Origin of the sequence: Vibrio sp. Isolate22 (genome assembly GCF_022398115.1) — a bacterium.
GTDB lineage: Bacteria > Pseudomonadota > Gammaproteobacteria > Enterobacterales > Vibrionaceae > Vibrio.
This window is the reverse complement of the sequence record NZ_JAKEUW010000044.1, coordinates 1-43,023: the sequence shown is the minus strand read 5'-3', so window position 1 is coordinate 43,023 and position 43,023 is coordinate 1. Positions and strand designations below refer to the sequence as shown.

The window sequence follows — 43,023 nt, the reverse complement described above, 5'->3', positions numbered from 1 at the left end:
CATTGAGTTAGCGAATCGTTTTTAAGTGCATCGACCACTTCATTTCGAGGGTGTCCCTCTTCCCAATAACCAGCATTTATTCTGGGAGGTATGAGAGGTTTGCAACCCTTGTTTTGCAATACTTCATGGCACTTTTTTGTGTCGTAAGCACCATCTGCTGATACGGAATGAACTTTCCTACGCAGCGGATTCAATAATGTTGGGAGAGCTTCGCTATCACCAACATTGACGAGGCTGACTTCTGCACTAMTCACATCATGGGTATCGACATCAACGGCCAGGTGCAGTTTACGCCAAGTTCTACGCTTCTCGGCTCCATGCTTCTTAACTTTCCATTCGCCTTCACCGAAGACTTTCAGACCTGTTGAATCAATGGCGATATGGCGAACTGAGCCTTTAGATTTGTTCTTGTATTTTACCTGAACAGTCTTTGAACGCTTGCTAATACTGGTGTAGTTAGGAGAGCGCAAAGGGACGTTCATCAAAGCAAATATAGAATCGATAAAGCCTTGAAGCGCACGTAACGGGAGAGAGAATATCCCTTTAACCATCAANCAATAGCAGTATCAGAAAATTGAAAGCCTCTACCTCGTTTACCATGGTGACTTTTACATTGCCATGCTTCAACGGCTGAGTCGTCAATCCAAAACGTTACTGAGCCTCGCTTGCACAAGGCTTCATTATACTCACTCCAGTTCGCTATCTTCTTCTTCGACTTACCCATAACAACACCATGCTTCTACTACATGGGATCAGATCGCAGGACTGAGAAAAGGTTCCAACTGATTTAGTCAACAACGCCCTCTAGTGCTATAAACCCTCGTTGCCTCTAAATCTAGCAGACTAAAGAAAAAGGCCACCTTGTTGCTGCTAAGTGTTAATACAGTAATTGGTTACGCCTTTGTCCAAGTTGGACTTGGACTAAGACGCTTTGTCAATTTATGGCTTTGGGAACGTTTCTACTTCTTCCTCGCTTGTTTCTGAGAAGATGTCGGCAACAGCGCTTCTCTCTAGTTCACCTTTGAGGTTACCATCTTCGTCCACGACCGGAAGAGAGTAGTCGCAAGACATGGTGTCTGGTAGCACCTCTTCAATAACCGCATCAGGTAACACTGCTGGCACTTCTTCGTATATTTCATCACTGAAATCATGAACAGAGGAGTCTTTAACGGCGTCTTGTAAGCTCTCTTTTGTGACCAAACCTTGATAGCCATCGTCAGTAACGTGATAAGCGTAATCGTGCTTGAGCATCTTCATTTGAGCCAATGCACCTTCGATAGTTTCTGAGGTGATTCGATACAAAGGAGGCTGCATAACTGTTTCTACAGTCAAAGCACGAGCGCGATTTACGTCTTTAACGAACGCCTCAACGTAATCATCGGCAGGGTTAAGTAGGATTTCATGAGGCGTGCCTTGCTGTACTAACTCGCCATCTTTAAGGATAGCGATGCGGTCACCTAGGCGGAGGGCTTCGTCTAGATCATGGGTGATGAAGACAATGGTTTTATGGAGTTTCTCTTGAAGTTCAATTAACTGATCTTGCATTTCGCTTCGAATGAGAGGGTCGAGTGCAGAAAAGGCTTCATCCATTAACAAAATTTCAGCGTTAGTACACAGAGCGCGTGATAAGCCGACCCGTTGTTGTTGACCACCAGAAAGTTGGGCAGGGTACTGATTGCCATACCCTTTCAAACCTACGGTTTCCAACCACTCATTTGCTTTTGATAGGCGCTCATCTTTCTTGATACCTTGAACTTCCAAGCCATAGGCGACGTTCTCAACCACAGTTCGGTGTGGCATCAACCCAAAGCGTTGAAATACCATCGACATTTTGTGACGGCGAAACTCTTCTAGCTCTTTAGTATTCAAGCTCATTACGTCGATGCCTTCTACCGTGATTTTACCTTGAGTCGGGTCAATTAAGCGGTTGAAGTGACGGATGAGTGTTGATTTACCTGAGCCTGAAAGCCCCATAATCACAAAGATCTCACCGCGATTGATCTGAAGGCTAATTTCTTTAAGGCCAACGGTATGACCGGTATCGGCGAGAATCGCATCTTTATGCTCGCCATTCTTAACGCGGTCCATTACAGACAGAGGTTTAGGCCCAAACACTTTGAACAGGCCACTAATTTCGATTAATGGTTTAGTCATGCTTGAACCCTCCTAGGTGGGCATTGGTTCTACGCGCATAAGTCTGTGACGCTCGGTCAAACAGAATCGCGAGTGCAACAATGGCAAAGCCGTTCATCAAGCCTAGAGTGAAATATTGGTTGGTAATCGATTTAAGAACCGGTTGTCCTAAGCCCTTAACACCAATCATAGACGCAATAACCACCATTGATAGAGCCATCATGATGGTTTGGTTTATACCTGCCATGATGGTTGGCATTGCCAATGGTAATTGAACGCCCCATAAACGCTGTTTCTTGCTCGCACCAAAAGCAGTCGCAGCTTCTAACACTTCTTTATCGACTAAACGAATACCTAAGTTAGTTAAACGAATCACAGGGGGGATTGCGTAAATAACCACGGCGATAAGACCTGGAATTTTACCAATACCAAGCAGCATAACGACTGGGATTAAGTAAACAAACGCAGGCATTGTCTGCATAATATCCAGAAGTGGTGTAACGATCGATTGTGCGCGATTAGAACGCGCCATGGCGATACCAATAGGAATACCTAGGAAGATAGAAACTAAGGTACACACAGTGATGATGCTGAGTGTCCGCATTGTATCTTCCCACATACCAAAGTAGCCAATGAGAAGTAGAGAAGCGACACAGCCTAACGCCAGTTTCCAAGAGCGACTCGCCGCATAAACTAAACCAGTGCAAACACCGAGAACGATGAACCAAGGGGTAGAGATGAGAAGTTTTTCAAACCACACTAGGAAGGAAAGAAGAGGGTCAAATAATGATTCGATCATTTCTCCATATTCACGGGAAAACTCACGATATGCGCCGTCTAGCGTCTTTTTAATTGCTCGCAAATCAGAGCGTTCCATTTCAGGGAAGCTCGATAACCAATTGCTGTCAGCCATTTTATATCCTTATAGTTCGGAGCGACTTGCTCAACACAGTGAAATGTCATGTGAACAAGGCTCCGAATCACGAATAACATCAAGTATAGCGACGTTATCTCCATTGAATTGAAGCGTAGCCATAGAGGAATATAACTACTCTCTAAGTCTTGCTATTAAAGCTCAGCTTCAACTTTCTTCGCGACTTCTTCAGAAACCCATGGGTGCCATACTTCTGGGAACTCACTCAAGAAATGTATGCTTGCTTCTTCACCATCGGCTTGGTTGTCTTCCATCCAAGCGAGTAAGGCATTCATTTTTTCATTAGTGAAACCACGCTTAGTAAAGTAGTCGTACGCTTCCGGTGCGCGCGATGCAAAACTTTCAGTGGTAATTGTATGGACAGGAGAAGGTGGGTACATAGTTGCTTTCGGTGATTCACAGCCTTCTTGGGTCGTACAGCTGATAAACTCTTCTTTATCAACGCCACGGCCAAAGTCGACTTTAACCATGTCGTATTTACCAAGAACTGCGGTTGGTGCCCAGTAGTAACCGAACCATGCTTCTTCACGCTCGTAAGCTTTCGCGATAGAGCCAGATAAACCAGCACTTGAGCCAGGGTCAACGATAGTAAAACCACTGTCTTCTAAGTTGAGTGCTTCAAACAGGTTTGCAGCACTGATTTGACAGTTCCAACCTGCAGGACAGCTATAAAATGCGGATGTATCTGGGTCTTCAGGGTGTTTGAATAACGCAGCGTTCTTACGTACACCTTCGATTGTCGCCATTTCTGGGTTTTGTTTAACTAGGTAAGACGGAACCCAAAAACCTTCTTCACCACCATTTACAAGTGCTTTACCTGCATAGCGAAGTCGTTTCTCTTCAACACCTTTATCAAGCGCGTCTTTGAGGCTGTTACTCCATAATTCTGGTGCAACGTCGGGCTGGCCTTTTTCTATCATGGATGTGCCAGTTGGCATGGTATCACCAGGGATGAGCTCGGCATCACACCCGTAACCGTGTTCAAGGATGAATTGGTCGATGTTGGCGATGAGGGTTGCAGAGTTCCAGTTCATATCTGCGATTGTTACGCTGCCACATTCTCCAGCGTTAGCATGACCACTGGCTGCTGCAACTAACAAAAATACGGAGCTTAACTTGTATTTCATATTGAGTTTCCTTTCTCTTTAATAATACAACCAAGCTAATCAAGGTCGATTGACTAACTAAATTGCTCGATGGTGATCCTTTCCGTGTTTGAACCATTTGAGCAGAAGGAGGGATGGGGGAAGTGCTTATAGAAAAATCAATAAACCGATAAGGTCGCAAAGCATAAAGTGTGTTTGCTTGATTTATCCACGGTGTTTCACCGCCATCGGATAACTTTGTCAAACTATTACAAATTCGTCAAAAACCACCTCTATTTATAATCTTAGGGAATATTCCTACGAATTCCATCTTTGACGCGATTTACATGGCACTTTAATAGACTGTGTCACATTAACGCCTAAGTTAAGTGATGGGTGGTGTTTTTAAGGGAGCAAGACCACTCAATTTGTGTATGAAATGCATTGAATGAACGTAAACATCGTATTTTCTACATTAATTTCGGTTAAAACAGAAAATACGATGAAAGTGTTGGGAGATATGTTCAGTGATTCATTAGCTAACGATAATGGCGACACTACATCGGTAGGTTGAGAAATTCGTTTTGATACAACTTGTTTGCAAAGCGTTCGCGGAGCTTTGCTGGAATAAACTTCATTCGGTTTAGTTGTCTAACCAATTCTTGTGCGAAGCTCGGCGTGTGCTTCATGTTCATGATGCAACCCATTAAAGAGATACTGTTCGCATCGAGAAGTTTCTTGGCTTGCTCAAGGTGGTGAGTCGACGTTTCGCCAAAAACCACAACCAGAAGTGCACAATCGCAGGCACTCGCAACTGACTGAGCAGGAATGTTGCCTTTGTTTACGTTAAGCAATGGAGAAGTGTCGATAATTACACGGTCATACTTCTCAAGCCACTTAGACACCGCTTTTTGTAGAGTTGCTGGATCTTTATAGGCAAGTTGTGTCGATGAAATGGTAGGGGCAGGTACACCAATAAACATTCGTTGTGATTCGATATGTTCAATCAGTTGTCCCGGCTGCTCATTATCAAGCAGGTGTAAATCTTTGAAACCAGGGTTGAATAGATTCAAATCTACATAAAGTGTTGAATGACCGGCCAATAGAAATCGCTCCGCAAGAGCTGTTGCTACTGATGTTACACCGTCACCAGAGTGACAGGCAGTGACACAGATAGAGCGTTGTCCGTTTAATTCAGACGCCAAATAGATTTGCTCAACTTCGGCATGCGTTGCTGAAATAGTCATTATAACGCTCCTATCAGTACAATCGTGGTCGTGATTCTTAGGATATCTTCCAGGCCTACACGTGCTTTTTCCATAAAGCTATCGCGACGGTCTGGAATGTAAATGGTGTCACCAGCGCGTAAAACTGGAAGATTGTAAATGTTCGCTGTTTTACTGAATTCGACTAGGTCGAACGTACGCGCTTGTCCTTGGCAACAAGACATATTAACAATGGTAATCTTTTCGACGTATGCGTTATCAGTAGGTCCGGCAGCTTCCGCTAGGATGTCTAAAATGGTCATGTTGTCGTTGAACACATATCGGCCTGGGTTATTGATTGCGCCAAGCACACGTACAGTTTCTTCTTTTGGTTTGTCTAGCCAGTTTTTATTCTTCTCGGGGATATAAATGGTATCGCCAGTGGTGACATTCGGTAGTAACGATTCATCGCCTGTTTCAAAATACAAAGACAGATTCAGTTTGCTGACTTTAGCGTATGATTTGTCGCGGTGTGTTACGCGAATATTGTGGATGTCTGCATCACCAGTAGGGCCGTCGGCTGCAGACAAAATATCTAGGAAGTGCATGTCTTTGGTGAAGCGGTAACGACCAGGAGCATTCACTTGACCGAAGATGTAGATAGAAGCGTACGAACTTTGGCGAACCCACTGTGATTTATTATCAGAAGGGTCTTGTGGTAAGTCGTGTACACGAACAATTGAACCTGCAGCGATGTAGGGCATTTGGTCACGAGGTGCGCCATTTTTGATAAACTCGTCTAAATCAAACACGACCAGTTTTCGTCCAGTTACGATTTCAATCTTTGTCGTGTCGGCACGAAGAGTTGGGCCACCTACATGAGCGAGTAAGCCCATGAAGTTCATTTCGTCTGACCATTCAATGCGACCCGGGCGATTCACTTCTCCGATTACATTTACTGCTCGGTCTGGCGCGATCTTCGACCATGATTTCTCATTCATATCTGTTTTCTCAGGAACGAAAATCGCATCACCGGCTTTAATCGCAGGTGGGTTGGAGTTAGGTAAGCCTTCTGTGTACGCCGCTAAGTCGAATCTCAGAACTCGACCGTCCGCTTTAATAACGCGAATTTGGCGCGATTCAGCAAAACGAGTAGGGCCGCCGGCATTCGCTAGAATGTCCATGAAGGTTGCACCTTTTTTACCTTCAAATGCACCTGGTGCCGCAACTTCGCCCATGACGTAAACCATATTGGCGCCAGACTTAATCTCTTCTTCTTGTTTAGGTACAAAAATAGTCGAACCTGGGCGTAACACTGGCAGTAGACTTTCATCGCCTGAATCTAAGTAACGCTTTAGGTTAAACAGTGTAGGAGTGTTGTTTGAAATTACGCGGATTTGCTCAACACTTGCGTAGCGAGTTACACCGCCAGAGCGCATCAACACATCAACAAGATCGGTATTTTCTTTATAAGTGAATGAACCAGGTGCGTTCACCTCACCAAACACTTTGATAGAGCTGCGAGAATCCGCACTATCACCAGAGTTTGCTAATTTTGCTGGGTCAAATTCTTGTTCAATATTACCAACTAGCGGTGATGCTGGTACAAATAGGGAGTCAAGGGATTGAAGTTTTGGTAGGTTAGCTTCATCATCAGAGTCTAAAAAGCGTTTGTAGTTGAACTCTTTACGTTCTGCGCCACGCTTTAAGATTAACTTGTCCAATTGAGCACCAGCACGCAGTCCGCCCGCCGCATAAAGCGCCATTTGAACACTAGAACCCAAAGCTAGTGTGTATTCGCCCGGTTGTTGAACATAACCTTGAACGTAGATGATGATTTGTTGCTCTTTCACATACACAGAAGCGTTGGATAGGTCTTTATAAGCGGTTGCCAACGCCTCTAAAACCACTTTATTTAGCTGCTGTTTGTCGTAACCTGCAACAAATACTGCGCCAACCTCAGGTAGAGTAATTCGACCACGCTTATCAACTTGGAAACCTTTATTTAATGTGGTTTCACCAGGAATATTAACTTGGATAAGATCACCCACTTGAACGGCATCAGACAACTCGTCGTTCGCTTGCAAGAATGCTGAAAAGCTTAGCGCGAATATCATGAATAAGGTGATTAATGATTTCATAGTGCACCTCCCATCTTCGCCGCATTTTCTGGTGAGATAACTTCGATACTTACTCGGCGATTGGTTAAGCGTATACCTTCAGATTCGCCTTCAAACAGCGGTACGGTTTCACCAACCGAAACGGCTTTGATACGGCTAGGGCTCAAACCAAATATAGTGAGGTAGCGCTCAACTTGTTTCGCTCGGCCTAAGGCTAGTTTGTCGTTGTACTCTTCTGAGCCTGTTGCATCTGCATGGCCCGTCACTATTAGCTCTAGAGACTTGTTGTCTTTTAAGATGTAAGACGCCTCGGTAAGCTTACCCATGTATTTAGGATTCACTTCGATAGAGTTGTGTGCGAATTGATTGTCGACATTAAGTAGATCGTACAGTTATTGGATTATCGACAACTGCATACGGAATTGGTTTTCGTTCTTAGGTGGTTCGCAACGTGCTTGCGACGTTACGTAGTCGAGTTGAAGTTCAAGCTCGTTTAAGCGTTTTCTTTGGATAACCAAATCGTTCGCTGCATCAAGCAGTAAGCCACCTTGAAGTTCTCTAGCGATTCGATTTTGCTTCTCTATTGCTTGAACAACCGCAGCAGGAAAACACCAACGTGCGCCTTCTTGGATTAAAGCGTCTAGATGAAGTTTTGCGAGTTGCCAATCAAAACGTAAGCCGTGTTCTGGACCTAGAGGCTCATCAGGCATAACCGGTGAAAAATCAGCATTCTGATAATTCATCGAATCATAACTCTCTGCCAGCCCGCCAGTGCCGTGTTCTGGGTAACTTGTGCAACCCAGAACTAACACAGACAGAGATAGGGCTATGTAGTTTTTGATTGTATTCATGCCAACGTCCTTTGTTTTTTAACTTTTTATTATTATTTTTTGTTACTTCTAGCTTAGTGGATCTTCATGAATTTGTAGGATTTTTTGAGTTAACAGGGATAGCGTGTCCAATTCGCAGTAGATTCATAATTTCTAGCGGTTGACCTGATACGTTTTCTAATCGCATGTTACGTTCACGTTCAGTTAGGCGTTTGAACATGTAAACAATCGCGCCCACACCTGACGAATCCAAAAACTCTACCTGGCTGAAATCAACTTCGATCTCAGGATGACCATCGTTTGAAATCACATCATCGATGTCCGTTTGTGCATCGCGGCTACCGGCGGCATCTAGATCACCGTAAATAGAAAGAGTTAGTGTTGTTGTGTTTAAGTCAATCTTACGTAGTTCCATAGTCTTATCTCCTTGTTTGCTTGTGTTTACCAAAGCACTGAATGTGCCAACTTTTATATCTTTATTTTTCAAATGGTTATAGGTGTGTGCTTTGTGTGTTTCATATTGAGAAAAGCCGTTTCTCAATATGAGAACTAAAAACGGTTGGATTTTTGGGAGCTGTAACGAATTGATTTTGCGAATGAAACACAATGCTAGATAAGGTTGATGTATCGATCGCATCTTAACCGAAAGTTTGAATGATGAATGGCCAGAACACCTAGGATAGGCAATGGAGCTGACCAAAACGCCAATACTGATAACTGACGATGACACAAAAGGAATTTTGAAATGAGGCTAACCAGATTGGCAATAGCAACACTGTGTGCATGTTCTGCGTTACCTTCTCATGCTTCTTATCTGCCTCCAGAACAATTGGTGTTAGCTAATACCTATAAGCAAGACATCGATGTGTCAGAGTATTGGACGAGTGAAAAACTGGACGGCATTAGGGCTCTGTGGGATGGCCAACATCTTTATACCCGAAATGGCAATCGAATTTATGCACCGAAGTGGTTTGTTAAAGAGTTACCGGATGTTCACTTAGAAGGGGAACTGTGGGCGGGAAGAAGCAATTTTCACTTAGTCCAAACAACGGTCTTAGACCACACGCCAAGTGATACTGCGTGGCAGGAAATCGAATTCATGCTGTTCGATATGCCAGGCGCAGCGGGCGACTATCAGAAACGTTACTACAACATCTTGCATTGGGTAAGAGTGATAGACGAGCCGCATATTGGGTATGTGGAGCACACACCAATTCCAAGTGAAGAGGCATTGTTTCACCAACTCGATAATGTCGATGAGAGTAAAGGCGAAGGATTGATGCTTCGTAAGATTACCAGCCGCTATCAAGCGGGTAGAAGTAATGACTTATTAAAACTCAAACGTCACCACGATGCAGAAGCGACCGTTATTGGCTACAAGACAGGAACAGGCAAGTATAAGGGGATGATGGGCTCAATTTTGGTACACACAGAAGATGGTGTGGAGTTCTACATTGGAAGTGGCTTCACCGATAAGATGCGATTATCTCCTCCTGAAATTGGTAGTCGAATTACCTTTCGTTATAATGGCTTCACTCAAAATGGTAAGCCCAAATTTGCAAGGTTCGTTAGAGAGAAAAGTGACTATTAGACACTTGTGAATAAGCATCGCGAACAAGCCTTGCTGATAACTATTTGGGATACAGAGTAAGGTGATACGGCATAAACGCAGACAGAATAAAAAAGAGCTCTGATAATCAGAGCTCTTTTGTTTAATAAACTTGTTTAGAAGAAGTGCTTAGCGAGAGCCAAACTCCAACTGTACTTCATCACTTTGTTTGTGCATCCAGTGCAAACGCATGCCCAGCATAATCGCTGCTGAAGACAAACCGACGATGAAGCCAATCCAGAAGCCGTGTGCGCCCATTGGTTCAACAACCCAATCCGTCATTCCTAAGATGTAGCCAATCGGTAGACCAAGCAGCCAGTAAGCGATAAAAGTACGATTGAAGATTGAACGCATATCTTTATAGCCACGAAGTGCACCCGCAGCGATGACTTGAATTGCATCAGTACATTGGTATACCGCGGCAAAAATCAGGAGCTGCATTGCGATGGTAATTACTGCTGTATTTTCTGTGTAAAGAAGTGACACTTGCTCTCTAAACAACACGGTTAGTGCCGCTGTGATAAACGCTGTTACCAATCCAACAATGATACCGACGTGAGTCGCGATTTTTGCGCCTTCAGTGTTGTTTTCACCAAGCTTGTGACCAACACGGATACTAACCGCAGCACCAATACTCATTGGGATCATAAATACCAATGAAGAGAAGTTAATCGCAACTTGGTGCGCCGCTACTATCAATGAGCCGAGTGGGGCGACTAACAGCGCAACTACCGCAAACAGTGTCACTTCGAAGAAAAGTGCTGCGGCGACAGGAAACCCAAGTTTAAATAAACGAACTTGAGCTTTTAACTGAGGTTTATGGAATTGACCGAAAATGTTGATTTTAGCTAAGCGCTTAGAAGTCAGCACATAGGTAAACAGTAAGCCAAACATGATCCAATAAACGATAGCTGTTGCTACGCCACAACCCACACCGCCAAGCGCTGGTGCACCAAGCTTACCGTAAACAAACATCCAGTTAAGCGGGATGTTCAGTAACAGGCCAATAAAACCAATGACCATTGCAGGCTTAGTCAAAGACATACCATCGGTAAAGCTTCTTAAGGTTTGGAACAACAAGAAGGCTGGCACTGCAAACATCACAGCATTCATATAGCCGATAGTCTTTTCTGCCATTAAGGTTTCAATATCCATCAATTGCAAAATGGCTTGAGTTTGGAAAAGAACGCCAATAATTGGAATCGAAAGGACAAGTGCTAGGAATGCTCCTTGCTGAATCTCAAAAGGAATCTTAATTTGACGACCAGAGCCATTCAGTTGTGCGACCACAGGCACCAACGCCATAAGTAATCCGACACCAAACAAAATTGAAGGAAGCCAGATACTTGCCGCGATTGATACCGCAGCCATATCGATAGCACTAACGCCACCGGCCATAACGGTATCAACGAAACTCATGCCGGTTTGCGCGATAGATGCGATCAATACTGGCGTCGCAAGTTTGATTAGATTTGAGGCTTCTTCTTTGTAACGATGCACAAATAACTCCAGATGAGACAGAAATAAGAGACGGAATGAATATTCAGAAGGAATCAGAGACACTGATCGTTAAGCTTCCATTGGACGAATCATAAAGAAATGTCACAATAACTGCTATGAAAACTTGTTATTAGGGCGTGTTGATCTTTCGAGCTGATTTTTGCAGCGAGTTGCTGGGTATTTATACAAGGCAGAGGCGTCGATGTGTAGCTAGCCTACATGAGAAGCCGATAACGTAGTAAAAATGACCAGCAAACGCTGCCCGAAGGGTTCGGCTAAAAGCGTTTTACTCTTTGTTGAGGGAGATTTACTTAGAATGACTAGGCTACTTCCCCCTCGCCGCGATTAAAACGCTTTTATCTCGAACAAAATTTAACCACGAACGGTCAGCACGCCCTAGAATGCTAAATAGGAAACTTATGTTTACAGGTATCGTTCAAGGCATGGCAACACTGGTTGCTATCAATAAAAAAGATATGTTTCAGACTCATACCATTGAGTTGGCTGATGAAATGGTAGAGGGATTAGCGATTGGCGCTTCTGTTGCTCACAACGGTTGTTGCCTAACTGTGACAGAAATTTCAGGCAACCAAATCTCTTTCGACTTGATGCAAGCGACACTACGTTTAACGAATTTAGGTGCTCTAAATGTTGGCGATAAAGTGAACGTCGAGCGTGCTGCGAAATTTGGAGACGAAATTGGCGGACACAGTATGTCTGGTCACATTTCGTTAATGGCTAAGTTAGTAGAAGTCATCAAAACCGAAAACAACCGTACACTTTGGTTTGAACTACCAGAAACATCAATGAAGTATGTTCTGAGTAAAGGGTACATTGGTGTTGATGGTTGCTCACTAACGATTGGTGAAGTGGAAGATAACCGTTTCTCTGTACATTTAATCCCAGAAACCCTGAATCGCACTCTATTTGGTGGCCGCGAAGTGGGTGACGAAGTAAACATCGAATTTGACCCTCAAACTCAAGCAATTGTTGATACTGTGGAACGTGTACTAGCAAATCAGAAGTAATTAACTGACGCATTTAATTTGCGTTGTTCGATTTACGCAGATCGCTAAATTAAAAAGAGCACCTTATGTGCTCTTTTTTGATTTTGTTGCTAGTCAGAAGCCTTGATTAAAACACTTGCTCATCGTCGGCATCGATCGACAGATTGATTCTGTCTCGCACTTCATCGACTTGCATGTCTAGATGAATGGCATTGCAACACGCAGGGCAGTCGTCGTAAAAATCTTGGCTGCCGTTGGAGGCATCGAGCGTTATATTAATACCGTGCCCGCAATGAGGGCAGGAGACATGTTTCTCTGTGTATTTCTGCATGACAAATTCTCCTCAAGCTAACTCATACCATCTGACTGCTTGTCTATTGTGACAAGTATTACACAGCCTGAATCTTCTTAATGCACGCTTCTGTTTGCGCCAGATATTCACCGCCAAATTGATTACAGTGATTAAGAAGGTGGTACAAGTTGTAAATGTCTTTTCGATCAGTATAGCCAACGTCAAGCGGCATGACGCTTTGGTATCCTTCATAAAATTCAGGCGGGAAGCCTTGAAACAATTCAGTGAGCGCTAAATCACACTCGTGGTCACCCCAATAACAAGCTGGGTCGTAGCAAATAGGACCAAATGCCGAATTAGCTACATTGCCGTTCCAAAGATCACCATGAAGTAATGAAGGGCGAGGGTTGTGGCCAGCAAGTCTCATATTCACCATATCAACGATGTCGTCAATATCCCCAAACTCGATACCTTTCTCCTTTAGCAGCTGGAGTTGGAAACCGATGCGTTGTTCTGAAAAGAAACGCCCCCATTTTTTATGCCAGGGATTTGGTTGAAGTGTGCTGCCGATGTAATTGTCTTGGTCGCAACCAAACTCTTTTTGCTCACCCCATTGATGAAGTTTGGCAAGCTGGACACCAAAGTCGTAACTGTTGTTGCCTGTCTCAAGTGGTTTAGTAGGCAGATAGTTAAGAATGATAAATGAACACTCTTTAGTTTTACCAATCAGCACCAGCTCAGGCACGTAGACTGTAGAAGTATCTCTTAATAAACGAAGGTTCTCAGCTTCAATCTCAAACTTAGGTAGGAACTCTCGCTGATTCACCTTAACGAAGTAACGTTCATTACCGTCGCTGATCATATAGCAATCGTTAATGTCACCACCAGGCACTTTAACGCGCTCGGTAATCTGGAAATTGAATAGAAGTGTGTCTGAAAGCTGTTGAGAAATGGCCTGCCACATAGGAAATCCTCAATGAACTGTTGGAGTGAAATACTATCGTTTGATAGCAATAGTTTAGGACAAATCTGCGTGATTTATAGACGTTCTGGTCAATGTTCTCAGCACTAGTACAAGAGAGTACCGATCAATTAACGGTTTTGTGAACTCAGACTGTGCGAATACCTTTGATAAATCAGTAAAAAGTGAGTTACCAACCGCGAAATAGTTGGAACAAACATCACGTGCGACACTAAATAACGTTACTTCCACTAGAAAATCATCGATAGCTTGTTAAGGTCTATGCGCTAATGCTAGAGAGAGTTGTTGATAGGTTGTGGTTTGAATAGAGCGGGGACTTGTTATCGAGTGAGCTGCATTGTGTTTATTGATTCAATTTTGCACTTAAATACTAACAAAGATCATTTTAATACTCGTTATAGCAATAAAATGATGACAAATGACTTCATATACATAGTATTAGCCTTATACATATTAATCTGCCTTAGAGCTTAAAACGGAGATTTATTGTGGTTGTAGAAACCGATGGCTACCTAGCTTTGATCGAGCACTTATCATTCAACCTAGATGTATTTACTAATGGTAACGGTGATACTGGAAACGAAAGTGTTGAAGACATTGTGACTGACATGATTTCAAGCAACATTATGGCGATCTTCGAGCAAAACCCTGAGCTGCATTCAAGTGTACGTTTTCAGTTGCTTAAAGAAGCAGATGCCGTGGTTGCTGATTTAGGGGAAGTGCTTGCAGGCGTGTGGGCTAAGAAAGCGACGAACGAACAGATAGTATTTCTAGACGAGTACATCGCATTAGTGAAGAATCTGTTTGATACTGCAGTAGCAAAATACGATTAACCTCTATTTGTCATTATTGACGGGACTGAAAGCGTAGCACTTCTATGAGGTTGCCCTTAATTCGATTGGTGGCCTCGCAAATACACTATATACGCCTAAAGTGCCAAAATTTAGAAGCCCAATATGGGTTATCTAGCCTAGATATGATCACCCCTTTCGACGTAGACGCATGTAGGAACTGGTTATTTCCCAAATACACACCTACATGCCTAACGGTGAAAGACGTCTTGAAAAATACCAAATCTCCACTCTTTGCTTGCTCATAAGCGATTTCAACGCCTTGTTTGCTCTGATCTTTTGTCGTTCTTGGTAATGCTTGCTGCGTCGCATTTTGCACAGCAATTTGGACAAACGCTGAACAATCCACGCCTCTGAATGAAGTTCCACCGAAATGATACGGTACGCCTTTCCACTGCTTATAGACACTCATATAAGCATTAGTAGTCAATTGTTCTGACTTTGATAGAGGTTTATTTGCAATCTGGCTATTTTTAGAAGGAGATGGTGCTGAGCTACAAGCGGTTAATGTTGCGAAAGTTATTGTAACTGCAAGCATTTTTCTGAATTTCATATGTAACTCTTCTGAAAGAAAATTGAAATAAAAGCGTAATCAAGGGCTTCTAGTATACCGACTAACTTAAGGATATCTCTTTTTGTAGTCAAACTGGATTTCGCATGACTGACACCAACTTATCAATAAAACCCTCACGATATACATTCTCGCTCATTCAAACGGTTAGTGCCGTATTTATTTCGATTCTTCTACTTGTTAGCTTTTTATCTATGGTCAGTATTCGTGGCGTAGATAGAGTAGGTGGATACTTTGATACTCTGTCTGAACAAGCTCTACCACTCGCTCTGCATAACGCAGAATTAACCCAAAGCGTACTAGAACAAGTCAAACTTCTTACCTACAGCACTCAATCGACGGACTTAGACACATTAAACGAAACCCGTTATTTGATCGATGAACTCGCTGCGGAGAGTAACAATACGCTTAAGGAACTCCTTTTTATCTCCCAATCTTTTCCTGATGCGATCTCTCTTGAACAAAAGCAAAGCCTTATCGACGATATGGCACAGCTACAACAAATGACCAACACGGTTCTCTCTGCACAAATTGAAATACAAAGTAAGCAAAATCTGATCGACAGTAAAATTGGTGAGTTTCGTTACGGCGTTGGATCTATCGGTCCTGAAATGAATCGTATTAGCTCATTCTTAGTTGAAGATAATCCAGAAGCGAGCGATGCGGCGAACCGTTTTACGTCGAGTGCATCTGCGATGGCCAATACTTTCTTAATGCTAATGATGCAAAACGACCTTGAGAAAGCAGAAGATGAATATCGTCAATTGAGGAACCGAATCGCAGGTCTCAATTTGGCCTACAGTGATTTCTCAGATTGGCAGCCGGACATTGTCGAATTCGCGAGCCTAATCGCCCCTTATCAAATGGTAAAAGAGGGCTTTACAGAAGAGGGCGTAATCAAACAAATATTGCTGAAGCTAGAGCTAGTTAAACAGCAAGAGCAAAACTTAGCGCAAGTGATTGGACTTGCGAATACGGTGATTAATACGCTCAATCAACTATCGTCGACAGCGTCTCAATTAATCGATGAAAGTGAGCTGGTCGTAAATCAAACCATTACTAACATTGACCGCGTGTTATTCATTAGTGGCTTAGTGATCGCCATGATCATTATTACGTCATGGCTAGTGCTGCGTCGTTGGATGAACAAAGGCTTAAAAAACATTACACGTCAGTTAACGTCACTTGCAGAACATGACTTCTCGAAGCAGAGTGCGTTGCTTGGCCCACTCGAGCTACAAGTCATCACCTCTAAACTTAATACGGTTGTCGATTCAACGGCCGATTCTATACGTTTAGTTACTCGAAACTGCGAAACGCTTTATCAGACCGCAGAAGTGAGTCACGACGCTGCAGAGCAAACCAACTTAAGTTTGCATGAGCAGAATGAATCTCTACAGAATATGATCACCACAATCACACAACTTGAAGCGTCTATTGGTGAAATCGCACGTATTTCAAACGCATCGAATGATGACGCTCAAGTCGCAGAAGATGAATCAGTGAGTGGTAGCCAGGTTATTGGCTTAAACCAAGAGCGCTTACAAGCTTTAGAGCATTCTTTGAACATGAACGAACAGTCAATGGCTGATCTTGATGGACGAGTGAAGCAAATTCGTGAAATGGTCGACATGATCAGTGGTATTGCAGAAAACACCAATCTGTTGGCATTGAATGCAGCGATAGAAGCAGCGCGAGCAGGAGAACAAGGTCGTGGTTTTGCGGTAGTTGCAGATGAAGTAAGGAAATTAGCGAGTGGTACATCCCAACAAACCACCAATATTCGAAATATGATGAATGAGCTGGTGGCGGCGGCGGATCGTTCTCGTACCTCCGTGACTGAATCACGAACTGAAATGGCAAATGCACTACAAGCGAGCGGCGATGTAAAACAAGCTTTTGAGAAGATTGAAGTTGCAGTTAACCAGATCAAAGGGCGTGTCGAGCAAATTATGGTCGCAACTGAGCAACAGGCTCGTGCAACTGTTGATGTGACACACTCAATCACGCGCGTATCCGAGCAGGGAGAAAACACCAAACTCCAACTTGAATCTATGATTGAAAGTTCTGAGCAAGTGGGAGAAATCGCAGGTCATCAACAAGCTATGCTTCATAAGTATCAATTCGACGCTGAGAAATAACCTAGCTATTTAAAACACTTAGCGCAGTCACAAGCTGCTTCGTCCGAAAATACTAAAAATCCGAAAAACTACAAGCCAAAAGGCAGAGTTCACGCTCTGCCTTTTGGCTTGTAGTTAGTGTTGGAATGCTTACATAAAAAAGGTAGGCATGACGTGCTGGAAAAATATCAGCGATGCAACGCCACTGATTACCACCCAAATCAAGTCAAAGCGCAGGCTCACAAGCGTACACACAATTGCGGCCAATACTTTTGGGTTGTGTAGATCAAATTCCATATCTGGCCCTGCACCTAATATCTCGACAGCAATAATCGCAGGTAAAACCGTAAGGGACAAAGCGCAGCGTCTTTTTGAATCGCTCCGACATCTCAAACTTACCAGCTAAACCAATCACTGAGAATCGAATAACAAAGGTCGCCGCTGCCATCGCAAGAGTAATAAGAATAAAAGTCGTAGTATTCATTGCTATGCCACTCCACGTTCTTGAGTTAATAGGTCAGTTTGCATCGCTTCTTGTTCCGCTTGTTCAGTTGACAGGTCGATTCGGTAGCCTGCGTACACCCCAACAACGGCAGCAATGACAAGGCCAAGAGAGTAGGGAAGTTCTGCAAGAAGCACCCCAGTAAAGGTCGCGACAATGGCTGCAACAATACATTCACGGCTTTTCACTTGAGGAATCACGATAGCGATAAAGGCAGCGACCATCGCGAAATCCAATCCATAGTTAGCAATTTCAGGGAACGAAGAACCAATCAGTGCGCCAAGGAAATCTGCCACTACCCAGTTAACCCAAAAACCACCCATTGCCGCTAAATAGAACCAGTGTCGACTTTCACCTTCTTGCTTCATCTCATTGATCGTTGCTGCATAGACCTCATCGGTAAGGCCATAGGACATCAACATACGAACGTGAAAGGGATAGGATTTCATGTGCTCTGACATTGAAGCGCTGTATAGCATATGGCACAGGTTTATGATGAATGTCGTAAACATGATGACCACAATACTTGCTGATGACTGAACTAGCCCTAACGCCACCATTTGTGATGATCCGGCAAACACGGTGAAAGACCATAAGGTACTCTGAGTCACGCTCATCCCTGCGGTAATACTGACCGCTCCCACAATGAACGAAAACGGAAATGCACCAACGCATAGAGGGAAGATTGCTCTTAACCCTGCCTGGATTTGTTGTTTATTCATGACATGCTCACCCTAGATTAAAAATTCAAATTTATTTGCAAATTATGGTGAGAATCGTATTGGCGAATGAAATTATGTTCAAATCAAGATTAAAATTTATTTGATTTAGATCGGTATTTTGAAATCATCAAAATAAGAGTATGTGTTTAAGTTATTTACAATCAACAACTTAAAATAACTTCCATTTTTGAGATCTTTGATTGAATGGTTTTTGTGGTACCTGTTGCAACTATTTTTGCATTTTATTGTTTTCAGTGTTTAAACTGTAGTCGAAATATTTAGCCAATCTGAATAGGAAGAATCATGAAAGAAATCATTACAGCAAATCAAGCGCCGGAAGCCATTGGTCCATACTCACACGGTAACGCATTCGGAAACCTTGTTTTCACATCAGGTCAATTACCGGTGTGTAAAGAGAAAGGTGGTGTTGTAGAAGGTGGCGTAAGTGAGCAATCTCGTCAGTCACTACTTAACCTCCAATATGTTTTACAAGCTGCAGGCAGCGACCTAGATCAAGTACTAAAAACAACGTGTTACTTATCAGACATTAATGACTTTGCAGCTTTCAATGAAGTTTACAAAGAGTTCTTTGAAAAAGACTGTCCTGCACGTAGCTGTTTTGCAGTGAAGGATCTTCCTTTAGGCGTGAAAATCGAAATCGAAGCGATTGCTGGTCGTAAGTAGCTGCTCGTAAATAATTGAAGAATAGTGTGAGGTCCTTACTATGAAACACCAATGGCAACAGTATAAAGAGATTTTGAATACCGTCGTGAAGCCAGCGCTTGGCTGTACAGAGCCCATCTCCGCAGCTTACGCTTGTTCTGTTGCGGCCAAGATGCTTGTGGGTGCACCCGATAAAGTTCGCGTGTACGTGTCGGATAATTTATACAAAAACTCTATGGGCGTGTTTGTTCCGGGGACAGGAAAAATTGGCCTACCCATAGCTGCAGCCGTGGGTGCGATTGGTGGGGACCCACACGCTGGCTTGGAAGTGTTGGCGAACATCAGCGAAAAAGATGTCGAAAAAGCACAAGCATTGATTGACGCAGGCCAAGTCAGCGCACACCGTAAAGATGTAGACGAATTCATCTATTGCTATGCAGAAGTGGAATCTGAAGGTCAAATAGCTGCCGTAGAAATCAGTGGCGGTCATACTCAGATCATCAAAAAATCCTTAAATGGAACCGTTCTATTCAGCCAAGATTGCGATCAAACAATACCAACAGGTTCTATCTGTGATGGAATCGATATTGATATTGGTAGCATCTACAACTTTGCCACCAGTGCGGACTTCGACGATATTGCTTTTATACTTGAGGCATCTGCTCTCAATGGCAAGCTGTCAGAAGAAGGGTTGGCTCATGCCTATGGGCTTGAAGTCGGGCGTACGATGGTACAAGGCATTCAATTGGGCCTAATGGCAGAAGACTTGATGAATAAGATCGTCATGCAAACGGCTGCCGCGTCTGATGCTCGAATGGGCGGTGCGACTCTACCTGCCATGAGTAACTTTGGTAGCGGTAACCAAGGGATAGCTGCAACAATCCCTGTCGCGGTTATTGCCGAGCACTTTAAAGCGACTCAAGAGCAATTGGCACGAGCATTAATCATGAGTCACTTAGGTGCGATTTACATTAAGTCGCATTACCCACCGTTGTCTGCATTTTGTGGGAACACAGTCACGAGCGCTTCAGCGGCCATGGCGATGGTGTATCTTGCAAAAGGATCATTTGAGCAAGGCTGCTACGCGATTCAAAATGTCCTGAGTGACTGTTCAGGCATGGTGTGTGATGGCGCTAAGTCTACCTGCGCAATGAAAGTGAAAACCTCAACCAGTGCTGCAGTTAATGGTTTTTTAATGGCAATGCGCTGTAATGAGGCACACAACCAAGGCATCGTTGCTGATGATGTTGAGACCAGTATCCGCAATATTGGAAAATTGGTTACTGCTGGTATGAGTGTTACAGACTCTACGATTATTGATATAATGTCAGCGTAATCAAACGTTTTTGATTCAAACTATTTTTAAGACGAACCGCTCGGTAATTTTTACTTAGCGGTTTTCTCGCCAAAAGAGGAAGGACTCAGTGTTCGAATTATCTCAAAGTGACTATGACATCTTGCACGCTATTGAGAACATCGTTGATGGCATCGCCGCAATGTATGGCGAGCATACCGAAGTGTTACTACACAGTTTAGATGTTCGTAATCCTTCGATTATTAAAATTGCGAATAGCCACGTCACCGGGCGAGAAGTAGGGGCTCCAATTACTAATTTAGCATTGATGAAGCTCACTCAAGGTAACGATGTTTCGGGCGCTTACATGACAAAATGTCCCGATGGCAAAACCTTACGCTCAATGACGACCATCATTCGAAACCCTCAACAACAAGCCATTGGTTTGTTGTGTATCAACACCAACCTCGACGCACCATTTCAAGAAGTGATGCATTCACTTGTCCCTTGTTTGCTACCACATGTCGACCGTCCTCAAACGACGCCAGAAACCTTTGCACGTAGTAATGAAGAGATGATGCACAGCTCAATTGAAACGGTAAGAGAACAGGTAAGTAATGACGCAGACATCGCGCCATCCAAGAAGAGCCGAGAGATTGTCACTCGATTGCATGAGATGGGGATTTTCGATTTGAAAGACAGTGCCCAAATTGCGGCAAAAGGACTCGATATCTCTATCCATACCATCTACCGCTACCTGCGTGAGCTAAAAGCCTAACGTTTGTTGGTTAGCTAAATCTCATTCTATTTGTACTGGTTGTATCTAAATGGCTGGGTAATCAGTTTATCCAGCCTCTGTTCCTTCCCATCACGTATCTCTGGCACGCCAATGCTTACCTTATCATGACCAAGCTCGGGTTGAGCACGATACGTTTTAAACCAGATATCCCACACCGATAACAAGAAACCAAAATTAGAGTGGGTCTCTTTGACGATGACTGAATGGTGCACTCGATGCATGTCTGGTGTGACAATCACTTTACGAAGCTGTTTGTCGAACCATAAAGGTAAACGACCGTTGCTGTGATTGAACATCGCACTCACATTCAGTACGACCTCGAATATCACAACCGCTAGAGCCGGTACGCCCAAAACGAAAATCAACGCAACCTTAATCAACATCGATAAGATCATCTCAATTGGATGAAAGCGGGTCCCCGTGGTTACGTCTATATCCAGATCGGCGTGATGAACGCGATGAAGTTTCCATAGCACAGGGATACGGTGGAAGACGAGGTGCTGAGTGTAAATGGCAAGATCTAATAACACGACGCAAAGGAACACTGTGATTTCAAAGGGTAGGCTGACGTTATTGAACAGACCCCATTGATTGTTTTCCGCGATCAGTGCCGCTTGAAATGCCGCAACAGGTATTAATGTCGCCAGTAAAACACTATTAAGCGCCATTAATGAGCAGTTATTTCCCCATCGAAACCACTTGTTTTGCGTTAGTGTTTTTCTAGGTGCTTGGTATTCCCACAAAGCACACAAGACAAAAGCGGTGATAAAACAGACAAGGCGAAGTAGTGATGGGTCCTGCATAAGAATTCCTTCTATCATTATCAAGCCACTGTAAGTACAATCGTGCCACTTTTCTAGTTCTATCTATCGTTATTGTCCATGAGAATTCACGCTTTCCATCGTTTGTACCAACACCGTTTATCACTTTCTACAAAGCCGTTTAACGCGCGTGGATGTAAGGTGGTGCGATGTGAGTATTGCAAAATCAAACAAGACAGTTGTATCTGTGAGCATCAACCAGACATAGATACGAACGTAGCAACCATGTTGATCTTGTCTGATAACGAAATCTTAAAGCCAAGTAACACGGGTCGTTTGATTGTAGACACGGTGAAAGACAGCCATGTGTACCTTTGGCATCGAACTGAGCCAAACACAGAGATGCTTGACGTTCTTAAGGGCGAAAAGTATCAACCTGTGATTGTGTTCCCTGAAGACTATACCGATGACAAATCACGAGTGGTTCAAGACCTGCCGCAAATGCGTGATCCAAACAAAAAGCTACTTCTGATTTTCATAGATGGTAGCTGGCGCGAAGCAAGACGTATCTTTAGACGTTCTGAGTACCTGCAAGATTTACCTGTGTTGTCGATTGAACCTGAATCGGTTTCTCAATACATGATGCGAAAGTCAGACAATGAGCAACACCTCTCAACTGCAGAAGTAGCAAGCTTGGTATTAAAACAGGCAGGTGAAGAGCTGGGCGCCAAAACATTACAGCTGTGGTTTGAAGCGTTTCGTGAAAGCTACATGCTAAGTAAGACTCGTTACAAGTCGGATCCGACCAAACCAAGCCTGAATGCTTTCATAGCGCACAGTAAAAATGAGACGTCACTCTAACCTTTAACCGCTTTGTGCTGACTTGTTGTTCAAACAGACTCAAACACGAGATAAGTTTGTTATCTATCACGGTTTGTAGGGGGAGTGTTATGGATAATGTTCCCCAGTTGTTTTATTTAAAGAGTTTATTTGCCCGAATTTAGGGAAAAATTGGAGAGATTTCATGTATTACGGCTTCGATGTTGGCGGCACTAAAATTGAATTTGGTGCATTCAATGAGAAACTTGAGCGAGTAGCGACAGAGCGCGTTCCAACACCAACAGATGACTATCAGTTACTGCTTGATACGATCGCTGGTTTAGTAAAGAAATACGATAGCGAATTCTCTTGCGAAGGCAAAATCGGCCTTGGCCTTCCTGGTATGGAAAACGCAGACGACGGTACTATGCTGGTTGTTAATGTTCCTGCATCAACAGGTAAGCCATTACGTAAAGATTTAGAAGCGCTAATCGGTCGTAGCGTAAAGATCGAAAACGATGCGAACTGTTTCGCGCTTTCTGAAGCATGGGATGACGAGCTAAAAGACGAGCCATCAGTTGCTGGTCTGATTCTAGGTACAGGTTTTGGCGGCGGTTTAGTTTACGAAGGTAAGGTATTCTCTGGTCGTAACCACGTTGCCGGTGAGTTAGGCCATATGCGTCTACCTTTGGATGCATGGTTCCACCTTGGTGACAACGCACCGCTATTAGGTTGTGGTTGTGGTAAAAAAGGTTGTCTAGACAGCTACCTATCGGGTCGTGGTTTCGAATTGATTTACGAGCACTACTTTGGCGAGAAGAAGAAAGCGATTGAGATTATCCAAGCTTACAACGAAGGTGAGGCTAAAGCGGCTGAACACGTTGACCGCTTCATGGAGCTTTTAGCAATCTGCTTTGCGAACTTGTTTACTGGCCTAGATCCACACGTTGTTGCACTGGGTGGCGGCCTTTCAAACTTCGAGCTTATCTACGAAGAAATGCCAAAGCGTGTGCCTAAGTACTTACTGTCTGTTGCTAAGTGTCCGAAGATCATCAAAGCAAAACACGGTGATTCAGGCGGCGTCCGTGGTGCTGCATTCCTAAACATCAAATAGTGATGGCTTTCAGCCAAGCACATTTCGCAGAATAAATAAAAATGCCGCAATCTCAAAAGAGGTTGCGGCATTTTTTATTGTTTGGGTGATTAGAGCCAGTAACTCGTTATTAAGAGCGAAGCTCATTAGAAAATTACTTCTTCTTTTTACCAACACCAAGGTTTTCTTTTTGCTTCAGTGTAAGCTTTGAAAAACCTAGCTTACGGAAGTAGTTGTCTTGGTAGTTACGAACTGCTTTAGTGTCTGAAATCAACTCAAGCTGCTGCTCTGTTTTTAAGTATTCGGTGATGTCGATGCCTTCAGCATCCGCAACCGCTTCTTGGATCGTGCGGTGTTCTTGTTTTGAAAACAGTAACTCTTTTTCTTCGTCTTTGTACGTGTACAGAATGGTACGAGCCATGATGCGCTCCAATAGAATTTTTACTTTGGGCGCACTCTACATAAAAACCGTACGTCGCTCAAGGTAATGGTAAGAAATCTTAAGATTAACTTAGTTAATGGGTTACTTATTAAGGTTAGCTCTGAAATATAAAAGCCCCTTGTGATTAAACCATCGCAGAAGGGGCTTCGAGCTTTAGTGCAATCAACACACCTAGGCAGTTTTGCTAATTAAACACGGCCTTGCAGTGGAATGATCGTCACTGTTTCACCAACTTTGACGGTATCAACCGATGGTGAAATTTCAATTAAGCAGTTTGCTTCACTCATTGAGCGCAGAATGCCTGAGCCTTGTTTACCTGTTGTCTTAACTTCAAGTACACCAGATTCGTTCATAGTGAACACACCACGACTAAATTCAGTACGGCCTTGGCGAGAACGTAATTGCTCAGTAGCTACCGCATTCGCTTTTACTGGTGTCCAGTTTGTTTGACCTTGCAGCTTGCGAATCGCTGGCTCAACAAAGTTGATGAACGACACCATTACTGCGACTGGATTGCCTGGCAAACCGAAGAATGGTTTATCTTCAATTTTACCGTAAGCAAGAGGACGACCCGGACGCATGTTGATGCGCCAGAAGTTAATCTCACCCAATTTATCTAGCGCGAGTTTGATATAGTCAGCGTCACCAACAGACACTCCGCCAGACGTTAATACCATGTCAGTCTCTAACGACGCTGCATGAAGGACATCCATCATCTTCTGTTCGTCATCTTCAATGATGCCGTAATCAACGATGTCACAACCTAGCTTCTGAAGCATACCGATAATCGTAAAACGGTTTGAATCGTAGATAGAATTTGGTTTCTGCTCGCTACCTGGTGCTTGGACCTCATCACCTGTCGAGAATACGCCAACTTTCACTTTACGTAGAACAGGGCAGGTACCGAAACCCAGTGATGCCATCATTCCCATTTCTGGTGCTTCGATTCGCGTGCCACGAGTAAAGACAGGTTGGCCGATTTCAAGATCTTCACCCGCCATACGGACATTTTGTCCTACTGAGATTTTTGCGTCTGGGAAACTAACTGTGTCACCATCTTGAATAGCCTGCTCACGCATAACAACCACATCAACACCTTCTGGCATTGGTGCACCTGTCATGATTTTAACCGCTTCACCTTGTTGAACTGTCTTGTCGTAGCTGTGTCCTGCCATAACTTCAGCAACAACGTGGTAGCTATCCAGTTCTAAGTCTTCACTACGAATGGCGTAACCGTCCATTGCAGAGTTCGTGTTCTGAGGTACATTGATTGGTGAGATAACATCTTCCGCCAATACGCGACCATACCCTTGTTCTAGGGCTACAGATTCCGTCAGCTCTAGTGCATCAATGCTATCAACAATCTTTTGCTGGCCTTGAGTCACGGTAAGACCTGCTGGGGAGAAAGAGTCGCAACATACAACTGGTGTATTATCTTTTGATGATGAACACGCCGCTGTTTTGCTTGTTTTCAATACAGGGTCAAATGACTGAGCGTATTCAATGATGAAATCACGAATTGCTTCTAAGTCGCTGATTGCCATTTGTGGAAGATCAGATTCGACTTTTCTGTCTGCTGCGATAGCAATGATGTTGTCATCGTTTGGATAAAGCCAAGGTTTACCTACTTCATCACGGTGAAGCTCGATTTTAGGGAAAGCGATGTTCTTGCAGCCTTCAACCAAAATTAAATCAAGCGTGCTCGTATCGAAGCGCGTTAATAGGTAATCAAAATCCGCTTCTGCTTCCGGTGTTTCGGTCATCATCACATTACGGTTGCGAGAGCTGATCAACATTTGGTTCGCACCAGCTTTACGTAAGCGATAGCTATCTTTGCCCGGCTTATCGACATCAAAATCGTGGTGAGCATGTTTAAGAACGCCAACTTTCAAACCTGCGTCGGTTAACAAAGGTAACAGAGCTTCAAGTACAGTTGTTTTACCTGTGCCGCTGTAGGCTGCGAAACCTAATAACGGCAGGTTAGGGCGTTGTTTTGAATCTTTCATTATTGAAGCGTTCCGAATTGGGTGAGTTCTTCTGGCGTATTAAGGTTTACAAAGCAGTTTGGTGCATCGCTGAAGTCAACGTACTCAGTGACACACTCTTTGTAGAGCAAGATTATCTTGCGATCGCCACGTTCTAAAAAGGCTTCTAGCTTTGGAAGAACGCGCTTGTGGAATAGGGTAAACACGGGTTGTTTAAATTCACCATCGTGAGCCACAAGAATGTCACTGTCTTCTTTTACAGCCGCACAAAAGCGTTGTACGAGATCATCACTGATTTGTGGGCTGTCACACGGAACAAAACCGACCCAATCTGTGGTCGCATTTTTAAGGCCGGCATGAATACCGCCCAATGGACCTGGATAATCAGGGAAGGAATCGGAAACAACCGGAGCGAATGCTTGGTAACTGTCTAAGTTACGGTTGGCATTGATGGTGATGCTGACATCTTGTTGTGACAGCTTGTCTATAACGTATTGAATAAGCGGGGAACCGTTGAGCTCAACAAGTCCTTTATCTTTTCCGCCCATACGGCTGGCTTGTCCGCCAGCCAAAATAACCCAACTAGTTTGCGTTGGAAGCAGCATAAATATTCTCTTGTGCTTTGTTCTTTTTAATTACTTGCAGAAGCGGTGACTCAGTCAGGGTGTTGTCTTTGATCCACCATTGCTTCTTGCACAAATCGGTTAACGCGTTGGTTTGGTGACTGGTAATGACTAAACTCGCGCCTCTCTGAAGAAGATCTTCGGCCATAATCACCAATCTTTCAATAGATTCTTTGTCTAAAGAAGCACTTGGCTCGTCCATCAGCAAAATTGATGGCTTGAGTATCCAAGCTCGTGCCATTGCTACGCGTTGACGTTCACCACCAGACAACACAGAAATGTGCTCATCTGCTAGGGTTTCTAAACCTACCATCCTCAACGCGTTAATAATTTGAGCTCGCTTATCTTTTTGGCTCTCTTTGTTAAAGCGAATCCCATAAGCGACATTTTGGTACACAGAACCATCAAATAGGTAAGGCGTCTGATGCAGATAGATGATGTCTTTAAATTTTAGTCGAGGAAACAGGTTATGTTGCCAGCTTTGTGTCGGTGACTGAATTCGACCAGAGCTCGGCTTAATCAATCCAGACAGAATTTTTAGTAGAGTGGTTTTTCCTACACCGTTATCGCCCTTAAGATAAATCGCATCGTTCGGACCGATCGACAGTTCAGGGATGTGGAACAAAACACGCTCTTTGTAGCGCATTGAAATTTGCTGCGTTGTTATTTTTATACTCATGACAGCGTTCCTAAGTTCTTAAATAGCCTTTTCCTCTCACACTCGAAAGGAAAAAGTTAAGGGCTAATGCCAGTGCCAATAAAACCATGCCTAACGCCACACCTTGAGCGAAAGCGCCTTTGTGACTTTCCATTGCAATAGCAGTAGGGATGTTTCTTGTCATTCCCATAATGTTGCCGCCAACCATCATTGAACAACCGACTTCAGTCACAATGCGAGAAAACGCTGCAATGACTGCCGCCAACAAAGGAAAACGAGTTTCCCAGATCAAGGTGCACGCAACACGAGTGGTTGAAACTCCCAGAGTGCGCGCTGTTTCCACTGCTCGGCGATCGCTGGCTTGCAGCGCACCGTGCATCATGGCGACTAGAATAGGGAAACAGATCAGCATCTGACCTAAAATCATTGCCTTTTGAGTGAATAGCAGTTGCCAATCGCCCAGTGGGCCAGAACGAGAAAGCATCATGTACATCAACAAGCCGATAACCACGGTTGGTATTGCTTGTAATGTGTTGATTACAGAAAGTAACGCCCATTTCCCGGGGAATTCCGTGTAGGCCAATAAGAAAGCCATGATGATAGAGGGAACAATTACCAAAGAGATGGCGGACAAAGATACACTGAAGGACACCGCGACGATTTGCCACAGATCGTGGTCAAAATTCACCAGTAAATTCAATGCATCTAGCGTTGTTTGCCATAAGGTCATGAAGTATCTCGTGTGAATCGATAATAGGTTTTTATCGGTAATGACTGATGTTAATCATAGCTGACACAATATTAATGAGCCTTATTGGCCAGCTATTATTTCTTTACTTGTTTAGTTTGCAGACTAGTTAAGCGTAGTGCTGTTTGGCAAAGAGTGAATCTTTAACCCTATTTAGCACAAGCTAAGGATTAGTCCGCGTAAGCGACAAACTACTCAGCACTTGCCACAAACAGTTGCTTGCCGTGCAGCTTAAAGTCGTTAATCAGTTTTTGACCTTTAGGATTAACTAACCAATCGCTGAACGTTTTTGCTGCTTGGTAATGAATGCTTGGGTAACGCTCTGGGTTAACTAGAATCACTTGGTAAGGGTTGAATAGGTTCTCGTCACCTTGGAAAAGGATTTTAAGATCCAATTTGTTTTGGTAAGCCAACCAAGTGCCACGGTCAGTCATTGTGTAGCCTTGCATCTCTGACGCCATGTTCAGAGTAGGGCCCATACCTTGGCCAACACTGCGGTAACCACCAAAGTTTGGCTCCATCTTAGTTTGAGCCCAGATACCCATCTCTTTCTTATGTGTACCTGAATCATCACCACGAGACACGAACGTGACATTGTTTGTCGCAATCGCTTTAAATACATCAACGACTGCTTTTTGAGATTCAACTTTCGCTGGGTCACTTGCAGGACCAACGATTACAAAATCGTTGTACATTAGTTTACGAGGAAGTACACCGTAGCCTTTCTCAACAAAGTTAGCTTCGGCTTTTGGTGCGTGTGTCATCACCAAATCCACATCGCCGTTTTCACCCATGCGAAGTGATTTACCAGTACCCGCCGCTAAAACATCAACTTTGATACCCGAATCTTTTTCGAATTCAGGCAAAAGGTAGTCCAGAAGACCTGAGTGATAAGTGCTTGTCGTTGTCGCAAGCTTGATATGTGTGGTGTCTTCTGCGCTGCTAGCCGAGTAACTGACGATAGATAGAGCTGCAATAGTTAGGGGAATTGCTTTCATTATTATTATGTCCATTTTTTTAGAAATGAATGACATGTCTTCTATTTTAAAGGGCTCAAAGAAGGACATGTGCATAAGATGCCAATTATAGTAATTAGAAATTCTCTCCCTATAAGCAATTTTAATGCCAATAAATAATGCATCAAGTCTCATTAAATTGCTGTTATTTCGGACAAAACTGCGTCATTTTGCGAGATAAAATAAACCAAAACATGAGCTAGGACAAAATGTCGCACATTGTCCCTGTTGAACAAAAGGTTAATTGGTACACTCTGTCCCAACTTTCCCTAACGGCTGATCATTATGTCTTTACCTAGTTCAAACGCCTCTAACCCCAATCCAAACACTTTGACCCAATATCAGGCGTTTTCTGTCCTGGTGGTTGATGATGAAATTGGTATGCAGGCAATTTTAAAGAAAGCACTAGGTAAGTATTTTGGCAAGGTGTCGAGTGCGGGCTCTGTAGAAGAAGCTGAAACGCTACGTTGCAATGAACACTTCGATCTAATCGTTCTTGATATCAATCTTCCGGGCCGCTCTGGTATCGAGTGGGAAGAAGCCTTCAACGATAGCGACCGAAAAGCCGATGTTATCTTTATGACTGGCTATGCCGATCTGGAGATGACCATATCTGCACTCAAACTCGGTGCTTCAGATTTTATTTTAAAACCATTCAACCTAGAACAGATGATACAAGCTGTACTTCGTTGTATGGATAAGCGCCTTGACCAAAGAATGCAGTACGCGTTGAAGCGTGATGTCAGCCGCCACATAAAAACCGAGATTATTGGTAACTCAGATAAGACCAAACAACTCAAGCTACTTATTAGCCAATTTGCACCATCACGAGCGTCCGTATTGGTAGAAGGTGAGTCTGGTACCGGTAAAGAGTTAGTTGCACGTGGTATTCATGAGGCCAGTAAGCGTAATGGACCATTCGTACCAATCAACTGTGGTGCGATTGCACCAGAGCTTCTCGAAAGTGAATTATTTGGCCACACCTATGGCGCCTTTACTGGTGCGAAGAAGAATCGTGAAGGTTTATTCAGAGTTGCTAACGGCGGTACGTTATTCCTTGATGAAATCGGCGAAATGCCGCTGCCAATGCAATCCGCATTATTGCGAGTGCTCGAGCAACGCACCATTCGCCCGGTAGGCAGTGAGAAAGAGATTTCTGTAGACGTTCGTGTTGTCGCGGCAACCAATCGAAACCTTCAAGAAGAGGTCGAGAAAAGGCATTTCCGTCGCGATCTATTTTACCGACTCAATGTACTCAAGATTGATGTGACTCCTTTACGTGAACGACCGTCCGATCTGATAGAGCTTGTTCCATATTTCACTCGTCTATTGTCGAGTGAACTGGGTATGCCGGTTCCTCATTGGGCGCATGAAGACATCTTGGCGATGAATGAATACGAATGGCCAGGCAACATTCGTGAGCTTAAGAACATGGTGGAGCGCTGCATTCTATTAGATAAGCCACCAGCTCACTATTGGCGAGAGATAAATGGCGAACCTGCGCCAGCGAATATTTCAGTGACGGTGTCACACGGAGCTGAAGTGCCAAACTTGAATCCAACGGACGCTGCTGAAGGGTATCCAAACACCTGGACACTTAAAGAAGTTGAGAAGGCACATATCGAACAGCTTGTGAGTTTCCACGATGGCAATAAATCTGCTGCTGCAAGAGATCTTGGCGTTGCACGCAAAACGTTAGAACGTAAATACAAAGATTGGAATACAGAAGGCTCTGAATATGCCGATTAGACGTCATTGGTGGGCAAAGTGGGCGTTCCGTTTCAAAACAATGGTGCGTTACCGCTTACTGTTTCTCACATCAGCGCCGATTTTTCTAACGCTTTGTGCTCTTGTCGCGATCACTTTGTATTGGTCTGTGCACTATACCTGGCACGGCGCTTTGATTGATGTCGATGAGCGTTTGGACGTAGCAGACAACAGTATTCATCTGATTCAAAACCAGCAAGCTTACAACGTGCGTGCGTTTGCCGAGTCTTACAATTTTCAAATGAAGCTAGCGAGTGGCGTTTCTCAAAATGAACTTATTCATTGGGTTTCTGAGAATAAGTCGCGCTATGAACTCGACTTTTTACGCTGGCGCAGTGTTGGAAACATGGCGAAGAAACTCGAGTACTTAGATTTAACCAATAAATCCTCATTCTTTAGTGTGTTAGACAGTAAAGAACTTAATTACTTAGATCGTGACCTTGCCAAAAAAGCGGAGGTCCCGGTGCTCAATGGTGATAACGTTGAGACTCGTGGTTTGGTGAGCCGCACCGTAGTGTCGATTAGAGATGAGCAAGGCCATGTGATCGGTTTTCTTGATGGCGGGATCTTGCTAAACAACAGCACACAGTTGGTTGATCAGATCAGCAACCTAATCTATCCGGAAAGAGATGGATTTAATCGCCATGTCGGTACTGTCACCGTCTTTCTTGATGACCTTCGTGTAAGTACAAACGTGCCACTAAGCAGTGAAAACAGTGAGGGACGAGCAATTGGTACGCGCGTTTCTCATGAAGTTCACTCAAAAGTCCTCAATGAGGGCAAAGAGTGGTTGGATCGTGCCTATGTTTATGATGCATGGTACATCACCGCTTATCAGCCAATTCATGACCAGTCTGGCAAGGTTATTGGCATGCTTTACACGGGTTATCTAATCTGGCCTCTCATTGAAACCTACCTGACTAACCTTGGCGAAATCAGCATCATCATTGTGTTGCTGTTGCTTGCTTCTGGTTTGATCGTTCACCGTGGTGCCCGCGATCTTTTCGACCCAATTGAACGAATTCATAAGGTGGTGAAGCTCGTGCAATTGGGCAAAGATAAACGCATCGGCACGTTGGGCTTGGATGATCAACACGAGCTTACTTTACTCGCTAAACAGTTCGATAAGATGCTGGATCTGCTTCATGAGCGTAATCAAGAGATTCAACAAGCGGCGTTAGAACTTGAGTGTAAAGTGCATTCACGTACCGCAAGTTTGAAGGAGAAAACCGAAGAGCTTGAGTTACACATTAAACTGCTCAATCAAGCGAGAGATAAGCTGGTGGTCAATGAGAAGCTGGCAGCACTCGGTGAGCTTACCGCTGGTATTGCTCATGAGATCAACAACCCAACAGCAGTAATTCTCGGTAACGTTGAGTTGATGAAATTTGAGTTAGGTGATGAAGTCAGCCGTGTCGAAGAAGAGGTCCATGCCATCATGGAGCAAATCGACCGAATCCGAAACATTACCCGCAGCTTACTGCAATATAGCCGACACGGTGGTGTGCAGGATGAGATCACGTGGCAACACATCAACCCGATCGTAGATGAAAGTATTACGCTCGTGAAAACTGGGGCGAAAAAGCGCGATATGGTTTACGTTTCGAACCTAAACGCTAAAACATCGGTTGAAGTAAATCGAAACCAACTGCTGCAGATTCTGGTAAACCTACAAATGAATGCGATTCATGCGATGGACGGGCAGGGAACATTAACGATTTCGAGTGAAGACTGGGTTGAGAACGGCGTATCTCATGGTGCTATCGTACATGTTGAAGACGAAGGTTGTGGCATCAAAGAAGAGCAGTTAAAACGAATCTTCTCACCATTCTATACAACGAAACGTGACGGTACTGGCTTAGGCCTATCCGTATCTCAGAGTATCTTGAGCCAAATTGGTGGCGAGATACGTGTAGAATCAGAAGTGGGCAAAGGAAGCCGATTTAGTATCTATCTTCAACAAAAAGCGACACCGCAGTTATTGATTTCAAATCTCTGAGTTAATTAAAGAAACTGTCACACGATCGTTACTTTAAGCGCTTGGGCTGTTAGTTGAATTTTCAGCCCAAGCACGAAAATCCCGCACTACTAAATCATCACCCACAAAACCTCAACCTCTACCGGTTTGACCTATACCTCTTTTTAGTTATGTAACACAGTGTATATTTGACAATCTTGATGCATATCATCTGAACTGTACGAAATTTTGATAACTTGATCCAAAATCCATAATCAAAAAAAATATTAAAGTCAGCCAGCTATGAAATTAAGTAATCTATCTATCAAGTCAAAACTCGCCTCAATTGTCGTTCTATCGGTTGTATTACTGGTAATGGCATCAACATTTAATCTGATGCAACAACGAGCCAGTTCCATGGAAGAGCGTCAAGATAAGCTCAGCGCCCAAGTTGAAACTGCCGTTAGCTTAGCCAGCTATTACTACAGCCAACGCAGCGTGCTCGGTGAAGAAGTCGCAAAGGAGCGAGCGCTGCAAGCTATTAAGACGCTTCGTTACGACAACACCAACTACTTCTGGATCCTCAACCAGCAACTCAACATTATCAGCCACCCATTAAAGCCAGAGCTAAACGGCACTAACGCAGGTAATTTGAAAGACGGCGCAGGAAAGCACCATTGGCGTGAAATGGTGACGATCTCACGCTCTCCTCAAGAAAAAGGCTTTCTCGATTATCAGTGGATGAGCCCTCAAGGTGAACTCAAAGATAAAATCTCTTACGTACAGCTCTTCCCTGAATGGAACTGGATTATTGGCTCAGGAATACTGGTCGCTGATATTCAAGAGGCTTTTTACGCATTGGCATTGAAGGAAGGCATGGTCGCGGTTGTTTTATCAGGCTTGCTGTTTGCTATGGGCTATGCAATTTCAAATAACATATTGGTACCGCTTAACAAGCTTATCGACAACACGCATAAGATTGCTGATGGTGACCTTCGTGTGCGTATGAACATGACACGTAAAGATGAGCTAGGCGATATGAGCCACCAGATCGATACCATGCTCGACAAACTGCAAACGACGCTTCGTACAGCAAACGAGTCTGCGGACCTGTCTAGCAATATGGCAAGTCATATCGCTCAGGCCAGTGAAGAAGCAGCAACCAGTGTCAATTCGCAACATGCACAACTTGAGCTGTTATCGACAGCAATGACAGAGATGAGCGCGACCATTTCAGATGTCGCGATGAATGCAGAAAACACCGCTGCGAGTACCAACAAAGTGGTCGATCACGCTAACCAAAATGATGAAAACATGCAGGTAACCGCAACGACCATATCTCAAGTATCTGAGAACATTTCGACTGCAAATAACTTGGTCAGAGATCTTCAATCTGGTGTTACAGAGATAAGCCAAGTGGTTGGTGTGATTCGTGATGTATCAGAACAAACCAATTTACTGGCGCTCAACGCTGCGATTGAAGCAGCACGAGCTGGGGAACAAGGGCGTGGCTTTGCTGTCGTTGCCGATGAAGTTCGTAATCTAGCGAGCCGTACACAGAACTCGACTAACGAAGTGCAATCGACCATTGAGAAGCTAACACAACAAGCTGAACGCACATTTAATGCTATGCAAAGCAGCAATGAGAAAGTGGACCACAGCGTGGTTGCATCTAACGAGACACGCCAGCAACTCGATGTAATTGTGAATGAGCTACACAACGCCAATGATATGGTCTCGCAAATTGCGGCAGCGTCTGAGCAGCAGAGCACAGTAGCAACAGAGATGAGTGAGAGTGTCACTGGTATTCACTTGGCCGCTAACGAAGTACTACAGGCTTCACAATCGTTGGCTGAAGATAGTCAGAAGATGGCAAACACCACTGAACATCTCACTGAACAGTTGAAGTACTTTAAGGTTTAGTCCAATTCACCACAAAATTTGAAGAGCTAGAGAGACAACAGGGTTAAATAGGCAGAAACCATAAAAAAACACCTCCGAATCTTATTCAAGTGCGGAGGTGTTTTGTTTTTAGCAATCTAGAGAACAACCTAAAAATTAAGAGTGGGCAGCCACTGAGATTTTAGGTGGGTTTATATTGTGTTTCTTAAACTCTTTCATGACACGAAGTGTAATATCAGTCTCGAACAGCTTCTCATAGGCTGTATCGACCACATAAGCCTTACAGGTTAACTGTATTGCTAGGTAGTTGTCAGTAATGGTCTGTTTCACCAATACCGTCACAGGCTTAGGTAGGTGGATGTAACGGCTTGATGAGGCTGCTTCCTGTATCAGATCACGTGCGAGGGTAATGTCCTCATCCATACCGACATAAAACGGTATCACCACCTGCATATCCAACGCGCCATAGTTACCACTGGTGGTCACTTCGTTTAAGAACTTGTTGTTTGGAATTGTGATGATGTCATCGTTCAAAGTTCTCATACGTACTGAGCGTAAACCGATAGTAATAATGTCACCATAGTTACCTTCAAACGTGACACGGTCACCTACTTGAAATGGTCTATCAATCATTACGGTGATACCCGCGATGAAAGAGGCCGCCAAGTCTTTAAGCGCAAAGCCGACCGACACGGCTAGGGTACCACCAATCAGAGCCAAGATTTGGTCGTTAATGCGGAAACTCATCATGAACACGATAAGACCAGTGCTCACGTAAATGAAGAATTGCATGAACGATTGAAGCTTTTGCAGCAGCATTCGATATTGCACGAATTGGCTACCAAAGCTCGTCACCATTGAGTTAATGAACTTCAATAATAACCACATCGCTGCAATGACGATGATAGAGAAGAACACGCCACTCCAACGAACCAAACTCGCGATCTTCGAAATGTTTTCTACATTGGCTAACTCTTCTGTCGCGTAAGTCGGGAAACTTACCGCCGTCGCCAAGCCAACAAGTAATAGGACAAATAACTTCTTCATTTTACTTCACCAATAAATGTTGACGGTCGAGCACGTTAGTAATGTGACGGAACCAGTGATCAGAGATTCTTGCCTTATCTTCATTCCAACCAATGTAACCACGGCTCTCAAAGTAGCGAAGAATACCGGTGATTTCGGCAATACTTAGCTGAGTACATTCTGATAGCACCTCGGTAGACGCAATTTCTAACTGAACGATAGAGCGCAGTACCGCCAGCATAGGTTTTGGCATGTTCTCTAGTTCTTGCGCTTCTGGTACATGGAACAGCCTTACTACCGCTTGGTCTGTCTCTTTATTTCTGTTCAAAGAGAGACGGAAGAAGCGCAGTGCAACGGTCGGGTTACCATCTGAGTAGTGCCACAAGATACGATAGAAACCTTGGCGTGCGCGTTCTTCTTCGCTCATGTCATCTTGATCCCACTGCTTTGGTACCACTAAACCATCAAATGATAATGGCTTCTCAAGTTCAGTATTGATACGGCTGGTAAGCAACTCACCAACTTGTTTCTCTGTCCAACGCGGAAGGAAGCAAACCAAATCAAACAACAGGCGCTCGCCACGAGCTCGATCCACAAATCGCCAGCTAGACTTAGCAATCGACATCACGATTCTGTGGTTCTTCTTCGAACGACGCAGTAAGTTAGTCAATCGAATCAGATCTGAGAGACCACCAACCATTGGTTTAACTAGGCGCTGGGCATTATCAATTGCAATCAGATAAGTCGTATCGCTCTTACGAAGGTGCGCCAAGATTTGAATCTCAGTTGCGTCTTCTTCCAAGCCAATGCTTACCGCAAGGTGACACAGTAATTCTTGGTAACCCGCGTAAGGGCAGCTAACGTAAATTGGCTCTGCATTCGATACCTTGTGCAGTAGGGTATACAGCAGCGTTGTTGCACCTACGCCACGTTCACCAGAAACAATACAAATCGCTGGGCTGTCGGACATCAAATAGCGAGAAAGTTGTTTAACTTCGTCACCCGCATAGTCAATAAGCTCGCTGTCGATAGAGCCAGGCAGAATATATTCGTAAGTTTGGTCACCTTTGATACGCACTAGGTTTTTCTGATTCTTATCGAGATCAGACTGCTTAGCCACTTCAATCCTAAACAGATAAGCCAGTGCTTGACTGAATACTGTGTAGTTAGAAAGCAGTGACATGATGCGATGCTGGAAGTGATACACACTCAACCAAGCAATACCAAGTGCAGTCGCGAGGATATTAAGTAAGAAGGTATCTTGACGATTCACAGCCCAATTAACCCATACCGGACGGTCAGAGATATGCTCTAGGCTATTGAATACTTTAGCTCTCCATAAACGAAGTACCGAGATGGTCACCAACACAAACCAGAAAAATAGGACGCTGTAAATCCAACTGTAGATGGTGCCTTTACCTAGCGTAATACTAGAAATCTGCAGAATCACACCAGCAACAATGAAGCTCCACACATAACGTCGAATCGTTGAAAGGCGTAGGGCAATCACTTCTTGGTTTGATGTACGACCCATGCGGTACGCAAACTCAAGAATGAAGCTGATTGCGATCGAGCCACCTAGAATCCACCATGTGAAGATCTCAAGGAATATCAGGTGTTGCAGGCTAGGGATGCTTGAAAGCACACGCAGCGACAGCGTGATGGCAATTAACCAAGCAATAGCTCTATCCGCACGGCTCACATACCAAATTAAACGAATCAGGAATGGAGGGTTTGGTTTCGCCTCAAGCAGGTTAACGCGAAACAGTTCAATCAACCTTTTACTGTTCGCTAACCACCACACTAGTGCAAAATAGATGAACAGTACTTTTAACGCCGCACCGATTACGGGCACTGGCGAAATGAAGATGTCTTTAATAAGTGCTTTGAAGCTGCGTATTTGGAAATACACCAAATATTCAACGTTAAGCTTGGTCAGTTCCCACTCTTGCTTAAACTGGGTAACACCGTAAGGGCCAAAACCGGTCAAGCGTTCTCTGTTACTTGCGGTGCTTTGCTCCAATAAGTGCTGCTTACTCACATTCAAACTGTTCAACGTGACGTAGCTAGACTCCACACCGAACCACTGTTCTGGCTCGCTGTTTTCACGATAGGCTTTGAGTCGTTGGTCGAACTTGGCGATTTGCTGATTCTGGACACGAAGTACCTCTGCGAGCAGTCGGTTTACTTTGCGTTTATCTGACGCTTCCATAAACAGAGGGTCGGGCAGTTGATCGATCCGATTATTCAGATCTTGGGCGATGTCAGAGACCTGAGGCTGTGATTGTAAGTCATATTCCAAGTTGGCATGACTTGGCCATGAGAGCATGGCTAATATGAAGAATAAGAAGCGCGGTAATGAACGCATAAAAGTCTCTTAGAATTATGAGGTTAGGATTACTATAGTTAGATAATCGAGCTTTGTGAAATCTCGTGCATTAATGAGGGCGAGTACTTTATCCCCGAATCTGGGCTCATTGTCATGAAACTGTCAGTCATTGAGCTACTATTTGTTCATTGAAGAGTGTTGTGAATAGCTTGAAGCAAAGTCGGTTTGTTTGTAACGGATTGCTATGCGATATATTAAATTATTAAGACAAGATATGTCTTTATATAAGACGGTTTTTACTCGTCGGTTCAGTACTTTGTATATTGCACGATTGGCTTATTTATCACTCCATAAATAGAAATCAAAAATGTGAGTTACCTCAAACTATGATTTAGCTAGGTTATCGCTCACTTATTAGCGGGTAATTGCAATCAATACTTGCAGTTAAAGCCCTGAACAAGTAACGTTGCGGCGTTTTTCACATTAAAAAGGTAAAGGCATTGATCTCCACAGCAAATATCACCCAACAATTCGGCGCTAAGCCACTTTTCGAAAATATTTCAGTTAAGTTCGGCGAAGGTAACCGTTACGGTTTAATCGGCGCGAATGGCTGTGGTAAATCGACGTTCATGAAGATCCTATCTGGTGAACTAGAGCCGACTTCTGGCAACGTAAGCTACGACCCAAACGAGCGCGTAGCTAAGCTAAACCAAGACCAATTTGCTTACGAAGAATTCACGGTAATCGACACGGTTATCATGGGTCACAAAGAGCTATGGGCAATCAAGCAAGAGCGTGACCGCATTTACTCTTTGCCAGAAATGAGCGAAGAAGACGGCATGAAAGTCGCTGACCTTGAAGTTCAGTTTGCTGAAATGGACGGTTACATGGCTGAAGCGAAAGCGGGTGAGCTTCTTCTTGCTGTTGGTATTGAAGAATCACAACACTTCGGTCTAATGAGCGAAGTAGCACCTGGTTGGAAACTTCGTGTGCTTCTAGCGCAAGTTCTGTTCGCAGACCCGCACATCATGCTTCTTGACGAACCAACGAACAACTTGGACATGGATACCATCAAGTGGTTGGAAGATACGCTAAACCAACGTAACTGCACAATGATCGTCATTTCGCACGACCGTCACTTCCTAAACTCTGTTTGTACGCACATGGCTGACCTTGATTACGGTGAACTTCGCCTATTCCCAGGTAACTACGATGAGTACATGACGGCAGCAACTCAAGCGCGTGAACGTCTACTGTCTGATAACGCTAAGAAGAAAGCACAAATTGCTGAACTTCAAACGTTCGTTTCTCGTTTCTCTGCTAACGCATCTAAAGCGAAGCAAGCAACGTCTCGTGCTAAGCAAATCGATAAGATTCAGCTTGAAGAAGTGAAAGCTTCTAGCCGTCAAAACCCATTCATCCGTTTTGAACAGTCTAAAGAGCTATTCCGTAACGCACTTGTGGTTGAAAACCTATCTCAAGGCTTTGAAGAAGACCTATTCAACAAGTTCGATGCGATCTTCGAAGTAGGTGAGCGCGTTGCGATCATTGGTGAGAACGGTGTGGGTAAAACAACACTACTAAACACACTAGCTGGCGAACTTGAAGCTCGTACTGGTGAGTACAAGTGGTCTGAAAACTCAAACATCGGCTACTACGCTCAAGACCATGCTCATGACTTCGAAGAAGACATGAACCTGTTCGATTGGATGAGCCAATGGCGTCAAGAAGGTGAAGACGAGCAGGTTGTTCGTGGCTTCCTAGGTCGTATGCTGTTTGGTCAAGACGACATCAAGAAATCAGTTAAGGTAATTTCTGGTGGTGAGCAAGGTCGTATGCTTCTTGGTAAGATCATGATGCACAAGCCAAACATCCTACTTATGGATGAACCGACTAACCACATGGATATGGAATCTATCGAAGCGCTTAACTTGGCTCTTGAGAACTACAAAGGCACATTGTTCTTCGTATCTCACGACCGCGTATTCGTAGACTCTCTAGCAACACGTATCCTTGAAATCAAAGATGGCAAGATCAATGATTTCCGTGGTACTTACGCTGAATTCCTAAAAGCACGTGGCTAATTTAGATTAGTGCTTCGGACACCCGCTGTTTGTAGACATCGATAGTCTACAGGTAACGGAAAATGTCCTTATAGAATTAAAGCGCCCTTATCAGCATAAAGCGATAAGGGCGTTTTTTATTACCTGCAGTTTATTCAGAGGTGGTGATAATCCACAACAAAGTGGAATACATATCAGTATTTAAACTGAGCCACTATCTTCTCTAATTTCACACTCACACTCGATACCTGTTCACTACAACGCACTGAACCTGATACGACGGTATGTGTGTTACTTGCTAGATGAGCGATGTCGCTGATGTTTCGGTCGATCTCCGCAGATACCATGGATTGTTCTTCAGACGCAGTCGCTATCTGACTGTTCAGATCGAACATCTCTCCAACTTGGAAGTGGATACCTTCAATTGCATTGACCACATCTTTAGTCTGGTGCTTAACTTGTTCAGTTTGTTCTAAGCTTGCCGACATCTTAGCTACTGTCTTGGCAATAACAGACGTCAAACCATGGATAGTCGATTCAATCTGATGAGTTGAGTCGTTAGTCATTAAAGAAAGCTCTCTCACTTCCGAGGCGACCACCGCAAAGCCTCGTCCATGATCACCTGCACGTGCGGCCTCAATCGCCGCGTTAAGCGCAAGTAGGTTAGTTTGTTCGGCAATTCCTTGAATCGTCGTCACCACTTGATTGATTTCACGGCTCTGTTCTTCAAGTTGTACGATTAAGTCTTGCGACTCTGCAATGTTTTCAACCAACACATTGATACTCGCATCCGTTAAATGTGTTTCTTGTAAGGCTTGATGGGCATTATCTTTAATCTTCTCGGCGTTAGTCGCGGCATTTTCTATATTGGCTGTGACCTCATTACTAGTCATCACCAATTCGTTAACTGCCGTTGCGACAGACTCCGATTGTTGTTTCTGTTTCTCTGCATTGCTCATGCTTTTGATCGCGGCTTCTTCAGAGCTACACGAGCTGTCGGTCAGTACCTTCATTACACTCGACAGCTCTTTGATGTTTCCATGTAGCTTGTTGATGAAAGTATCGAATGAGTGAGCGAGCTGTGCTAATTCATCGTTACCTTTGGCATTCATTCGCACCGTTAAATCACCATTGCCATTGGCAATCGACTCCATCATGACGTTAATCGCTTTAATACGCGCGAGTATGTTGCGACCAATGAACACCAACAACAAAGAAAGCAATGCGACGATAGCGGCACCAAACAGATGGAGTGTATTTTTAGTGTTAGTGCTGGCCGCGGTAATGGCTTCGCTTATTTGTGTTTGCACCGCGTCAATCGCTTGTTCCGTTTGGTGAACATTGCTGCGGAGTGCGCCTCTTAGACCAAGTTCAGCAGACAAACCAAGATTACTATTAGCAAGCAATAGCGCTTTTACTGCACCTTCATACTCCAAGTAAGCTTGCTCAGTTGCGATAGAGGTTTGAGAGTAGGGTTTGAACTCTATGAGTGCTTGCTCTAACGTACGGTTCGTTTGATCATTCGTATGAGCAAGGTAATGGAAGTCTTTTTCTATTAGCTCCAACAGAGCAAGCTCCAGCGTTAAGTTAGACTCGTGCTCGATAGCGACTTTCAGGTCTTCTCTTCTTTCATTCAACGTCGCAACAAAACCCAATGGGGCGGTTGTTCGTTCTATATCGTTGACTTGGTCGACTATCTGATGAAATTGTTTTTGATATTGATGAAGGGTTTCTGAAATCCGAGTCATCTGATCGGATAGGTGAAGCTGGTGTGAGGTTAGGGTTTGGTTCAAAGTCACCAATCGTTCATTCAAGATGTTGGCGGTTTTATCGAAGCGTTCTGCGTACTTTTGATCATTACGGGCTAAGAAATCTTTCTCATGTCGCCTCAACATTAAGAGATCAACTGAGCTCCTGAGGTTCTCATTCGCTGCTCGCTCTAACGACTCGAGTTTATCTAAACTCATTTGCTCATAGATGGCGTATACGAAGACGGAAACAAATAGGGTGAGGTTGATTAGAATGAATTTACTACGAATTGAAAGAGACAGCGGTCTACGCTGAGGTTCCGATGGATTACTCATGGTTAATTCCCTTTAAGCCGGTGACGTTGATATTGATCTTTAATTTGTAATTAATAGATTCATTAAATTGATGGATATGTAACTAATAGCCTATAGAGTTGTTAAAGCAAGGTCTGTTGGTGGGAAAAGAGGCTTAAGCGATGATAGGCACAGCTTAATGATTAACTTAGCGATTTGACACGTATACTTTGCTAGATAAGCCGAGGTTAAGCACGTGAGATTAGATAGGAAAAGAAAAAGTCCTCATTAACACTCATGTCAGCAACCTTTGAGATCGCAGGCATTGATCTGCTCCAGCCAGACTGGACACTTCATTAAGCGACATTTTGTTGTTCAAAGTTAACTGGGCTTAGATACCCAAGAGCACTGTGCCTTCTCGTTCGATTATAATCAACCTCTATGTACTCGAAGATCGTTTGGCGCATCTGCTCTCTCGTCATAATCGGCTCATATTGGATCGCTTCCACTTTCATAGAATGGAAGAAACTCTCAACACAAGCATTGTCCCAGCAGTTTCCTTTCCTACTCATA

The 43,023-nt window shown here is 43.9% G+C and carries 35 protein-coding genes and 3 pseudogenes; 13 read left to right on the top strand and 25 right to left on the bottom strand.

What is annotated here, in order from left to right; all coding sequences use genetic code 11:
• From L1D55_RS19945 to L1D55_RS19910, 8 genes and pseudogenes are all read right to left on the bottom strand, one after another.
• Nucleotides 1-724: pseudogene (locus L1D55_RS19945) on the bottom strand (IS5 family transposase); the annotation flags it as partial.
• 215 nt (nt 725-939) lie between these two features.
• Nucleotides 940-2,154, bottom strand: a complete 1,215-nt coding sequence (locus L1D55_RS19940; RefSeq protein ID WP_239918584.1) for a glycine betaine/L-proline ABC transporter ATP-binding protein — start codon at nt 2,152-2,154, stop codon at nt 940-942.
• Nucleotides 2,147-3,046, bottom strand: coding sequence for a proline/glycine betaine ABC transporter permease (locus L1D55_RS19935; RefSeq protein WP_239918583.1), 900 nt, complete (start codon nt 3,044-3,046; stop codon nt 2,147-2,149). The genes L1D55_RS19940 and L1D55_RS19935 overlap by 8 nt, the downstream gene beginning before the upstream one ends.
• Nucleotides 3,047-3,201: 155 nt before the next feature.
• Nucleotides 3,202-4,194 carry an ABC transporter substrate-binding protein gene (locus tag L1D55_RS19930; RefSeq protein WP_239918582.1) on the bottom strand — a complete coding sequence of 331 codons (993 nt, stop codon included), beginning with the start codon at nt 4,192-4,194 and terminating at the stop codon, nt 3,202-3,204.
• Nucleotides 4,195-4,709: 515 nt separating this feature from the next.
• Complete coding sequence (locus L1D55_RS19925; RefSeq protein ID WP_239918581.1) at nt 4,710-5,399, bottom strand: CpsD/CapB family tyrosine-protein kinase; 690 nt, start codon at nt 5,397-5,399, stop codon at nt 4,710-4,712.
• On the bottom strand, nt 5,399-7,498 hold the full coding sequence (locus L1D55_RS19920; protein WP_239918580.1) for an SLBB domain-containing protein: 2,100 nt from the start codon (nt 7,496-7,498) through the stop codon (nt 5,399-5,401). Before L1D55_RS19920 ends, L1D55_RS19925 begins: the two co-directional genes overlap by 1 nt.
• Nucleotides 7,495-8,328 (bottom strand): annotated as a pseudogene (locus tag L1D55_RS19915) (OmpA family protein). The gene L1D55_RS19920 and the pseudogene L1D55_RS19915 overlap by 4 nt, the downstream one beginning before the upstream one ends.
• A 64-nt stretch (nt 8,329-8,392) precedes the next feature.
• On the bottom strand, nt 8,393-8,722 hold the full coding sequence (locus L1D55_RS19910) for an STAS domain-containing protein (protein ID WP_105025598.1): 330 nt from the start codon (nt 8,720-8,722) through the stop codon (nt 8,393-8,395).
• A gap of 330 nt (nt 8,723-9,052) precedes the next feature.
• Here L1D55_RS19910 and L1D55_RS19905 point away from each other — a divergent pair, with 330 nt between their 5' ends.
• Nucleotides 9,053-9,898, top strand: coding sequence for a DNA ligase (locus L1D55_RS19905; RefSeq protein ID WP_239918579.1), 846 nt, complete (start codon nt 9,053-9,055; stop codon nt 9,896-9,898).
• Nucleotides 9,899-10,045: 147 nt separating this feature from the next.
• Here L1D55_RS19905 and L1D55_RS19900 read toward each other — a convergent pair whose 3' ends face one another.
• Nucleotides 10,046-11,416 carry an MATE family efflux transporter gene (locus L1D55_RS19900; RefSeq protein ID WP_105024917.1) on the bottom strand — a complete coding sequence of 457 codons (1,371 nt, stop codon included), beginning with the start codon at nt 11,414-11,416 and terminating at the stop codon, nt 10,046-10,048.
• Between the two features lie 419 nt (nt 11,417-11,835).
• Here L1D55_RS19900 and L1D55_RS19895 point away from each other — a divergent pair, with 419 nt between their 5' ends.
• Nucleotides 11,836-12,444, top strand: coding sequence for a riboflavin synthase subunit alpha (locus L1D55_RS19895; protein WP_171367270.1), 609 nt, complete (start codon nt 11,836-11,838; stop codon nt 12,442-12,444).
• A gap of 106 nt (nt 12,445-12,550) precedes the next feature.
• Here L1D55_RS19895 and L1D55_RS19890 read toward each other — a convergent pair whose 3' ends face one another.
• Nucleotides 12,551-12,754 (bottom strand): CPXCG motif-containing cysteine-rich protein, encoded by a 204-nt coding sequence (locus tag L1D55_RS19890; protein ID WP_008217868.1) that lies wholly within the window; start codon nt 12,752-12,754, stop codon nt 12,551-12,553.
• A gap of 58 nt (nt 12,755-12,812) precedes the next feature.
• Nucleotides 12,813-13,679, bottom strand: a complete 867-nt coding sequence (locus L1D55_RS19885) for a fructosamine kinase family protein (RefSeq protein ID WP_239918578.1) — start codon at nt 13,677-13,679, stop codon at nt 12,813-12,815.
• Between the two features lie 506 nt (nt 13,680-14,185).
• Between L1D55_RS19885 and L1D55_RS19880 the strand changes: the two genes are divergently transcribed.
• A complete protein-coding gene (locus tag L1D55_RS19880) occupies nt 14,186-14,530 on the top strand; it encodes a DUF3802 family protein (RefSeq protein ID WP_008217871.1) in 345 nt (114 codons plus the stop codon).
• An 85-nt stretch (nt 14,531-14,615) separates the two neighbouring features.
• Here L1D55_RS19880 and L1D55_RS19875 read toward each other — a convergent pair whose 3' ends face one another.
• The gene (locus L1D55_RS19875) at nt 14,616-15,101 is read right to left on the bottom strand and encodes an NlpC/P60 family protein (RefSeq protein WP_004742241.1); all 486 of its coding nucleotides are present in this window, start codon (nt 15,099-15,101) and stop codon (nt 14,616-14,618) included.
• A 104-nt stretch (nt 15,102-15,205) separates the two neighbouring features.
• Here L1D55_RS19875 and L1D55_RS19870 point away from each other — a divergent pair, with 104 nt between their 5' ends.
• Nucleotides 15,206-17,260 carry a methyl-accepting chemotaxis protein gene (locus tag L1D55_RS19870; protein WP_239918577.1) on the top strand — a complete coding sequence of 685 codons (2,055 nt, stop codon included), beginning with the start codon at nt 15,206-15,208 and terminating at the stop codon, nt 17,258-17,260.
• Nucleotides 17,261-17,389: 129 nt separating this feature from the next.
• Here L1D55_RS19870 and L1D55_RS19865 read toward each other — a convergent pair.
• Nucleotides 17,390-17,687: pseudogene (locus tag L1D55_RS19865) on the bottom strand (AzlD domain-containing protein).
• A 38-nt stretch (nt 17,688-17,725) separates the two neighbouring features.
• Nucleotides 17,726-18,463, bottom strand: a complete 738-nt coding sequence (locus tag L1D55_RS19855) for an AzlC family ABC transporter permease (RefSeq protein ID WP_239918576.1) — start codon at nt 18,461-18,463, stop codon at nt 17,726-17,728.
• A 303-nt stretch (nt 18,464-18,766) separates the two neighbouring features.
• Between L1D55_RS19855 and L1D55_RS19850 the strand changes: the two genes are divergently transcribed.
• From L1D55_RS19850 to L1D55_RS19840, 3 genes are all read left to right on the top strand, one after another.
• The gene (locus tag L1D55_RS19850) at nt 18,767-19,147 is read left to right on the top strand and encodes a RidA family protein (RefSeq protein ID WP_004742245.1); all 381 of its coding nucleotides are present in this window, start codon (nt 18,767-18,769) and stop codon (nt 19,145-19,147) included.
• Nucleotides 19,148-19,187: 40 nt separating this feature from the next.
• Entirely contained in the window at nt 19,188-20,462 is a 1,275-nt protein-coding gene (locus L1D55_RS19845; protein WP_239918575.1) for an L-serine ammonia-lyase, iron-sulfur-dependent, subunit alpha, read from the top strand.
• Nucleotides 20,463-20,550: 88 nt separating this feature from the next.
• Nucleotides 20,551-21,198, top strand: coding sequence for a PAS domain-containing protein (locus tag L1D55_RS19840; protein ID WP_102426450.1), 648 nt, complete (start codon nt 20,551-20,553; stop codon nt 21,196-21,198).
• Nucleotides 21,199-21,224: 26 nt separating this feature from the next.
• Here the strand turns inward: L1D55_RS19840 and L1D55_RS19835 are convergent, their stop codons facing one another.
• The gene (locus tag L1D55_RS19835) at nt 21,225-22,022 is read right to left on the bottom strand and encodes a sterol desaturase family protein (protein ID WP_239918574.1); all 798 of its coding nucleotides are present in this window, start codon (nt 22,020-22,022) and stop codon (nt 21,225-21,227) included.
• Nucleotides 22,023-22,094: 72 nt separating this feature from the next.
• Between L1D55_RS19835 and L1D55_RS19830 the strand changes: the two genes are divergently transcribed.
• Nucleotides 22,095-22,841, top strand: a complete 747-nt coding sequence (locus L1D55_RS19830) for a tRNA-uridine aminocarboxypropyltransferase (RefSeq protein WP_239918573.1) — start codon at nt 22,095-22,097, stop codon at nt 22,839-22,841.
• A 163-nt stretch (nt 22,842-23,004) separates the two neighbouring features.
• Nucleotides 23,005-23,913, top strand: a complete 909-nt coding sequence (gene nagK / locus L1D55_RS19825) for an N-acetylglucosamine kinase (protein WP_008217891.1) — start codon at nt 23,005-23,007, stop codon at nt 23,911-23,913.
• A gap of 133 nt (nt 23,914-24,046) precedes the next feature.
• Here the strand turns inward: nagK and L1D55_RS19820 are convergent, their stop codons facing one another.
• The 6 genes from L1D55_RS19820 to L1D55_RS19795 form a co-directional block, all read right to left on the bottom strand.
• On the bottom strand, nt 24,047-24,313 hold the full coding sequence (locus L1D55_RS19820) for a DUF2960 family protein (RefSeq protein ID WP_004742251.1): 267 nt from the start codon (nt 24,311-24,313) through the stop codon (nt 24,047-24,049).
• A gap of 209 nt (nt 24,314-24,522) precedes the next feature.
• Nucleotides 24,523-26,340, bottom strand: a complete 1,818-nt coding sequence (locus L1D55_RS19815) for a bifunctional molybdopterin-guanine dinucleotide biosynthesis adaptor protein MobB/molybdopterin molybdotransferase MoeA (protein WP_239918572.1) — start codon at nt 26,338-26,340, stop codon at nt 24,523-24,525.
• Nucleotides 26,340-26,924: a molybdenum cofactor guanylyltransferase MobA gene (gene mobA, locus L1D55_RS19810; protein ID WP_004742253.1), complete on the bottom strand. Its 585-nt coding sequence runs from the start codon at nt 26,922-26,924 to the stop codon at nt 26,340-26,342. Before mobA ends, L1D55_RS19815 begins: the two co-directional genes overlap by 1 nt.
• On the bottom strand, nt 26,902-27,621 hold the full coding sequence (locus L1D55_RS19805) for an energy-coupling factor ABC transporter ATP-binding protein (protein WP_128160574.1): 720 nt from the start codon (nt 27,619-27,621) through the stop codon (nt 26,902-26,904). The genes mobA and L1D55_RS19805 overlap by 23 nt, the downstream gene beginning before the upstream one ends.
• A 10-nt stretch (nt 27,622-27,631) precedes the next feature.
• Nucleotides 27,632-28,330, bottom strand: coding sequence for an ABC transporter permease (locus L1D55_RS19800; RefSeq protein ID WP_008217899.1), 699 nt, complete (start codon nt 28,328-28,330; stop codon nt 27,632-27,634).
• A 209-nt stretch (nt 28,331-28,539) separates the two neighbouring features.
• A complete protein-coding gene (locus L1D55_RS19795) occupies nt 28,540-29,346 on the bottom strand; it encodes a substrate-binding domain-containing protein (protein ID WP_239918571.1) in 807 nt (268 codons plus the stop codon).
• Nucleotides 29,347-29,649: 303 nt separating this feature from the next.
• Here L1D55_RS19795 and L1D55_RS19790 point away from each other — a divergent pair, with 303 nt between their 5' ends.
• From L1D55_RS19790 to L1D55_RS19780, 3 genes are all read left to right on the top strand, one after another.
• Entirely contained in the window at nt 29,650-31,113 is a 1,464-nt protein-coding gene (locus tag L1D55_RS19790) for a sigma-54 dependent transcriptional regulator (RefSeq protein WP_239918570.1), read from the top strand.
• The gene (locus L1D55_RS19785; protein ID WP_239918569.1) at nt 31,103-33,130 is read left to right on the top strand and encodes a cache domain-containing protein; all 2,028 of its coding nucleotides are present in this window, start codon (nt 31,103-31,105) and stop codon (nt 33,128-33,130) included. Before L1D55_RS19790 ends, L1D55_RS19785 begins: the two co-directional genes overlap by 11 nt.
• 261 nt (nt 33,131-33,391) lie before the next feature.
• Nucleotides 33,392-35,011 (top strand): methyl-accepting chemotaxis protein, encoded by a 1,620-nt coding sequence (locus L1D55_RS19780; protein ID WP_239918568.1) that lies wholly within the window; start codon nt 33,392-33,394, stop codon nt 35,009-35,011.
• 135 nt (nt 35,012-35,146) lie between these two features.
• Here the strand turns inward: L1D55_RS19780 and L1D55_RS19775 are convergent, their stop codons facing one another.
• On the bottom strand, nt 35,147-36,037 hold the full coding sequence (locus tag L1D55_RS19775; protein ID WP_128160563.1) for a mechanosensitive ion channel domain-containing protein: 891 nt from the start codon (nt 36,035-36,037) through the stop codon (nt 35,147-35,149).
• Between the two features lies 1 nt (nt 36,038).
• Nucleotides 36,039-38,384, bottom strand: coding sequence for an AAA family ATPase (locus L1D55_RS19770; protein WP_239918567.1), 2,346 nt, complete (start codon nt 38,382-38,384; stop codon nt 36,039-36,041).
• A 461-nt stretch (nt 38,385-38,845) separates the two neighbouring features.
• Here L1D55_RS19770 and L1D55_RS19765 point away from each other — a divergent pair, with 461 nt between their 5' ends.
• Nucleotides 38,846-40,429: an ABC-F family ATPase gene (locus tag L1D55_RS19765; protein ID WP_239918566.1), complete on the top strand. Its 1,584-nt coding sequence runs from the start codon at nt 38,846-38,848 to the stop codon at nt 40,427-40,429.
• 173 nt (nt 40,430-40,602) lie between these two features.
• On the opposite strand, the gene L1D55_RS19760 is transcribed toward L1D55_RS19765, so the two are convergent.
• Together L1D55_RS19760 and L1D55_RS19755 are read right to left on the bottom strand one after the other, a co-directional pair.
• On the bottom strand, nt 40,603-42,492 hold the full coding sequence (locus L1D55_RS19760) for a methyl-accepting chemotaxis protein (protein WP_239918565.1): 1,890 nt from the start codon (nt 42,490-42,492) through the stop codon (nt 40,603-40,605).
• 314 nt (nt 42,493-42,806) lie between these two features.
• Nucleotides 42,807-43,023: IS3 family transposase (locus tag L1D55_RS19755; protein ID WP_239915817.1), on the bottom strand; the 217-nt coding region annotated here is incomplete at its 5' end.

Excerpts from the sequence above, each read along its gene's own strand:
- L1D55_RS19885 (WP_239918578.1), bottom strand. The coding sequence starts at position 13,679 with ATGTGGCAGGCCATTTCTCAACAGCTTTCAGACACACTTCTATTCAAT.
- L1D55_RS19910 (WP_105025598.1), bottom strand. The coding sequence starts at position 8,722 with ATGGAACTACGTAAGATTGACTTAAACACAACAACACTAACTCTTTCT.
- L1D55_RS19780 (WP_239918568.1), top strand. The coding sequence starts at position 33,392 with ATGAAATTAAGTAATCTATCTATCAAGTCAAAACTCGCCTCAATTGTC.
- L1D55_RS19775 (WP_128160563.1), bottom strand. The coding sequence starts at position 36,037 with ATGAAGAAGTTATTTGTCCTATTACTTGTTGGCTTGGCGACGGCGGTA.
- L1D55_RS19855 (WP_239918576.1), bottom strand. The coding sequence starts at position 18,463 with ATGAATAAACAACAAATCCAGGCAGGGTTAAGAGCAATCTTCCCTCTA.
- L1D55_RS19820 (WP_004742251.1), bottom strand. The coding sequence starts at position 24,313 with ATGGCTCGTACCATTCTGTACACGTACAAAGACGAAGAAAAAGAGTTA.
- L1D55_RS19835 (WP_239918574.1), bottom strand. The coding sequence starts at position 22,022 with ATGCAGGACCCATCACTACTTCGCCTTGTCTGTTTTATCACCGCTTTT.
- L1D55_RS19905 (WP_239918579.1), top strand. The coding sequence starts at position 9,053 with ATGAGGCTAACCAGATTGGCAATAGCAACACTGTGTGCATGTTCTGCG.
- mobA (WP_004742253.1), bottom strand. The coding sequence starts at position 26,924 with ATGCTGCTTCCAACGCAAACTAGTTGGGTTATTTTGGCTGGCGGACAA.
- L1D55_RS19925 (WP_239918581.1), bottom strand. The coding sequence starts at position 5,399 with ATGACTATTTCAGCAACGCATGCCGAAGTTGAGCAAATCTATTTGGCG.
- L1D55_RS19795 (WP_239918571.1), bottom strand. The coding sequence starts at position 29,346 with ATGAAAGCAATTCCCCTAACTATTGCAGCTCTATCTATCGTCAGTTAC.
- L1D55_RS19895 (WP_171367270.1), top strand. The coding sequence starts at position 11,836 with ATGTTTACAGGTATCGTTCAAGGCATGGCAACACTGGTTGCTATCAAT.
- L1D55_RS19845 (WP_239918575.1), top strand. The coding sequence starts at position 19,188 with ATGAAACACCAATGGCAACAGTATAAAGAGATTTTGAATACCGTCGTG.
- L1D55_RS19850 (WP_004742245.1), top strand. The coding sequence starts at position 18,767 with ATGAAAGAAATCATTACAGCAAATCAAGCGCCGGAAGCCATTGGTCCA.
- L1D55_RS19785 (WP_239918569.1), top strand. The coding sequence starts at position 31,103 with ATGCCGATTAGACGTCATTGGTGGGCAAAGTGGGCGTTCCGTTTCAAA.
- L1D55_RS19760 (WP_239918565.1), bottom strand. The coding sequence starts at position 42,492 with ATGAGTAATCCATCGGAACCTCAGCGTAGACCGCTGTCTCTTTCAATT.
- L1D55_RS19920 (WP_239918580.1), bottom strand. The coding sequence starts at position 7,498 with ATGAAATCATTAATCACCTTATTCATGATATTCGCGCTAAGCTTTTCA.
- L1D55_RS19930 (WP_239918582.1), bottom strand. The coding sequence starts at position 4,194 with ATGAAATACAAGTTAAGCTCCGTATTTTTGTTAGTTGCAGCAGCCAGT.
- L1D55_RS19870 (WP_239918577.1), top strand. The coding sequence starts at position 15,206 with ATGACTGACACCAACTTATCAATAAAACCCTCACGATATACATTCTCG.
- L1D55_RS19935 (WP_239918583.1), bottom strand. The coding sequence starts at position 3,046 with ATGGCTGACAGCAATTGGTTATCGAGCTTCCCTGAAATGGAACGCTCT.
- L1D55_RS19890 (WP_008217868.1), bottom strand. The coding sequence starts at position 12,754 with ATGCAGAAATACACAGAGAAACATGTCTCCTGCCCTCATTGCGGGCAC.
- L1D55_RS19940 (WP_239918584.1), bottom strand. The coding sequence starts at position 2,154 with ATGACTAAACCATTAATCGAAATTAGTGGCCTGTTCAAAGTGTTTGGG.
- L1D55_RS19875 (WP_004742241.1), bottom strand. The coding sequence starts at position 15,101 with ATGAAATTCAGAAAAATGCTTGCAGTTACAATAACTTTCGCAACATTA.
- L1D55_RS19800 (WP_008217899.1), bottom strand. The coding sequence starts at position 28,330 with ATGACCTTATGGCAAACAACGCTAGATGCATTGAATTTACTGGTGAAT.
- L1D55_RS19805 (WP_128160574.1), bottom strand. The coding sequence starts at position 27,621 with ATGAGTATAAAAATAACAACGCAGCAAATTTCAATGCGCTACAAAGAG.
- L1D55_RS19790 (WP_239918570.1), top strand. The coding sequence starts at position 29,650 with ATGTCTTTACCTAGTTCAAACGCCTCTAACCCCAATCCAAACACTTTG.
- L1D55_RS19815 (WP_239918572.1), bottom strand. The coding sequence starts at position 26,340 with ATGAAAGATTCAAAACAACGCCCTAACCTGCCGTTATTAGGTTTCGCA.
- L1D55_RS19770 (WP_239918567.1), bottom strand. The coding sequence starts at position 38,384 with ATGCGTTCATTACCGCGCTTCTTATTCTTCATATTAGCCATGCTCTCA.
- nagK (WP_008217891.1), top strand. The coding sequence starts at position 23,005 with ATGTATTACGGCTTCGATGTTGGCGGCACTAAAATTGAATTTGGTGCA.